This is a genomic window from Aeromonas bestiarum, assembly GCF_000819745.1.
GTDB classification, from domain to species: domain Bacteria; phylum Pseudomonadota; class Gammaproteobacteria; order Enterobacterales; family Aeromonadaceae; genus Aeromonas; species Aeromonas bestiarum.
This window is the reverse complement of the sequence record NZ_CDDA01000008.1, coordinates 333,208-389,177: the sequence shown is the minus strand read 5'-3', so window position 1 is coordinate 389,177 and position 55,970 is coordinate 333,208. Positions and strand designations below refer to the sequence as shown.

The following is a 55,970-nucleotide window of genomic DNA, read 5'->3' as shown; positions in this document are numbered from 1 at the left end:
CGCCAACTTCCTGATTGGCAAGGGCCTGCCCGCCGACAAGGTCAGCATCCAGGGCAATGGCGAGAGCAACCCTGTCACCGGCAGCCAGTGTGATGCCATCAAGGCCAGGGCCGCGCTCATCGACTGCCTCGGGCCGGATCGCCGGGTAGAGGTCAGGGTCACCGGCACCCAGGGCGCCCCCGAGGCCCCTGCCGCTGAGCCGGCCGTGCAATAAGCCGCGCCACACAACGAAGATAGCAGCCAGACGTGTGAGAAGCACCGGAAGGGGAAACCTGTGCAAGGTGCACAAAAAAGGGATGCCGAGGCATCCCTTTTGCTTTTCCCCTGCGCGGAGGATCAGAAGGAGGTGCGGCGATAGCGGCGGTATTCAGGGCGCCAGAAGTTCGCTTCTATGGCCTGCTCTATCACCTCGTCCGGGGTCTGCACCGCCTTGCCCTGCAGCATGGCGGTCTTGGCCACCATCTTGGCGATGTAGCGGGAGACCTGATGGATATCCGCCAGATCCGGCAGCAGCGAGCCCTCGGCCCCCTTCACCAGCGGCGAACACTCCGCCAGCGCGCGGCTGGCCGACATCAGCATGGCATCGGTCACCCGGGTGGCGCCGGCGGCGATGACGCCAAGGCCTATCCCCGGGAAGATGAAGGAGTTGTTGCACTGGGCGATGACGTAACGCTTGCCCTTGTACTCCACCGGTGCAAACGGGCTGCCGGTGGCCACCAGCGCCTGACCGTCGGTCCAGCGGATGAGATCGGCGGGGGTCGCCTCGACCCGCGAGGTGGGGTTGGAGAGCGGGAATATGATGGGGCGGGCACAGTGCTTGTGCATGGTCTTGACCACCTCCTCGGTGAACAGGCCCGGCTGGCCGGAGACCCCGATCAGGATATCCGGGCGACCGTGCTCCATCACCTCGAGCAGGGAGATGTTATCCCCCACCGGCCAGTCTTTGATCCGCTCCACCGGCTGGGAGAGGCGGCGCTGGAAGTCGAGCTGGTTGGGGATCTTGTCGGTGATGAGACCGAATCTGTCCACCATGAAGACCCGGCCACGGGCCTGGGCATCGGTCAGCCCTTCGGCCTTCATCTGCGCCACTATCTGCTCGGCGATGCCACAGCCCGCGCTGCCCGCCCCGAGGAAGGCGACCCGCTTCTCGGAGAGCTTGGCGCCGGAGGCCTTGCAGGCGGCGATCAGGCTGCCCAAGGTGACAGCGGCTGTGCCCTGAATGTCGTCATTGAAGCAGCAGAGCTCGTTCTTGTAGCGGTTGAGCAGCGGCATGGCGTTGTTCTGGGCGAAATCCTCGAACTGCAGCAGTATCTCCGGCCAGCGGCGCTTGACCGCCTGAATGAAGGCGTCGACGAACTCGGCATACTCTTCGCCCGAGATGCGCGGATTGCGCCAGCCCATGTAGAAGGGGTCATTCAGCAGCTGCTGGTTGTTGGTGCCCACGTCCAGCACCACCGGCAGGCAGTAGGCCGGGGAGATGCCGCCACAGGCGGTGTAGAGTGACAGCTTGCCGATGGGAATGCCCATGCCGCCGATGCCCTGATCGCCAAGACCCAGAATGCGCTCGCCGTCGGTGACCACAATCACCTTGACGTTCTGCTTGGTGGCGTTTTGCAGCATGTCATCGATCCTGTCCTTGTCCGGATAGGAGATGAAGAGGCCGCGGGCGCGGCGGTAGATGTTGGAAAACTCCTCGCACGCCTTGCCCACGGTCGGGGTGTAGATGACCGGCAGCATCTCGGTCAGGTGGTTGTGCAGCAGACGGTAGAAGAGCGTCTCGTTGGTATCCTGGATGTTGCGCAGATAGATGTGCTTGTCCATGTCGTTGCCAAACGCCATGAACTGGCGGTAGGCCCGCTCGGCCTGCTCTTCGATGGTTTCGATATTCTGGGGCAGCAGACCCTCGAGGTTGAAGTTGCTGCGCTCTTCGCTGGTGAAGGCGCTGCCCTTGTTGAGTAGCGGGGTCTCCAGCAGGGCGGGACCGGCGTAGGGAATGTAGAGGGGGCGTTTCTGGTTATTATCTTCAAACATGGATCGGGTACCTAAACGATGGCCTGGACAAAGGGACCCGCCGATCCTATGGGCTTGCGCCATTAATTTCAAAGAGTTTGCACATCCGTTGCAAAAGGTTTGCGACCCTGGCGACGAAAGGCCCCGGGGGTCTGACCAGTGAGGCGGCGAAAGCGGTTGGCAAAGTTGGCGCCATCGCTGTAGCCGACCCGGCTGGCCAGCTCGCCGAGCGGCCAGTTGGTGTAGAGCAGCAGCTGGCGCGCCTTGTTCATCCGAAGCCCGGTGAGCCAGGCCATGGGCCCCATGCCGAACACCTGCTGGCAGAGCCGATGCAGATGGGGCACGGAGCAGGCCATCTGCCGGGCCAGCAGCGCCACGCTCCAGGGCTCGTCGAGACGCGCCTCCACCCGCCGAAACAGCGCCTGCAACCTGAGCTCAGGGGTGCCGCGCACCTCCCCTTGCAGGGTTCGCTCAAGCAGCGCCAGCAACAGGCTGAGCAGCTGGGGTTGCAGGGGCGAACGCACTCCCTCTCCCTGCATCAGGCTGAGCAGGTGATAGAGCTGATCCCCCTCCTCCCCCTGCCAGATGCGGTGGCCGAGCCGGTGCAGGTGGTGCCAGCGCGGCACGTCATCGAGCAGGATCCAGCTGGTCTGCCAGCGCTCGCCAATGAGCCGCAGGCCACCTGGCACGGCGGCGGGCAGGAAGATGAGCGACCCGGCCGGAATCGGCTGCTCCCCCTCGTCGGTCAGCAGGGCGCCCCCCTCGTCGTGACTCACCATCAGGATGTGAAACTCGGGCCGGTTGCGACGAATGAGATAGTGATCCCGGATGTTCGAAAGGCCGGTCAGAAAGATGCCCGCCTCGCCGAGCAGGGGCAGCCCTTCACGGCCCAGCATCCGCTCCTCGCAGGCCGGGGCTATTTCCAGACACTCGCTGACAAATGGCATAACGCCTCAACATGATAGTTTTGAACAAGAAACCCGAGAGGGGCTCACAGTGGAACCACTCGCCACTACCCCTATCATACCCATGACAAACCTTGCTTTTCACATACCCGGTTAACATAAATGAATCATTGGCAAGCGATTTTAAAACAAACCACCGATCGTGAGTTCATGACGCGGCTGTGGCGGCTGGCCCTGCCGGTCTCGCTGCAATCCATGATGTTCTCCCTGCTCGGCCTCATCGACATCATGATGGTGAGCCAGCTTGGCACCACGGCTGTGGCGGCGGTCGGCTTGGGTAACCGGGTCTTCTTCTTCAATCTGCTGGTGATAGCGGGACTCTCGGGCGGGGTCTCGGTGTTGGCGGCGCAATATTACGGGCGCGGCGAGCTGGCCGGGGTGCGCCGCGCCCTGGCGCTGGCGCTGGTGGGGGCCCTGCTGGTGAGCCTGCCGTTTGCCCTCATCTATCTGCTCGCGCCGGGCAGCGTGCTCGGCTTTGCCAGCCAGGAACCCGAATTGCGCGCCCTCGCCGACCAGTTTCTGATGATCACAGGCGCCACCATCCTCTGCACCGCCATAGTCGTGCCGCTGGAGGCGGCGCTGCGTTCGGTGGGCAACGCCGCCGCGCCCACCCGGATCGGCATCATGGCCATCATAGCCAACGTCATCCTCAACTACGCCCTCATCTTCGGCAATTTCGGCTTCGAGGCCATGGGGGTCGCGGGCTCTGCCTGGGGCACCACGATTTCACGGCTGCTGCAGACGGCGCTGCTGCTTGCCTATGTGTGGCGGCAGGAGCCCCGCCTCATCCCGCGCAGACAGGACTGGTGGGACGCCTTTCGGCGCAAGGAGGTGGTGCGCTTCACCCTGATCGCCCTGCCGCTCTTGTTCCACGACGGGCTCTGGGCCTTCGGCATGCTGCTCTACGGCTTTCTCTACGCCCATCTGGGCACGGATTCGCTGGCCATCATGACCACGCTGGGGACGCTCGAGAGTATCCTCATCTCCCTCTTCTTCGGGCTGGCGGTGGCCTGCTCCACCCTGCTCGGCCACCGGCTCGGGGCCGAGGAGTACGACATAGCCTGGCAGCACTCCCAGCTGTTCCTGCTGCTGGCGCCCATAGGCGCCCTGCTGGTGGGGATTGCGGTCTGGCTGATGCAGACCCAGCTGCTGCTGTGGGTCGGCAACCTGCCGGGTGAGCTGATGGGGGAAGCGGGTCAGGTGCTCGCCATCATGTGTCTGGGCATGCTGCTCAAGGTGTTCAACATGGTGGGGATTATCGGGGTGCTGCGCTCCGGCGGCGACGTGAACTACAGCATAGTCATCGACATCATCGCCATGTGGTGCATAGGCCTGCCGCTCGCCTGGGTGGCGGTCAGCCTGCTCGGCTGGCCTCTCTCCTGGGTGGTGTCCGTGGTGCTGCTGGAGGAGCTGTGCAAGGTGCTGCTGGTGCAGCGCAGGATCCGCCAGCGCCACTGGCTCAGAAATCTGGTGATAGGATAAGGGGACGCAGGAAGCGGCAAAATGCGGGGTCATATCAATGACAGAAAATCCCCGTTTGCAGTATGCTGCCCCCCTCTTCAATCAGAGACAGGGCGCCGCCATGTGCAAGTGTCCAATGCCCTGTCCCCTAGTCGTTTCAGGAGACGAGCATGCAATCACAGAAAGAGCTGATCACCGAGACTGCCCTGCTGGAGATGGCCAACGGCATCATCACGAGCCACGAAGACTTCATCCACGGCATGCGTGCCGACTCGGTGGAGCAGAAGGGGGATATTCTGGTGTTCAAGGGGGAGTTCTTCCTGGCCGAAGATGGCACCCCGACCGGCAAGACAATGGCGGTGTTCAACATGTTCAAGCTGCTGGCCCAGCAGCTCTCCGGCAAGTACCAGCTGAGCTGATCCTTCCCTTGCCCGTGACCAACAGATGCCGCCCTCAGGCGGCATCTGTCTGTATGGCGGCAGGCTGTGCCGGCTTGCCGGCCAGCTCCCCCACCACGCAGTTGCGCCCCGCCATCTTGGCCATGTAGAGGCACTCGTCCGCCCGATTGAGCAGATCCTCGACCCCCTCGCCGCGCTGGGCCAGGGTCAGGCCGATACTCACAGTCACCTCCAGCAGCTCATCCGAGGTGGGGCTCTTCACCAGCCGCGCCTCCACCGCCACCCGCAGCCGCTCCGCCACCCGCTTGGCCTGGATCAGATCGCCGCAGTTGGGCAGCAGGATGGCAAACTCCTCGCCACCATAACGTCCCAGCACCATGCCGGGTTCCAGTTGCTCCGCCAGGGTCGCCGCCACCTCCTTGAGTACCGCATCCCCCGCCAGATGGCCGAAGGTGTCGTTGATGCGCTTGAAGCGATCCAGATCCAGCAACAAGACCGCAAAGGGCGCCTGCTTGCGGATCATGTTCATCCTCGCCTTCTCCAGCCGCTTCATCAGCAGGCGGCGGTTCATCATGCCGGTCAGCTCGTCCGTGGTGGACTCCCGGTAGAGCTGCAGCAGCATGTTGAGCTGACCGCACTGCACCCAGCTGCTGGCCAGGGCAAACAACGCCAGCAGCCAGATCTGGTTGAGGGTCTGCACGCTCCAGAGCGGTTGTCCCACCAGAATCCAGTTGCCCGCCAGCATGGTGACCAGAATGCCCCCCGCCAGCTGCAGGCCGAGGGAGAGCGGAATGGGGAAGATGGCAAACAGACTGACGAGCAGATAGGGGAAGGCCATGTAGCCCGCCTGCAGCTCCTGATCCGCGCCGAAACTGTGCAGGCAGATGAGGGAGAACAGCATCATCACCGCCATCAGATAGCCCAGCGCCAGCTTCATGCGCTCGCGCCTGAAATGGATGAGGTAGGAGAAGGGGATGAGCGGAGAGAGGGCCAGCAGGCAGAAGATCCTGGCCTGAAGCAGTTCATCGAACTGGGCGGAGGGCAGAGTCAGCCAGTCCACCAGGGCCCAGGCGGGCAGTCCCGCCATCAGCAGGCAGGTGAGCAGGCGCAGACGCACCGTCATGAAGCCCATGCGGGTCAGGGTAAAATCTTCGGAGTGGGCACGGGCACTCCAGAACTCCGACAACTTCAGCATCCAGAGCCTCCAAATCTCGACAGAGGGCTCATTCTACGCCGCACGGGCTCAAAATCCTATGCAACCGGCGCCATTTCAGGGCGAGCGCCGTCACACAAACCGGCGGATCATAATCGCCACGCGCAAACGTTTCAACCCATGGAAAAATAAACCGGTTTCAGTCCGAATTAGCGCTGGTCAGCCCGCTCTCAATCACTAAAATAGCGCCCAATTTTCTCCCCCCTCCCCCACACATTCGAGGTATTTATGGAACAGGCTGCCGCCGTCCGCGCAACCCCAGAGGCCCATCCTCCCAGGCGAGCCCACAGCGAACTGGTCTACGGCATAGACGATGTCCCGCCCCTGCCCCAGACCCTGTTCGCCGCCCTGCAGCATATGCTCGCCATGTTTGTCGCCATCATTACCCCGCCCCTCATCATAGCCAATGCCCTCGGCCTCCCTGCCGCCGACACCCGTTATATCGTCTCCATGTCGCTGGTCATGTCCGGCATCGCCTCCTTCATCCAGACCCGTCGCTTCGGCCCCATCGGCTCCGGCTTGCTGTCGGTGCAGGGCACCAGCTTCAACTTCCTCGGTCCCATCATCGCCTCCGGCCTCGCCCTCAAGCAGGCCGCCATGCCCACCGAGGATCTGCTGGGCACCCTGTTCGGCACCATGCTGGTGGCCGCCCTCGCCATGGTGGTGATGAGCCGCTTCCTCCATCTGGTCAAACGGGTGATCACCCCGCTGGTGACCGGCATAGTGGTGCTGCTGATCGGCCTGACCCTGATCAAGGTGGGGCTCATCAGCATGGGGGGTGGCTATGCCGCCCTCTCGGATGGCAGCTTCGCCAGCCACAGCAACCTCTTCCTCTCCCTGCTGGTGCTCGGCCTTATCGTGCTGCTGCAACGCAGCCGCAATCCCTGGCTGCGCCTCTCCGCCATCATGATCGCCATGCTGGCGGGCTATGCCGTGGCACTGCTGCTGGGCAAGGTCACGGCCCCCACCTTCGACGGTCCCCTGGTGATGGTGCCCATTCCCCTGCACTACGGGCTCGGCTTTGACTGGCAGCTGTTCGTGCCGCTCGCCATCATCTTCGTGGTGACGGCGCTGGAAGCCATCGGCGACATGACGGCCACCTCAGACATCTCGGGCGAGCCGCTGGAAGGCCCCGTCTACATGGCGCGAATCAAGGGCGGCGTGCTGGCCGACGGCGCCAACTCCATGCTGGCGGCGCTCTTCTCCACCTTCCCCATGTCCACCTTCGCCCAGAACAACGGCGTCATCCAGCTGACCGGGGTGGCCAGCCGCCACGTCGGCCTCTTCATCGCCGCCATGCTGGCCCTGCTCGGCCTGTTTCCAGCGGTGGCCAGCCTGGTGCAGCAAATACCCGAGCCCGTGCTGGGCGGCGCCACCATCGTCATGTTCGGCACAATCGCCGCCGCCGGGGTGCGCATCATCTCCCGCGAGGAGCTCGACCGCCGTGCCCTCATGATACTGGCGGTGTCCCTGGCCATGGGGCTGGGGGTCGCCCAGGTGCCAGAGGTGCTGCAACACCTGCCGGACCTGGCCCGAAGCGTGCTCTCCTACGGCGTCGCCACCGGCGGCCTCACCGCCATCGTCATGAACCTGCTGCTGCCCAAGCGCGCCGCCGCACAGATCTGATCACCTCGTCAACGAACAGGTAGAGCCCCGCCGTGCGGGGCTTTACCTCCTCCCCCGTCGCGGGTAGTGTGCTGGGCAGCCTTTTCCCAAGGATGCCGTCATGCCCTATACCCTGCTCTCTCCCCTCCCCGACACCAATTCCCCCGCACAGATACTGGCGCAAGAGCAGCACTGGCTGCGGGACTGTGCCCGTGACGGCCAGCCCAGCGCCCACCTCTGGCAGGCGCCCCAATGCCTTATCGTTACCCGCAAGGACGTGCGCCTGCCCCGCTATCAGGCGGCCTGCGAGCAGCTTGCCGCCGAGGGCTGGCCGGTTCATGTGCGCGACAGCGGCGGCACAGCCGTGCCCCACGGCGCCGGCATACTCAACCTCTCCCTGCTGCTGCCCCGCACCACCACGGATCTTGGCCACTACTACCATCTGCTGGGCGCCCCCCTGCTGACCCTGCTGGCGGAGTTCGGCCTTGAGGGAAACTATGACTTCGTGCCCGGCTCCTTCTGCGACGGCCAGTACAATCTGGTGATCGGGGGGCGCAAGATCACTGGCACAGCCCAGCGCTGGCTGGCACCGGGCCAGGATCACCACGGCGCCGTGCTGGCTCAGGCCATGCTGCTAGTGGCAGGGGATGTGAACGAGGGCACCCGGATGGCGAGCCGTTTCTACGAGCTGGCGGGCGGGGAGTTGCGTTTTGCACCCGGCACCTCCACCACGCTGGCACAGCAGATCCATTGGCGGGGGAGTGAGGAGGCTCTGGTGGATAGCGTGCGAGGGCGGCTGGCACGACTGTTGACTGAGAGTCATATGCCCTCCCTCTGAGCAAGGATGAGAGCCTGACGCACCATAAAAAAAGCCACGACAGTAGTCGTGGCTTTGCTTTTTCAACGCGGATAAGGTCAGGCCGTCTGCGGCTCGGGCTCGGACTCCGTATCCCGATCCCGGCTGAAGTAGGCACGAGTCTCGGCGATCACCACGTGACGCAGGCCGATGAGGCCGATGAGGTTCGGCACCGCCATCAGGCCGTTGACTATGTCGGCCAAGAGCCAAATCATGTCCAGATGGAGGAAGGCACCGCTCGCCACCAGCACCAGATAGATGAGGCGGTAGGGCTTGATCGCCTTGACCCCGAACAGGTACTCGGTGCAGCGCTCGCCGTAGTAGTTCCAGCCAAGGATGGTGGTGAAGGCGAAGAACAGCAGCCCTATGCTCACCAGATACTGGCCTATGTGGGCATCCAGCCCCTGGGCAAAGGCCTGGCTGGTCATGGCGGCGCCGCTCAAGTCCCCGCTCCACACCCCTGTCACCACCAGGGTCAGGCCCGTCATGGTGCAGATGATAATGGTGTCGATGAAGGTGCCCGTCATGGAGACCAGCCCCTGCTCCACGCAGGAATCCGTCTTGGCCGCCGCCGCCGCTATGGGGGCAGAGCCCAGCCCTGACTCGTTGGAGAAGACCCCGCGCGCCACCCCGGACTGGATCGCCAGCATGATGCCGGCCCCGACGAAGCCGCCGGTCGCCGCATGGCCGGTAAAGGCGCTGCCTATCACCAGACCAATCGCCTCGGGCAGGGCGCCGGCGTTGTTCACCAGCACACCGCCACAGGCGAGTATGTAGAAGATGGCCATGAAGGGCACCACCTTGCTCGACACGCTGGAGATGGACTGGATGCCCCCCAGGGTCACCAGGGCCACTATCAGGGTCAGCACCACGGCGGTCACCTCGCGGGGCACAGAGAAGGAGAGGCTCATGGCGTCTGAGATGGCGTTGACCTGGGGGAAGGTACCAATACCGAAGAAGGCCACCCCAATGCCGAACAGGGCGAACAGCTTGGCCAGCGGCTTGGAGCCGAGCCCCTTCTCCAGATAGTACATGGGGCCACCCGCCATCTGGCCGTTGGCATCCTGCTCGCGGTATTTGACCGCCAGCAGGCACTCGGCGTACTTGGTGGCCATGCCGAACAGGGCCGCCATCCACATCCAGAACAGAGCGCCCGGGCCGCCGAGCTTGATGGCGGTGGCGACCCCGACTATGTTGCCGGTGCCTATGGTGGCGGAGAGCGCGGTGCAGAGCGCGCCGAAGCTGGAGACATCCCCCTGCTTGCCCTGGCCCTGATCGCGGCCAAACACCAGCCGCAGAGCGAGCGGCAAGCGCACGACCTGAAGCAGACCCAGACGCAGGGTGAGATAGAAACCTGTCCCGACCAGCAGGGCAAGCAGGGGCGGACCCCAGATAAAGCTATCGATGGCGGTTAACGCCGATTGAATTGATGACATGCATCCTCCTTAAAAAACAAAAATTAAGGAGGAGAAGGATGATCTTCCCATAGGTGTCGCGATCGGCCAGAGGCGATCGGATGCAGGCCAAGAATTTGTTCACGCTCTTGCTGCGAGGCCGTGATCAAGGCTCATGTGCTGCCAGGAATCCTCACGTATATCCATACGCTCAGGTTCTTGCGCTGCTCTTTACCTTGCTGACGACCTCTCGTGACAGATCGTGAACAGTTCCAAGCTCAGGTACAACCATCCCATCCCCTCTGTCCTTTTGCCTGAGAGTTTCCGGCGCCAGCCTGCCCTTGCGGGTCGTCATGGTGCCTTGCTCCTTCGGCGCCCGATTTAACGGGTCTCTCCAGAGTATCGTCCAGTAGCAGTCCACACCGGTTGCCCGGTACCTGAAAGATTCACTTCTTCGGTGGATGGTCCCCCATCGCTCTCCTGCTACCTTCATCCGAACTAGTTTGGATTAGGAAGCGGGCATGTTAATCCAAAAAATGTGAGCTGTCTCCCACTCGGCCGGCCCGCTGCGCCACTTTTTTCCCGCCTCGGCCCCCACGGGGAGATATGTTATTTGTTCGTTAACTATCAATAGCTTAACGACACCATGTTGGGCGACCCTCGATAAGGCTGCGCCACCAGGTCGCATATCAAGATGATCTTTCGTCTCGACCAGAAAAACTTGCCAACATATCCAATCAAAATGCTTGCACAGAAACGCAATAGGCCGATAATCCCGCGCATAACTAAGCACTTTGCGATGGAGTTATGCATTGTGTCTGGTTGGTCCCTCCGGACCACTCGCCTGAGCCGGCCGCTGCCGTCTCAACAAACCAAGGCTAGGGCAAATCTGCCCCCTAAGGACTTTCAAAAGAGAATGAACGAGACCCTGATCGCACAAGACTACCGTCAGCTGGTTGAACAATTCGGCTCCCCCCTGCTGCTGCTCGACAAGGCAGCCGTCCGCAAACAGTATCGGGCCCTGGCGGCCGCCCTGCCCGATGTGCGATTGCACTATGCACTCAAACCCCTGCCCCACGAGGCAGTGGTCTCTGTCTTGAAGGAAGAGGGGGCCTGTTTCGATCTGGCCACCAATGGCGAAGTGGATCTGGTGCGCAGCCAGGGGGTTCGCCCGGGACGCTGTATTCATACCCATCCCATCAAGCGCGACAGCGACATTCGCTATGCGCTCGAGTTCGGCTGCACAGTGTTTGTCTATGACAACCCGCTGGAGCTGGAGAAGTTCATTCCCTACAAGGACGAAGTCAAGCTGCTGCTGCGAGTCAGCTTCCCGAACCCGGAGACCAAGGTCGACCTCTCCAAAAAGTTCGGCTGCACCCCGGAGCAGGCGCTGCCGCTGTTGCAACTGGCCCACGCCAAGGGCATCAAGGTGATGGGGCTGTCGTTCCACGTCGGCTCCCAGGTGCCCCACGCCCGTCGCCATGTGCAGGCCATCGATGCCTGCCGCGAGATCATGGAGCAGGCCTGGGATCTGGGGCTCAAGCCCTGGGTGATGGACATCGGCGGCGGCTTCCCGGTGGATTATGAGGGTGGCGAGTTCGACATAGACGGCTTCTGCGCCCCGATCCGCGAGGCGCTGGCCAAGCTGCCGGCCACGGTGCAAAAGATTGCCGAGCCGGGCCGCTTCATCAGCGCACCGGCCATGACCTCGGTCTCCAGCGTGATGGGCAAGGCCCACCGCGGCGACAAGATCTGGTACTACCTGGATGACGGTCTCTACGGCAGCTACAACGGCCAGCTCTATGACCACGTCACCTACCCGGTGAGCACGCCGCTGGCCCGTGGCGAGTTGCACAACTCTGTGCTCTCGGGCCCCACCTGCGACAGCGTGGACGTGATCCGCGAGGGCATAATGCTGCCGGATCTCGCCATCGGCGAGCTGGTGGTAGGCCGTGTGATGGGAGCCTACACCTGGGCCTCGGCCTCGACTTTCAACTTCTTCCCCAAGGCGAGCATCCTCATTCTGGACAGCAGCCAACAAGGGCAGAAGCTGGTGGCGGTCGCCTGACGCGCCAGGGCGACGCAGATAACAAAGAGGGGAAGCGCAAGCTTCCCCTCTTTCATTTCCCCCGTATCGGTCAGATAAACTGACTGGCCAGCAGCCAGCCTGTGTAGGCCACGAAGCAGGCGAGCAGCAGGCCCCCTTCCAGCCGGTTGATCCGCCCCTGCCCCTTGCGGCCCAGACACATCACCAGCAGCAACAGGGTCAGTCCCATCATGATGCTCCAGTCACGGCTGAGCACCTCGGGCGCCACATCGAGCGGGTGTATGCCCGCGGCTATCCCCACCACCGCCAGGGTATTGAACAGGTTGGAGCCGAGCACGTTGCCAAGGGCCAGATCGTGCTCATTCTTGCGAATGGCGATGAGGGACGAGGCGAGCTCAGGCAGCGAGGTGCCGACAGCCACTATGGTGAGGCCAATCACCAGATCGCTGATGCCGAGCGCCTGGGCTATGGTCACTGCGCCCCACACCAGCAGGCGGGAGGCGCCGATCAGCAGTACCAGGCCGACGATGAGCCAGAGGATGGCACGCTTGAGGGACATGCCTTCGCTGCTGATGTCATCCTCGGTATCCGCATCCAGCGCATCCCCCTTGCCCCGCATGCCGGCCCAGATGGACCAGCCCATCAATCCCAGAAAGGTGGCCCCCAGGATCAGGGCATCCGTGCCATCGAGCCGACCATCGAGCAGCAGGGCGCCGGAGAGCAGGGTAATGCCGAGCAGGATCGGGATCTCCTTGCGCACCACCTGGGAGGCCACGGCGATAGGGCTGATCAGGGCGGTCAGACCCAGGATCAAGGCGATATTGGTGATGTTGGAGCCATAGGCGTTGCCGAGCGCGAGCCCGGGGTTGCCCTGGGAAGCCGCCAGCGCGGAGACCACCATCTCGGGGGCCGAGGTGCCAAAGCCTATGATGACCATGCCGATCAGCAGCGGCGGCATGCCGGCATAACGGGCGGTCGCGGCGGCGCCGTCCACAAATTTATCCGCACTCCAGACCAGCAGCGCCAGTCCGGCAATCAGGGCAACAACAGCCAGGGTCATAACGTCTCCATCCCATCGCCTGCAAACAACAGAGCCAGGCACTGTGCCTGGCTCTGTCCAGAAGTGGGCCCAGTGTAGCGGGCCGGCTTCCCATTTCAAGGGAAAATCAAACGACGATTGATATTTTACAGCGCCGCCAGCAGGCTCCCGGCATCCGAGACCTCGAACTTGCCCGGCGCCTCCACGAACAGCTGCTCGACCACGCCATCGTTGGCGATGAGGGCAAAGCGCTGGGCGCGGATGCCGCCGAAGGCCCCCGTCTCCTTGGCAAGGCCAAGCGCCCGGGTCCAGCTGCCGTCGCCATCGGCCAGCATAGTGATGGCGTCGGCATTCTGGGCCGCCTGCCAGGCCTTCATCACGAAGGCATCGTTGACCGACAGACAATAGAGGGCATCGACGCCCTTGGCCTTGAACTCGTCCGCCAGCACCACATAACCGGGCAGGTGGGCGTTGGAACAGGTGGGGGTGAAGGCGCCCGGCACGGCAAACAGCACCACCTTCTTGCCCGCAAACAGGGCCTGGCTATCCTGCACCTGCTTGCCTTCCTGGGTGATGAAGGTGAATTCGCCCAAAGGCAGGGATTGGCCTATCGCTATCATGATCTCTCGTCCGTGGTGGAGGTAGGGATCCACAGTCTAACCCAGCCCATGCCTGCGAAACACACCCCCATCAGCGCCGCCATTTGAACTAACCTTGAGCAGGATCAGCCGACCAAGGAGGCCTCATGCAGAACTATTACGATGGACTGGAAATTCGCCCCTCCGCCTTGCGAGAGCAGCAACAACTGGATCAACTCAATCACCTGCTCACCCATGTCAGCCAGTATTGCGCCGGTTACTCCAGCGCCTATCGCCAGCGTCGCCTGCAGGATCTGGGCGAGCTGACCACACTGCCCCTGCTCGACGCCGCCGAGCTGTTTGCCGCCCAGCAGGCCCATCCCCCCTTCGCCGGTCTCACCGGCCGCCCCGCCAGCCAGGCGCTGCGGGTCTTCGCCTGCCCTGGCCAGCTGGCCATTCCCGAATATGCCGGGGCCGACTGGTGGGGGGCGACACGGGCCCTGTTTGCCGCCGGTTTCAAGGCCGGGGAGGTATTGCTCAACGGCCACGACTACCACATCAGTCCCACCGCCTTCATCTTCGACAACGGTGCCCGCCAGCTGGGGGCACCCGTGGTACCTTGCGGCCCCCACGATACCCGGCGCCAGCTGGAGGCGCTGCAACGCTACCAGCCGACCGGCTTTGTCGGGCCGCTGGCGGCGCTGCTGGATCTGCTGGAGGCGGCGGAGCTGGCCGGGATCCCGAGCGACAGCCTGCACTGTGCCCTGCTGTGTGAAGCCTCTCACCCCGACACGGCGCCGCTGCAGGCCGTTCACGGCATACGGGCGCTCAACTGCCTGCTGTTGCAGGATGTGGGGGTGATCGCCTACGAGAGCCAGCCCGGTCACGGCTTTATCGTCAACGAGAGCTGCATCATAGAGATCATCGATCTCGCCAGCGCCGAGCCCGTCATCGGCGACACAGTCGGCCAGCTGGTGGTGACCCGGCTCGATCTGGAGTATCCCCTGCTGCGCCTAGTCACCGAATGGCAGGGTCATTGGCTGGCGGGGGCCAGTCCGTGCGGGCGCACCAACCGGCGCCTCAAGCTGGTGTGACAATGCAAAACGGGCAGCCATCAGGCTGCCCGTCTTGTCTCTGGCAAGGAAACTATCTGAAAAGTGTCAGCGTCTCGCCTGCCAGGTGGCGATGGCGAGCAGGGAGTCTGGGGTGAATTCGGCGGCGCGGGCGGCAATCTCGGCCTGGCTCATCCAGTGCACCTCGCTCACCTCTTCGGCCTGCAAGCTCAGTGGCCCCTGATAATGACAGCTGTAGAGGCCACCCCAGACCCGGTAGCCCTCCCCCTCGGCATAAAAGGACCCTAAGTCCTGCAGGGGGACGCCCTGAATGCCCAGCTCCTCGGCCAGCTCGCGGCGGGCAGCGGGTTCCATCTGCTCGCCCGTGGTCACCACGCCGCCGGCGCAGGCATCCAGCATGCCGGGGCAGAAATCCTTGCTGAGGGTGCGACGCTGCACCAGAATGCGCTCCGCCTCGTCGAGCACCAGGATATAGCTTGCCCGGTGACAGAGGTTCTCCCGCCGCACCCTGGCCCGCTCGGCAACGCCGATCACCCGGTTATCCGCATCAACCACATCCACCCATTCCACGTGCAGGCCCTTTCGCTCATCTCGTTCAACTGCCCGCAGTATATCGGGGCAAGGGCTTGTCATGGCAGCACTTTTTCAACGCGCGCCAGCAGATTTCCCCATGCGGCGACGCCGAATCAAGGATTCATACAAACCTCCACCAACTGTCACATCAGTGTCATCCGACGACGGCATAGTGTGCCCTGTCCAAGCAACAGGTGTTTTGTGATGAAGGTGTTCAAGAACTTGTCTCCCCGCCAGATTGCCCGCCACATCAAGAGCTTCCATCACGGCAGCTTCATGGTGGAGGCGCTGGGGCGGTTCGAATTCAGCGGTGGAGAGATCAATCTGGAGAGCCTGACCTGCCGTCAGACCCTGAGTCTGGCCCGGCAGATCAATCTGGAGGTTCGCGGCCTGCGTCACGTCAGCCTGCTGTTGGGGTAACTTCCATAGTCCTTTCTGTTTGTAGTCTGCTTCCATACACGTCTTTGCCCGCCGCTCACCGAGCGTGCGGGCCATTTTTTATCGGACATTATCGCGCCGGGTCTGCACTCAATGCTGCAGGATCTGGGAGAGGAACAGCTTGGTGCGCTCCGACTGGGGATGGTCGAAGAACTGATCCGGCACGTTCTCCTCGATGATCTGGCCGCGGTCCATGAAGATCACCCGATCCGCCACCTGCTTGGCAAACCCCATCTCGTGGGTGACGCAGAGCATTGTCATCCCCTCATGGGCCAGCTCCACCATCACATCCAGCACCTCGCGCACCATTTCGGGATCCAGCGCCGAGGTCGGCTCGTCGAACAGCATGACCTGGGGGTTCATGCAGAGGCTGCGGGCAATAGCCACCCGCTGCTGCTGGCCGCCGGAGAGCTGCCCCGGGTACTTGAGCGCCTGCTCCGGGATCCTGACCCGGCGCAGGAAGGTCATGGCGATCTCCTCGGCTTCCCTGCGTGGCAGCTGCTTGACCCAGATGGGCGCCAGGCAACAGTTTTCCAGCACAGTCAGGTGGGGGAAGAGGTTGAAGTGCTGGAACACCATGCCCACCTCTTTGCGCACCATCTCTATGTTCTTGAGATCCGAGGTGAGCGCCGTGCCCTTGACCAGGATGTCACCGCTCTGGTGCTCCTCCAGCCGGTTGATGCAGCGGATCATGGTGGACTTGCCCGAACCGGAAGGGCCGCAGATGACTATCTTCTCCCCCTTGCCCACCTGCAGGTTGATGTTACGCAGCACGTGAAAGTCGCCGTACCATTTGTTGACGTCCTTGAGGGCAACCACAGGATCCATTGTCATTTTGAAGTCACTCCCGCTATGGGTGGTTGTTCCATCTGCAGCATAGGCAAGGCGTCATGCTGCGGGTGATTGGCGTCCTTGAGTGCCGCCAGGGTATCCGTTGTCATCTTGAAACCACTCCTAATGCTTGTGACCCGTGTTGAGCTTGTGCTCCAGATAGATGGAGTAACGGGACATGCCGAAACAGAACATCCAGAAGATCATGGCAATAAACACATAAGCCTCGGTGGAAAAGCCCAGCCAGGCCGGATCCGCCAGCGCCACCTTGGAGATGGCGAGCAGATCGAACAGGCCTATGATCAGCACCAGACTGGTGTCCTTGAACAAGGAGATAAAGGTATTCACCAGGGAGGGAATGGTGATCTTGAGGGCCTGCGGCATGATGATGAGGCCCATCACCTTCCAGTAGGAGAGTCCCAGCGCCTCACCCGCCTCGTACTGCCCCTTGGGGATCGCCTGCAGCCCCCCTCGCACCACCTCGGCCACATAGGCAGCCTGGAATAATATGATGCCGATGAGCGCCCTCAGCAGCTTGTCCAGCTCCACCTCGCTGGTCATGAACAGCGGCAGCATGACGGACGCCATGAAGAGCACGGTAATGAGCGGCACTGCGCGCCAGAACTCGATATAGACGGTGGAGAGACTGGCGATGACCGGCATGTGGGAGCGACGCCCCAGCGCCAGCAGGATCCCGAATGGCAGGGCGACCGCTATGCCCACCACCGCCAGCACCAGGGTCAGCATCAAGCCGCCCCAGCGGTTGGTTTCCACCACCTCGAGACCGGCCCCGCCGTGGATCAGCAGAAAGGCGATGACGGGAAACACCAGCAGGGTAAAGAGCGCCAGCCAGCCCTTGCGCGGAGTGCGTGGCCAGATCAGCAAGGCCAGCAGTACCGCCAGCCCGACGAAGGCCAGGTTGATGCGCCAATACTGATCCCCAGGGTAGAAACCGTAGAGATACTGCCCCAGCCGGCTCTCGATGAAGATCCAGCAGGCACCGCCCTGCACGCAGTCGGCGCGGCTGCTCCCCTGCCAGCTGGCCGAGAACAGCGCCCAGTCCAACGCCGACCAGAGAGCCGGCAGCAACAGATAGGCCAGCACCAGGGTCAGCAGGCCGTTCCACCAGTTGGGAAACAGGTTCTGCCTGAGCCAGGCGAGGACGCCCCGGCGGCGGTTGGGCGGTGGCAGCGCTTCTTGCAACTCGTTCACGAACATGGCGACTCCCTAGCGCTCGACCAGCGTCATTCTGCGGTTGTAGATGTTCATCAGGACTGACGTCGAGATGCTGATGATGAGATAGACGCCCATGGTCATGGCGATCACCTCGATGGCCTGCCCTGTCTGGTTGAGGGTGGTGCCCATGAACACAGAGACCAGATCCGGATAGCCGATGGCGGTGGCCAGCGAGGAGTTCTTGGTGAGGTTCAGGTACTGACTGGTCAGCGGCGGAATGATGACCCGCATCGCCTGTGGAATGACCACCAGCCGCAGAGTCTTGCTGGCTGACAACCCCAGCGCGGACGCGGCCTCCGTCTGGCCCTTGCTGATGGCCAGGATGCCGGAGCGCACTATCTCGGCGATGAAGGCCGCCGTGTAGATGGTCAGCGCCAGCAGCAGGGCCGCCAGTTCGGGCAGCACTGTCAATCCGCCCCGGAAGTTGAACCCCTGCAGAACCGGTATGCTCCAGGAGAGCGGACTCCCCGCCAGCAGGAAGCTGATGCAGGGAAGCAAGATCACCAGCCCTGCCGAGCAACGCCAGACCGGGAATATCTTGCCGATCAACTCCTGGCGACGACGCGACCAGCGCCGCAGACCCCAGCTCAGCAACAATGCCAGCAGCAGGGCCCACAACACATAGCCGAAGCCGTCCTCGAACAGGGGCTTGGGGAGATAAAGACCGCGCACATTGAGGAAGGCAAGCTCACCCAGCTCCACACTCTGGCGCGGCGATGGCAGGGTGCGCAGCACAGAGAAGTACCAGAAGAAGATCTGCAGCAGCAGCGGAATATTGCGAAAGGTTTCGATATAGACGGTGGCAATCTTGGCCACCAGCCAGTTGCTCGACAGGCGAGCGATCCCGAGCACGAAGCCGAGCAGGGTGGCAAACAGAATGCCGAGCATCGACACCAGCAGGGTATTGAGCAGGCCGACCACGAAGGTGCGGCCGAAGGTATAGGTTTCGTCGTAGGGGATCAGGCTCTGCAGTATGCCGAACCCGGCCGTGTTGCCCAGAAAATCGAAGCCTGTGGTGATGCCACGGGTCGCCAGATTGGTCAGGGCATTGTTGATGATGTAGAACAGGAACGCCATAACGGCCGCTATGGTCAGGCACTGGAAGATCAGCGCCCGCACCTTGGCGTCATACCACCAGCGGCCCTGTTCCTTCCTGTGGTTTGATGCGTGCAGCGCCATGAGGATGACTCCGACAAAGCCAGGGCAAGGGGAAAATGGGGGGCCAGGCCCCCCGGGCGATCATCGACTCAGCGAATAGGGGGGGCGTACATCAGGCCACCCTTGTTCCAGAGTGCGTTGATGCCGCGATCTATCTTGAGGGGCGAACCGCTCCCCACGTTGCGATCGAACGACTCGCCATAGTTGCCGACCTGCTTGACTATGTTGTAGGCCCACTTGTCATCCAGCCCCAGCACACTGCCCTTGGGCTCTTCCAGCCCCAGCAGACGGCGTATGTCCGGATTGGTGGATTTGAGCATCTCGTCCACATTGGCGCTGGTCACGCCAGCTTCCTCGGCATTTAGCATGGCGTAGAGACTCCAGCGCACCACCTTGAACCACTGATCATCCCCCTGCCGCACCGCCGGGCCCAGCGGCTCCTTGGAGATGACTTCAGGCAGCACCACGGCCTCATCCGGTTTGGTCAGCTTGATCTTGAGGGAGTAGAGCTGGGACTGATCCGAGGTCAGCACGTCGCAACGACCCGCCTCGAACCCCTTGACGGTCTGATCCGAGGTATCGAACACCACAGGGGTATATTTCATGCCGCCGTTGGCACGGAAATAGTCCGCCAGGTTGAGCTCTGTCGTGGTACCGGACTGGATGCAGACCGCAGCACCATCCAGCTCCTTGGCGCTCTTGACCCCGAGGGACTTGTTGACCAGGAAGCCCTGGCCGTCGTAGTAGTTCACCCCGGCGAAGGTCAGGCCAAGCGAACCGTCCCGGGTCAGGGTCCAGGTGGTGTTGCGCGACAGCAGATCCACTTCCCCCGATTGCAAGGCGGTGAAGCGCTCCTTGGCGGTGAGAGAGACATATTTGACCTTGCCGGCATCCCCCAGCACGGCGGCGGCCACGGCGCGGCAGACGTCCACGTCCAGACCCGTCCAGGTGCCCTTGGCATCCGGGTTGGAGAAACCGGGCAGCCCATCGCCGACCCCGCACTGCACGAACCCCTTCTTCTTGACCGCATCCAGGGTGCCGTCTGCCCAGGCATTCGCTGCCGCCAGCGACAGCACTATCACCATACCCGCCTTGTGTATCTGCTTCATGTCACTCTTCCCTGTGGTTTGATTCAAATTGGCACCCAAACCCTGCAAGATGCCACAGCTTTTCCTGCTTTTTCGCAGCTTATCCAGCCAGCCAAAAACCTGTCAATCGGTGCAACCAAGCCCGTTTCTGGTGCAGCAGCACAAAATGTTTGAATGGGTCGATATACACCTTATGAATAAAAAATAGACCCTTATCGACAAAATAGCATACTGAAATGACCCGCCCATACCGGGTGGATTATTTTTTAGGCAAAATGGGCCTGCACAAGCATGGGGCAGCGTATTGGTTGTTAACTATTTCATTAATATCGGGTTTTGATCGGGCTGCCCGCTCCTGGACAGCCCGATACTGGCGCTGGCATCACGGCCAGACCCCCTTCATCGAAGCGCCTCTGACCAGTCGAAAAAGGGGTGAAAACCTGAGGGGACAAGCGGATTCATTCGCCGCGCGGGCCATTCTCTATGTCGGTGACGATGCCGTTGCGCACCGTGACAAAGCGCATGAACTCGTTCTTGCCGAAGTTGTAGGTCCAGCGCTCGCCATATTTGACCTGCACCAGATTGCCAAACTGGTTCTCCTCGTTGCGGCTGAGCTCCTCGCGCAGCATGGGCTCACCACACTTGAGCAGCATCTCGGCGGTGCTGTCCCCTTCGGTGATGAGGGCATTCTTGCAACGCATCGCATCGGCGCTGGCCGGTATGCTCAGTAACAGCAGGGCCAAGGCGGCCCCCAGATTCAGATATCGCTTCATTGGCTATTCCATTTAAACAGGGCACTGCCCAGGGTGAGACAACAGAGAGTAAACAACAGGATCCAGCCCAGCTGTGCAGCCACCTCGGCCCAGCCGGCCCCCTCCAGCATGACGGCGCGGGCCGCCGTGATTACCTGGCTTAGCGGCAGCCAGGCCGCCAACTGTTGCAGCCAGACCGGCGCCCCTTCCAGCGAAAACCAGACCCCGGAGAGGAACATCATGGGCATGCTGATGACGTTGAGCAGACCGCTCGCCAGCTCCTCGTTCTGGATGCGGGCGGCGATGAGCAAGCCCAGCGACGCCATGGCCGCGCCGCCCGCCAGGGCGATCAGCAGCAGCAACCAGCCGGAGCCGAGCAGGGGCACGCCAAGCAGCCAGTACGCTACCAGAAACACCAGCAGGCTCACCACCAGGGTGATCACAATACGCGACAGCAACTGGGCGCAGAGAAACTCGGCGGCAGAGAGCGGCGTGGCCCTCAGCCGCTTGAGCACACCGTTCTTGCGATAGCGGACTATGACGAAGCCGACGCCGAACAGGCCGGAAAACATCAGGTTCATGCCGATCACCCCGGGCAGCAGCCAGTCCCCGTAGCGGATCGCCTGCCCGCTCAGGGTCTCCTTCACCAGCGGCCGGGAGATCGCCTGGCGCAACAGGTATTCGGCCATGGCGCCCTGGCCGGCGTCCGGGTTGACCCAATAACGGTCCGAGCCGGGCGAGAGCAGCAGATCCAGCTGATGATGGCGCACCTTGAGCTGACCCTTGCGCTCGTCGTCATAGGGGATGAGCTTGAGCAGCGGAATGGCGTTCAGGGGGGCGTAGGCCGCCGTCAGCTCGCCCACCACGCCCATCTGCACCAGCGGCTTGGGCGGACCGGAGAAGATGAGGGAAAAACCTACCACCAGCAGTAGCGGGAAGGCCAGGTTCCACACCAGGGCCGCCCTGTCGCGCACAAATTCCAGATTGCGGGCATAAAAGAGCGCACCGATCCGCTTGATGGCCCCCTTCATGTTCCGCTCCCCGGCCACCGCAAGGCACGCGGATAGCAGCGTGCCTCGACACGGCACTTCATGACTGCGTTCATGCGCCACTCCTCAGGCTATGGCCGGTCAGGTGCAAGAAGAGATCTTCCAGGTTGGGGGAGCGCACCTGCATGCCGGTCAGCGGCACCCCCAGGTTCAGCAGTTGCGGCAACAGGAGCGCCACATCGGGACACGTCAGCTCAACCTGATCACCGTGAGGCAAGAGCGGATAGCCCAGGCTGGCGAGGACCGGATGATCCGGCAGACGCACCAGCACACCATCGAAGTGGTGGGCCAGCAGGGCGGCCGGGGTATCCAGACTGAGCAGATGGCCGTGATCGACGATGGCGATGCGATCGCACAGTTGCTGCGCCTCGTCCATGTAGTGGGTGGTGAGCACCACCGTCTTGCCCTGGGCCTTGATCGCCTCGATGCGCTGCCAGAAGTGGTGGCGCGCCTGGGGATCCAGCCCAGTGGTGGGCTCATCCAGAAACAGCAGCTCGGGGTCGCCGAGCAGGGCCAACGCCAGCAGCAGGCGCTGACGCTGGCCGCCGGAGAGCTTGCGGCTGTCTCTGTCGATGAACTCGCCAAGGGCGCACAGTTCGATGAGCTGCGCCTGGGGCAAGGGATTGGGATAGAGGCTGGCAAACAGGCGCAGGGTATCGCGCACCGTCAGAAAATCCTGCAACGCCGTGTGCTGAAACTGGATGCCGATGCGGGAGCGGTAATCGGGGCCGCGGGGGGCGCCGTGAAACAGGATCTGGCCGCGGTCCGGGGTGAGGATCCCCTCCAGCAGCTCTATGGTAGTGGTCTTGCCTGCTCCGTTCGGGCCGAGCAGGCCGAAACAGCAACCGGCGGGAATGGCGAAGCTGAGCCCGTCCACCGCCTTGACGCCGGGAAAGTGCTTGATGAGGTCAATGACTTCTATGATGGCAGCCATGCGTGTTTTCCAGAGTGACCGGGAACGCCAAGCCCTGACTATATCCAAATCCCCCGCAAAGGCACATTGTCTATCGACGAGGGCCCGCCAGACGGGGGCGCCTCAAACAGAAACGGCGACCCTGAGGTCGCCGTTTGCATCAAGCCCGCCGGATCACAGAATGTCCAGCAGCTCCACTTCGAATACCAGCGCTGAGTAGGGCGGGATGGAACCGGCACCACGGGCACCATAGGCCAGATCCTGCGGAATGTAGAGCTTCCACTTGGAACCAACCGGCATCAGTTGAAGCGCTTCAACCCAACCGGCGATGACGCCGGTCACCGGGAATTCGGCCGGCTCGCCACGGGCGACCGAGCTGTCGAACACGCCACCGTGGGTGAAGGTACCGTGGTAGTGCACGCGCACGGACTGACCGGCCACCGGCACGGCGCCGTTGCCTTCTACCATGACTTCGTATTGCAGACCGGAATCGGTCACCTTGACGTCGGCGCGCTTGGCGTTGTCGGCCAGGAAGGTTTCGCCATCGGCGGCGGCAGCCTTGGCAACGGCTTCCTGCTCTTCCTGCATGCGAGCTGTGATCACCTGGAAGGCATCATTGATATCGTCACGGCTGACCGCGAACTCCAGACCATTCAGGGCATCTGCCAGACCTTGTTGCAGGGCCGGGATATCCAGACCGGCGAAGGCTTGCTGCGCCAGCTGATCACCCATGTTGCGGCCGATGCCATAGCTGGCCTTCTGTTCGATAGAGTCGTATTGGGACATTGAGATGTTGCTCCAGATCCAAGTAATAAAGAGGCGGGATGATATCAGACTTTTTGGCGAGGTGCTGCCGGCGGCGACCCTGATTTCCCCGCCCGTGGGAGGAACTTCACACAAGAAGAGCAGGATCGCCGCCCATCGGCGGCGATCCTGTCAGGCGCAATGGCGCGCTGAACCTCTGGACTCAAACCTCACTTGCTGTGGCATCAGCGCGATCCAGCAGGGCCCGCACGGCCGCCACCTTGGCGCCGTCGGTGATATTGACGCGACCATCGTCCGAGGTACCCATGTTGACCCCGTATGGAGAGACACCATGCCGCCGCGCGGCCCGTATTAGGCCTTGTCCAGCAAAGCCCGTACTGCCGCCACCTTGGCGCCGTCGGTGATATTGACGCGACCATCGTCCGAGGTGCCCATGTTGACGCCATGGGGCACCATGCCGCCACGCCAGCCCATGCCGGACATGTGCACCTCGCTCACCCCGGTGAACTCCAGTATGGTGCGCACGTTGTCGGCATTGACCCCGGCACCCGGCATCAGGCTGGCACGACCCGCCAGGGCCTGCTGCATGGCCTGCAGTGTCTCCAGCCCCGCCAGCGCGGTCGGCGCATGACCCGAGCTCAGGATGCGCTCGCAGCCGGCCGCGACTATGGTCTCCAGATCCAGCCGCCAGTCGGAAGAGAGGTCGATGGCGCGATGGAAGGTGACGCCGAGCGGCCCGGCCGCGTCCACCAGCTGGCGCAGCGGGTCGGCGGGCACCCGCCCCTCTTGATCCAGCAGGCCGATCACCACCCCCTGCAACCCGGCGGCGCGGGCGGCGGCGATATCCAGCAGCATGAGCTCAAACTCGGCGGCGCTGAAGCAAAAATCCCCGGCACGGGGGCGGATCATGGCGTAGACGGGGACGCTGGCGTGGCGCGCGGCCAGCTGCATGAAGCCATAAGAGGGGGTCAGGCCACCCAGCCCCAGCGCAGAGCAGAGCTCGATGCGATCCGCGCCGGCTTGCTGGGCGGTGAACAGGGATTCCAGGTTGTCGATACAAATTTCAAGACGGGTCATGATGACTCCTTTATTGGAGAGATCAGACAGCACATCTGATCTCATAAATTGAGCAAGGCCGCGCCGCGCACGCCGCCGGCGCCACCGAAGCGGGCCTGGCGGATCTCGGGCAGGGCGACACCGGGCAGCAGATGGCCGGGCAGGCGCAGCGGCAGCTGTTGGTACAGGGCAGGCAGGCCGCTCAGGCCGCCTCCCAGCACCACCACCTCGGGATCAACCACGGAGATGGCGGTCGCGAGCCCCGCGGCCATGATCTCGAGCCAGCAGTCGACCGTGGCCACCGCATGGGGCTCATGGGCCTCGAAGCGCCCCACTATCTGGTGACCGCTGGCACGCTGGCCATGAAAATGGTGATAGAGCCGCTCCAGCCCTGTGCCGGATGCATAGGTTTCAAAACAGACCAAGCGACCGCAGCCACAACGGGGACGAGGCAGGTCGGGATACTTCATCAGCATGGTGGCCGGCAGCGGATAGTGACCTATCTCCCCCGCCAGCCAGTTGCGGCCCTGGATCAGCTTGCCCGCCAGATAGACGGCGCCGCCGATGCCGGTGCCTATGGTGACCCCCAACGCGCTGTCGGCCCCGGCCGCCGCGCCCTGGTGCACTTCCGACCAGAGGAAGCAGTTGGCATCGTTGTCCACCTTGACCGGGCGACCCAGCAGTTCGGCCAGATCGGCGCCCAGATGGCGGCCATTGATGGAGGGCAGGTTCGCCGCCACTATGCTGTGATCGTGCCGATTGAGGATACCGGGAAAGCCGATGCCCACAGCGCCTCTCGCGCCGAAGCGGGCGTCCGCCTGCTCGACCCGATCACGGATGAGCTGCTGCAGCCCCTCGTAATCGTTGCCGGGCGTGCTCATGCGCTCCTCATGGCAGAGGTTCAAGGCGCCGTCATACACGGCGAACGCTATCTTGGTGCCACCAATATCAAAGCCGTAATACATGCCCACACTCCCTTGTCGGTGAGTCACCTCACCTCAGCCTGTCCAGAGCAGCACATTGTATTAATTCGCAAAAAAAATAAAGTGACCGGGGGCGAAAAATGGGAGAGAGATCAAAGCAAACGGAACATTTGCCGTTGCAGGCAAGCCTGGCCAAGGCTCATCAGAGTGCGCTCCTGGCCGTCGAAGACGAAGCCGCGCCTCAGGTAAAACCCCTCGCCGATCCGGTTGCCATCGAGCAGCCACAATCTGACGCTGTCGCAGCCGGCGCGCCGCATCTGCATGGCCACCGCCTGCCACAGCCGCTTGCCATGGCCCTGGCGCCAGTGATCGGGATGCAGGTAAAAGGCGCGGATCAGGGCGTTCGGCTCTGTGCCATCCAGCACGAGCTGCCAGTAGAGCAGGCCTATGACCACCTCGTCCTGGCACAGCAGCATGGGCCTGGGGCCGGATTCGGCGAGCCGGCTCTGCCAGATCTGCAGGTGCTCGGTCACCGAAAGCTGGGCCAGCATGTCGGCACCGAGCACCTCGCCATAGGCCGCGAGCCAGCTGGCCCGCTGCATCACCGTCATGGCAGGCGCATCATCGGGCCGCGCCATGCGCAGGCTCATGCCTTGCATTGGGGCACCAGACCGGAGGCGCGGGCCTGTTCGTAGAGCGGCATAGCTTCAGCCTGCTGGGCCTGCAGCTCGGCGATCCGGTTTTCGTTGCTGGGGTGGGTGGAGAGCAGTTGCGGCGGCGCCTTGCCACCGGCGGCGGCACTCATGTTCTGCCACAGGGGAACGGCCTCGGCGGGATTGAAGCCGGCGCGGGCCATCAGATCCAGACCGAGGCGGTCCGCCTCGCTCTCCTGCTCGCGGCCATAGGGCAGCATGACCCCCACCTCGACCCCGAGCCCCAACGCCGCCATGGTGGCGCCGCGATACTCGCTGCTGCCCATGGCGATGTCGGCCGCCGCCAGACCGAGACCGGTCAGCTGGCTGCGAGAGAGCCGTTCATTGGAGTGCTGGGCCAGCACGTGGGTCAACTCGTGGCCTATGACGGTGGCGAGCTGATCCTGATTCTTGGCGACCTTGAGCAGGCCGCTGTAGACCCCGATCTTGCCGCCGGGCAGGGCGAAGGCGTTGACCTGCTTGGAGTCAAACACCACCACCTCCCAGCTGGTGATGCCGAACTGGCTAGGCACCTGGGCGGTCACCGCCTTGGCGACGCAGGAGACATAGGCATTGATCCTGGCATCCTTGCTCACCTTCTCCTGCTTCTTCATCTGCTCGAAGGAGTCGGCCCCCAGCTGGCTCATCTGCTGGGGCGAGAACAGCAGCATCTGGCTGCGGCCGGTAGGAGATTGGGCACAGCTGGCCAGCAGGGTGGAACAGAGTGCCGCCAGGCCGAGCTTGAACAGGGGAGATGTCATGGAGGTGTCCTTCACCATAAAGATGCCCTATTTTCGGAAATGCGGGCGTCCGGCGCAAGTCGACAGATCACGCTGTTCGGCGAAAGCGGTCACATGTCGTCATTGTGGATCCACTCAAAAAGAAAACGGGCCCCGCGGGGCCCGTGTTGCAGAGGAAACCGGCTTACATTATGCCCAGTTTCTTCAGGTCGGCTTCGACCACCTTGGCCGGTACAGGTACATAGCCATCTTTGGCCACTATGTTCTGGCCCGCCTTGGAGAGCACCATCTTCAGGAACTCTTGCTCCATCGGGGAGAGCGGCTTGTTCGGGTGCTTGTTCACGTAAACGTACAGGAAGCGCGACAGCGGGTACTTGCCGGTGATGGCGTTGTCAGAGGTGGCTTCGATGAAGGTCTTGCCATCCTTGGAGAGCGGTACGGCGCGCACACCTGAGGTGACGTAGCCGATACCGGAGTAGCCGATGCCGTTCAGGGAGGAGGAGACGGACTGCACCACTGAGGCAGAACCCGGCTGCTCGTTCACGCCGCTCTTGAAGTCACCGTTGCACAGGGCGTGTTCCTTGAAGTAGCCGTAGGTACCGGACACCGAGTTGCGACCGAACAGCTGCAGATCCTTGGAGGACCAGTTGCCGTCCAGACCCAGATCAGCCCACTTGGTGGCGGCCTTGGCTTCGCCGCACTTGAGGGTGCTGGAGAAGATGGCATCCAGTTGCGGCATGGTCAGCCCCTTGATGGGGTTGTCCTTGTTGACGAACACGGCCAGGGCATCGACCGCGACGCGGATGGCGGTAGGCTTGTAGCCGTAGCGCTTCTCGAATGCCTCTTCCTCGCCGGACTTCATGGCGCGGCTCATGGGGCCAAACTGGGCGACACCTTCGGTCAGTGCGGTCGGGGCGGTAGAGGAGCCGGCGGCCTGGATCTGCACGTTGACGTTGGGGTACATGCGCTTAAATTCTTCGGCCCACAGGGTCATCATGTTGGCCAGGGTGTCCGAGCCGACAGAGGACAGGTTGCCCGAGATGCCGCTGGTCGGAGTGTAATCCGGCAGGTTTTTATCCACACCGGCAGCCAGGGTGCTGACGGAAAACAGGGTAGCTGCGGTGAATCCGATTACACCAGCCAGTTTGTTGAGTTTCATCCAATCTCTCCAAGGTTGCAGAACGCAGTCCATCAAAACACGGGTTAACTTGGCGCACCGTCGGTCACGCCGAGCGATTCGCTGAGTGTCATTTCATGCCCTCTTCCCCCAGTCCTGCGGTGGCAGAAGGCAATCGTCAATCTGAGGCCGAAAGTGGTAGCATCCCGAGCACAGCGATCGGCTGGTCGCATTTCGTACTCTGCCTGCGCCAAACCGGCGACAGGTCCGTTCTCAAGACGGCGCCAGTATCTGACCTGGCAGTGACAAATTTATGGATTTAATGTGACACTTTAATGACATGGCGAGACTGTTGACCAAATGAAAAGAGGGCCGCTGTCGCCGCCCTCTCTGCACTGCTAACCCATTGCTGAAAAAGACTATTTCAACACCACCATGCGGGCCGGAATGAGGAAGCTGAAACGGCTGCCGAGGCCGACCCGGCTCTCGATATCAAGCTGGGCATCGTGATGACTCAAGGCGTGCTTGACGATGGCGAGCCCCAGCCCGGAGCCACCCGTGTGGCGCGAGCGGGCCCTGTCCACCCGATAGAAGCGCTCGGTGAGCCGCGCCAGATGCTCGGGCGGGATCCCCTCCCCCTCGTCCTGTACCACAAACAACGCCATGGCCCCCTGCTTGCGCCACTCCACGCTGATCTTGCGCTCCGCCGGGGTGTAGTGAATGGCGTTGTAGACCAGGTTGGAGACGGCGCTGCGCAGTTGATCCTGATCCCCGCGCACGAACAGATTGGGCTGCACGCTGAACTCGATCTGGTGCGCCCGCTCCCCCGACAGCGCCCGCGCCTCCTGCTCCAGCAACCCCAGCATGGCGGGCATGTCCACCAGGTGGGAGAGATCCACCGAGGGAGCCGCCTCGATCCGCGACAGGGTGAGCAGCTGATTGACCAGATTGTCCATGCGGATGGTCTGCTCCATCATCACCCTGTGCGCCTTGGCCCACAGGGCGGGGGGCGGCGGCTCTTCGGTCATCTCCAGATAGCCCTTGAGCACGGTGAGCGGCGTGCGCAGTTCGTGGGAGACGTTGGAGACGAAGTGCTTGCGGGTCTTCTCCAGGCTGCGCAGCCGGGTGACGTCCCGCACCACCAACATGGCCTGATCCTCGGCGTAGGGCATGATCCGAAACTCGAGAAACTTCTCCTCGTTGATGGGCGAGGTCATCTCGAACGGTTCGTCATACTGCCCCTTGTTCAGATAGGCCCCGAAGGCGGGATTGCGAATGAGGTTGCCTATGTGCTGACCGGCATCTTCCGGCCAGCGAAAACCGAGCAGCTGCTCCGCCAGCCGGTTGCACCAGAGGATGCTGCCGTCGGTGCGAAACACCACGGCGGCATCGGGCAGGGCTTCGGCCCCTTCCCGAAAGCGGCGGATGAGACCCGCCAGCTCGCGGCGCCGGGCACGGTGGCGCTGCTGCAACTTGTAGATGCCGTTGAAGATGTACTCCCAGCTGCCGCTGCCGTTGGGGGGCACCAGGCTGCGATCGTGCCACAGCCAGTCCGACAGCCGCTTCTGGAAGCGATAGTGCCAGCCCAGATGCAGCACGGTCGCCACCAGCAGGCAAAGAGTGAGGGTATTCGTCAACCAGCCGACCAAGACGAAGGGCGTATAAAAAAACGCCATCCGCCACAACTGTCGCCGCCAGGCGTAAGGTTGCAACATAACGTCCTCTACAGACGGGTTGAGAAGCGATAGCCTGCGCCGCGCACCGTCTGAATCAATCGATCGTGACCCGTCTCTTCAATGGCCTTGCGCAAGCGACGAATATGCACATCCACGGTTCTGTCCTCGACGTACACATTGGTACCCCAGACATTGTTGAGCAGCTGCTCGCGGCTGTAGACCCGCTCGGGGTGGGTCATGAAGAAGTGCAGCAGCTTGAACTCGGTCGGCCCCATGTCCAGCGCCTTGTCCTCGGCGCTGACTCTGTGGGAAACCGGATCCAGCTTGAGCCCCTGCACCTCGATCACCTCGTCCACCGAGGTGGGGGAGACGCGGCGCATCACGGCATGCAGGCGGGCGGTCAGCTCCTTGGGGGAGAAAGGCTTGGTGATGTAGTCATCGGCACCCGCTTCCAGACCACGCACCTTGTCCTCCTCCTCGCCGCGGGCGGTCAGCATCACCACCGGGATCTGGCGGGTCACCTCATCCTGCTTGAGTTGCTTGATGAACTGGATGCCACTGCCACCGGGCATCATCCAGTCCAGCACGATGAGTTCGGGGTAAGGCTCGCGCACCTTCGCCAGTCCATCGGCGTAATCTTCAGCTTCAACCGTCTCATATCCCTTTTGCTCGAGCACGAAGCAGAGCATTTCGCGGATCGGTGCTTCGTCCTCGACCACCAGAATTCGCTTAGCCATATCCCTTCTCTCTCCTGTGTGAAGATGGGTGCGCCAATTATTAGAACTTTCTGTGACACTTTTATGACTTTATGACAGGCGGGATGATAAACGTTTTCAGATTCAGTTGGCAGCAGCGAGTTGCAGCAGGTCCCAGCGGTTGCCACTGATGTCCTCGAACACCACCACCATGCCGTATGGCTCGCTACGTGGCTGTTCACAAAAATGAACACCGTACGCCTGCATGCGCTGGTAATCCCCCCAGAAGTCGTCGGTCTCGAGGAACAAAAAGACCCGGCCGCCCCCCTGTTGACCGATGGCGGCCTGCTGCTCCGGCGTGGCGGCACGGGCCAGCAAGAGCGCTGAGCCTGGTGCGCCGGCAGGCGCCACCCGCACCCAGCGCTTGCCCGGTTTGCCCGGCTCGTCGAGGGGGGTGTCTTCCAGCAGCGCAAAACCCAGCCCCTGAGTGAAGAAGGTGATGGCCTCGTCATAGTCGGCCACCAGCAGGGCCAGGGCGCCTATGTGTTGTGACATGGAAATACTCCTCAACAGATGGATGAAGGGGGCTCATGCCCCGGCTGGCGCGCATCATAGCGGCTGGAAGACCTGGGTTCCAGCCGCTATGTCCCGCTCGCAGAGCGGGCGCTTTGCCGCGGGCCTGGCCTGCGATCTAGGCCACCTCGACCCGATTGCGACCCCGTTTCTTGGCCTGGTAGAGCGCCTCGTCGGCCCGCTTGAGGGCCTGCTCCAGCGGATCCCCGCGCCGCTCCGCCACCCCGAACGAAGCCGTGATGGGCAGCGCCAGCGGCCAGTGCGGATAGGCCACCAGGGCGACTCGCAGCTGCTCTGCCAGTCCCTCGGCGCGGGCCTGCTCGTAGTGCAGGCAGACCAGCACAAACTCCTCCCCGCCCCAGCGCACCAGCCGGCACAGGCTATCGCAGTGGCGCAGCACCTCGCTCACCATGTGCTTGAGCACCTCGTCCCCCACCGGATGACCGTGGCCGTCGTTGACCCGCTTGAAGTGGTCTATGTCGATGTAGATGAAAGAGAGCGGCATCTCGCCGAGCTCGGCCAGCAGCTTGTTGCCGCCGAGCCGGTTGAGGGCGCCGGTCAGGGGATCGTACCTGGCCTCCTCCTCGGTGCGCCGGGTCTTTTCGCTCAGACTCTGGCTGAGCGCCTCCGCCGCCAGCCTGGCCGCACGGGCCTTGCGCAATCGATCCCGCATCAGCAGGTGTTGCACCAGAAACAGCAGCAGGCAATAGCCCAGCCAGCTCAGCAACAGAGGACGATAGAAGGAGCCCGGCTGCACCCAGCGACCATGAAACTCCATCTGTTCCAGCACCAGCCGGTAGTGGCCGGGCTGCATGCCGATGCCGGAGGCCAGCTCGACGGCATAGACATGCCTCAGATCAGGCCCCTGTTGCGCCAGCGGTATCTTGTACTGCTGCACCCACCAGGTGGCTGGAGTGAACACCTTGAGCGGCACATCCTGCACCCGGCCGTAATCATCGGGGCGGAAGATCACCTCGTTGAACTTGTGGGACGACGCATCCCCGGCCCTGGAATAGGCGGGGTGATAGTTGCGCAGGTAGAGCCGCCAGATCTGGGGCCCCTCCCCCTCGACCCTGAGCCGAATGCGCACCCAGTCGAAGCGGGAGAGATCGATCCCCCGCTCTGGCTCGGTCAGGGTCAGCACCAGCTCGCAGAACGGAAAGGCATACCCGGCGCGCAGCTGACAATCGATGGCGGGTTTCTCCGCCGCCGCATGATGGTTCGCCGAACCGCCCCCGGCCGACAGCAGTGTGGTGACCGACTGGCCGCCGTGGACCCTGTCATCCTGCGCCGTGACGGACAGACGGGCATTGCTCACCATGTCCAGCCGCCGATCGGGCCCGAATTCAAACAGCAGGATCGCCAGCAGGCTCAATCCCAGCAATACCCAGAACAGCACATTGGCCAGACGAGAATAGGAAGGGGTCATATAGGCTCCGCCCGACTAGGGGCTCTGACTCTATACCAGGGGATCCTGGCGCGCCGGATCCCCTGGTTATTACACGCGCCGACACCGGCACCATAGGGTATTTTCTCAGCCGGATACCGGCAGACAGGGCCGGACTCGCCCCGGGGTCAGGCGCGCCGCCCGGGCGCGGCCGTCCAGCGCCAACCGGGAGGTGCCAGGTCGGTCCCCCGGAAAGACGCACGCTTGCCAATCAGATGTAAACACAGGATAGAGCACTCCATGCCATGGAAAAATAACGAGAAATCAATAAAAAGGGCCCTGATGGGCCCATCTTACACAAGGGAAATGGTGAGCAACAACACCCTCATGGTCCCTCGCGCAGCGTCCGGTAGAGGGTGGTGCGGCTGATGCCAAGCTGGCGCGCCGCCTCGCTCACGTTGCCCCCGCAATCCGCCAGGGTTTGCTGCACCCGCAGCCGGTTCTGCTGGCGCAAGGTGTGGGTACTCGTCTGCGACGAGGGCGCGGCCGATGCGGCGGGCAGATGCAGGTGGGCGGATTCAATCCAGCCCTGTCCCTCCGCCAGCACGCAGGCCACCTCCAGCGCCTGCTTGAGCTGGCGCACGTTGCCGGGCAGGGGATGAGCCAGCAGCTGCTGCGCTGCTTCATCCGTCAGGCGCAACGCCGGATCCATCTCCGCCAGCAACCGCTGGATCAATCCCTGGCGCTCACCCTGTGGCCATGCCCGCAGCGGTGTCAGCTGCTGGCGCCAGCCGCAGATCCGATAATAGAGATCCTCGCGAAACGTCCCTGCCTGCACCATGGCCGCCAGATCCCGGTGGCTGGCGCTGACCAGCCAGAAATCCACCGGCTCAGGTCTGTGGCTGCCGACCGGGATGACGGCGCGCTCCTGCAACACCCGCAGCAACCGGGTCTGGGCCAGCAGCGGCAGCTCGCCAATTTCATCCAGCATCAGGATGCCGCCGTGGGCGGCACGCAGATAACCCTGACTGCCCTGGCTGCGGGCACCGCTGAAGGCCCCGCCCACATAGCCAAATAGCTCGGCCTCCACCAGATCCGCCGGCAGGGCACCGCAGTTGACGCACACCAGGGGGTTGTCCTGCCGGCTCGACTGCCCGTGCAACGCGCGCACCAGATGCTCCTTGCCGCTGCCGGTCTCCCCCTCGACAAGCAGCGAGATACCGCGCTCCAGCATCTTGAGCGGCACCTGATGGGCGTGCGAGCCGCCTGCATCGGCCGGCAGGCCGGGCTGCGTCGCAACGGGATTGGCCTCCGGCACCAGTCGCAATCCGCGCCGATCCCGCAGCAGCTGCTTGCCGTCGAAGGGGTGCTGGCCGAGCCAGAGCCGTCCGGCCCGGTTGGCGCCGAGCAGCTCGCCCCCCTCCCCCAGCAGCAGGCGGGCGGACCAGAGACTCTGGGGCTCGAGATCCACCAGCCAGCCCGGCTGGCGCGCCAGCAGCGCGTTTTCGAGCGTCATGGCCAGCAGCCGCACAGTACCCAGCATGTCGCCATCGTGGTGGGCCGCATCGGTGGAGATGTCGAGTACCCCGAGCAATTGCCCGTCCGGCCCGAGCAGAGGGCAGGCGCTGCAACTGAGAAAGCTGTGCTGGGCGAAGAAGTGCTGGGCCCCCAGCACCTGTACCTCGCTCTGCTCGGCGAGCGCGGTACCGATGGCGTTGGTGCCCTTGCTCGCCTCCCCCCAGCGGGCGCCACTGCGCAAAAAGATGCGTTCGGCATGGCGGGCGAAGCCGTCATCGCCACTGGCGGCCAGTATGGCCCCCTCGCCGTCACACAGCAGCAGGCGACAGGGTCTGCCCGCCAGCAACTGGCCAAACAGCGGCAACACGAAGCGCTGGAAGCTGGTGATAAGTGCCCTGTGCGCCTCCTGGCGGGCCGACAGCTCCCCCTGAGGCAGCAGATCCAGCTCGGCGCTCTGCTGGCGGAGCAGACCCTGATGCAGGCAGCGCTGCCAGGAACGCTGGATCGGACTGGGGCCGGGACTGGATTGAAGTTGCTCGCTCATCACACCTCCTGTTCACAAACGGCACGACTGTTACGGCAACTGTCCAGAAACGGCACAGTGTCATCGCTACAGCCGGGGTCATTGGTTAATCAAGATACGCTGCCACACCTCGTTTGATAACGTTTTTGTAACTTTTTGCCCGCTGGTCAGACCCTTTGGCATGGCCCTTGCGATGACTCAGGCGTACCAGCCCGGCCAGCCAGCGTGTGCAGCCGGGTAGGACCTTCACACACACAAGGATGATGAGATGATTTATACCGCTCCCGGTCAGGCAGGCGCCCTGGTCAACTTCAAATCCCGCTACGACAACTTCATCGGTGGTGAGTGGGTGGCCCCCCGCGCCGGCCGCTATTTCGAAAACATCTCGCCGGTGGATGGCAAGGTGTTCTGCGAAGTGGCCCGATCCGACGCCGCCGACATCGAGCTGGCACTGGATGCCGCCCACAAGGCGTTTGCCAGCTGGAGCAAGACCAGCGTCACCGAGCGCAGCAACCTGCTGCTGCGCATCGCCGATCGCATCGAACAGAACATCGAGGTGCTCGCCGTCGCCGAGACCTGGGAGAACGGCAAGGCGGTGCGCGAGACCCTGGCCGCCGACCTGCCGCTGGTGGTGGATCACTTCCGCTACTTCGCCGGCTGCATCCGCGCCCAGGAGGGCTCGGCCGCCGAGCTGGATCAGCACACTGTCAGCTACCACTTCAAGGAGCCCATCGGGGTGGTCGGCCAGATCATCCCCTGGAACTTTCCGCTGCTGATGGCGGCCTGGAAGCTGGCCCCCGTGCTGGCGGCCGGCTGCTGCAGCGTGCTCAAGCCCGCCGAGCAGACCCCGGTCACCATCATGCTGATGATGGATCTCATCAAGGACATACTGCCTCCCGGCGTGGTCAACGTGGTCAACGGCTTCGGCGCCGAGGCGGGCCAGGCCTTGGCCACCAGCGATCGGATCCAGAAGCTGGCGTTTACCGGTTCAACTGAAGTCGGCGCCCATATCCTGCGCTGCGCCGCCGACAAGCTGATCCCCTCCACCGTCGAGCTCGGCGGCAAGTCCCCCAACATCTATTTTGCCGATGTGATGCAGCACGAGAGCAGCTACATCGACAAGGCGGTGGAAGGCATGCTGATGACCTTCTTCAACCAGGGCGAGGTGTGCACCTGCCCCTCCCGCGCCTTGGTGCAGGCCAGCATCTATGACGACTTCATGGACAAGGTGCTGGCCCGTGCCCGCACAATCGTGCAGGGCAATCCCCTCGATACCACTACCCAGGTGGGGGCACAGGCATCCCGCGAGCAGTTCGACAAGATCCTGAGCTACATGGAGATAGGCCGCGGCGAAGGGGCCAAGATGCTGATCGGCGGCGGCCCGGCCAAGGTAAGCGGACTGGAGGGGGGCTTCTACATTCAACCCACCATATTCCACGGCCAGAACAAGATGCGGGTGTTCCAGGAGGAGATCTTCGGGCCGGCGCTCGGGGTTACCACCTTCAAGGACGAGGCGGATGCGCTGGCCATTGCCAACGACACCCAGTACGGACTGGGGGCGGGCCTGTGGACCCGCGACAGCAACCTGGCCTGGCGCATGGGGCGCGGCATCCAGGCCGGCCGGGTCTGGGTCAACTGCTACCACGCCTACCCGGCCCACGCGGCCTTTGGCGGCTACAAGAAGTCGGGGATAGGCCGCGAGACCCACAAGATGATGCTGGATCACTACCAGAACACCAAGAACCTGCTGGTGAGCCACGACATCAACCCCCTCGGTTTCTTCTGACCACAAACGAAGAGACACCGAGCCAGAGGGCGCCAATAAGGCGCCCTCTTTTTTATCCGCTGATCGGCACCCGCACTTAGCTGCCGGGCTGGGCCAGCTGCTGGCGATAACGCTGGGGGGAACAGCCCAGTTCACGATTGAACATGGCGATAAAGGCCGAGGTGGATCCATAGCCCAGCCGCCAGCCAATCTCCTGCACCGGCAATTCCCCCTTGAGCCAGGCCAGCGCCTTGAGCAGCTTGAGCCGGGCCCGCCACTGACCGAAGTTCATCCCCAATTCCCGCACGCAGCGCCGGGCCAGGGTGCGCTCCGTGCTGTGCAACTGTTCGGCCCACTGGGCCAGGGTGCGCGGATCGGCGGGATCGCTGTGAAGCGCCGCCAGCATGGGGGCCAGCAGCTTGTCCTGGCTCATGGGCAGGTAGCTGTCCTGGCAGCGGGTGCGGGTCAGCTTTTCCACCAGCAGCTCGGCCTGGCGCACGTCCCACTCATCCTGCATGTGGCCCAGCTTGCGCTCGCAAAAATCCGCCAGCATGGCCCGGATGAGCGGCGTCATCTGCAGCAGGCAGGGCTCGGCCGGCAATCTGGCCGCCAGGGCGTGGTTGACATAGATGGAGGTGTAGTCGAGGGCCTGCTGGTTGTAGGAGGCGTGCTCCAGGTTCCCGGGCACCCAGATGAGGTAGTCCGCCGGCGCCACCAGCCTGTGGTCCTCCAGCACTATCTCCAACACCCCCAGGCTTATCATGCTGAGCTGGCCCCAGGGGTGGCTGTGGGACGCACAGGCGCTCTCGGCCTGGATCTGCTGATAGCGCAGATAGAGGGGATTGGGCTCAGGCAGATGCAGATCCGTCGGATGGTAGTGACGTATGGCCATAACGGGCAGATTGTCCTTTGCACGGGATAATTTGTCATTTTTACGTTACTTGATAACAGAAAGACAAGGGTAGACTGGCCATCTCGATAATAAGGAGCCTTTGATGCGTATCTTCTTCCCGCTTATGTTCCCGCTGATGGCCGTGCTGATCTGGGCCACCAATACAGTGGTGTCCAAGGCCGCCGCCGATGTGCTGGATCCCGCCGCCATCTCCTTTTACCGCTGGGTGATCGCCGCCCTGGCGCTGACCCCCTTCTGCCTGCCGCAGCTGTGGCGCCGCCGTGGCGAAATTCGCCCCTGGCTCGGCAAGCTGCTGGTGCTGGCGGCCCTTGGCATGGTGCTCTACCAGTGCCTCGCCTACTACGCCGCCCACACCACCTCGGCCACCAACATGGGGGTCATAGGCTCCCTCATCCCGTTGCTGACCCTGCTGCAGAGCGCGCTCTTCTTCGGCCAGCGGCCGGGCAAGCAGGCCCTGCTCGGCATGAGTATCTCGCTGTTCGGGGTGCTCTGGCTGCTGAGCCAGGGCCAGCCGCTGGCCCTGCTGCACAACGGTATCAATCAGGGGGACGGGCTCATGCTGCTCGGCTCCGCCAGCTACGCCCTCTATGGCCTGCTAATCCGCCGCTGGCAACTGCCGTTCGGCCCCTGGCTCAACCTCTACATGCAGATCCTGCTGGCTGTGCTGCTGCTGATCCCGGTCGCCCTCAGCGCAGACTCCCTGGCGGTCCCCGCCGAGGGCTGGGGTCTGGTGCTGTTTGCCGGCATAGCCTCTTCCCTGCTGGCCGCCTATTGCTGGATGCGCGGCCTCGCCTGCATGGGGGCGGAACGTACCTCAGTGTTCATGAACCTGATGCCGCTGTGCACGGCGCTGATCGCCGTCATCACCCTGGGGGAGCCCATTCACGGCCATCACCTGCTGGGGGGCGGTCTCATCCTGAGCGGCGTCATGCTCTCCCAGTTCAAACCCAGGGTACGCCCCGCCCTCGCCGGGGAGGCATAAACCGGCACGGTAAAGTGTGTGCAACACAAGACAAGAAGGGAGCCCAGGCTCCCTTCTTGTTTGCATCTTAACGCTAAAAACCACAGGCTCGGTTGTCCCGGCACCGGCGGAGCGAGCCGGGCCCGCAGCGCAAAGGCTAGTTCACGCCGATCGGGCTGTGCCCGCTCATGCGTTCACCCCCTTCATGCCTTCCCGGGTATAGCGCTCCCCCGCCACCGGCAAGGCCGTGATGGCGCTGTCCAGCGCGGCGAGATCCTCTGTTGCCAGGCGCACCGACAGGGCGCCCAGATTGTCCTGCAGATGGGGGATCCGCCTTGTGCCAGGAATGGGCACTATGTCATCCCCTTGCGCCAGCAGCCAGGCCAGGGCGATCTGCGCCGTCGTGCACTGCTTGCGCGCCGCCAGGGCCATGATCACCTCCACCAGCGAGCGGTTGGTGGCGATGTTTTCCTGCTGAAAGCGCGGCAGGCTGGCCCGAAAGTCGCCCTCTTCAAACGCCGTATCCTGCTGGAAACGTCCGGTCAGAAAGCCCCGCCCCAAGGGGGAATAGGCCACCAGACCTATGCCCAGCTCGCGGCAGGTCGGCAGCACCTGGGCTTCGACATCCCGCGTCCAGAGGGAATATTCCGTCTGCACCGCCGCCACCGGATGCACGGCATGGGCGCGCCTCAAGGTGGCCGCGCTGACCTCGCACAGGCCGATACGGGCAATCTTGCCCTCCTGCACCAGTGGCGCCAGACCCGCCATCGTCTCTTCGATGGGGTGCGCCGGGTCGATGCGATGCACATAGTAGAGGTCTATCTGCTCGACCCCGAGCCGGCGCAGCGAGGCTTCACAGCTCTGCCGTGCATACTGGGCGCTGTTGTCCAGGGTGCGCCTGTACTCGCCACTCTGGCGCACTATGCCGAACTTGGTGGCAACCTTGACCCCGGCGCCATGGGTCGCCAGGAAGCGGCCGATCAAGGCTTCATTGTGGTGCGGGCCATACATGTCGGCGGTGTCGAGAAAATCGATCCCCATCTCGATGGCCCTGGCCAGCACCCGCAGCGCCTGCTCGTCATCCCGCGGGCCATAGAATTCACTCATGCCCATGCAGCCGAGGCCCATGGCGGATACGTCCAGATCGGTTCCCAGTGTTCGTCGTTGCATACATGTCCTCCTTACAAGATGGGGGTCAGTATGGTCTTGCGAATAGGGTTTCGGTATAGACTGGATTGGCAGTCAGCTTTCCGATTATGGAAGATACATGAACTCTCTCTTGCTATGGGATGATGCCCGGGTCTTTCTGGCCATCGCCCGCAGCGGCACCTTGAGTGGCGCCGCCCTCACCCTTGAGCTGGGCATTGCCACCGTCTCTCGACGGCTGGATCGCCTGGAGTCGGCACTGGGCCTGCCGCTGTTCAGTCGTCATCAGCACGGCTATCGGCTGACCGATGATGGGGATGCCCTGCTGGCGCGGGCCGAGGCGCTGGAACATGCCGGGCATGCCTTTGGCGACGCCGGGCAGCAACAGGGGCAGGTGGCCGGCTCCGTGCGCCTCGCCACCGCAGACAATCTGGCCAACCCGCTCATCATTCCCTCCCTGGCCAGGCTGTTTGCCATTCATCCCGACCTGCGGGTGGAGCTGGTCACAGGCGTGCAAACGGTGAACCTGCACAGGCGCGATGCCGATCTGGCCGTGCGCATGGTCAAACCTGACGCCGGCAACGTCACCATCAAGCGGCTGGGCACCCTGGGCTTCGGCCTCTATGGGGCTCGCAGCTATGTCGATACCCGCCAGCCGGGGACAGATGCGGCCAGCTTGGATGAGGATGCCTTCATCGGCTGGGGGGAAGCCCACGGCCATTTACCCGCCGCCAAATGGATGGCTCGCATGCTGCGTGGCCGCCCCTGCAGGGTGGAGACCAACACGCTGTCGGCCCAGCTGGCCGCCGCCACCGCCGGTCTCGGGCTGGCGGTGCTGCCCCATTACCTGGCCAAAGAGACGGATCTCGTCTGCCTCCTGCCCGAGCTGGGGGTGGATCAGCCGATCTGGCTGGTGATCCACACAGATCTCGCCCACTCCAGACGGGTGCGGGCCGTCGCGGATCACCTGATCCAGCTGTTTGAGGAGGCCGAGTCAGCCCTCCACCCTTTCCCCCTGGGCGCACTGTGAACCAGGCAGGATAGCAAGGGTTGCAACCCATGCCGCAACGGGCAGACAGCAAGAAGGGAGCCCAGGCTCCCTTCTTGCATTGCATCTTCGCGCAAAAAACGCGGGCTCAGTTGCCCCGGCGCCAGTGGTAGCGCCGCTCGGGCCGACCACGCTGACCGTAGTTGAGATCCACATCGACCCTGTCTTCCGACTCCAGATACTCCAGATAACGGCGCGCCGTGGTGCGGCTCAAGGAGAGGCGCAGCGCCACCGTATCGGTGGAAAACGCGGTGTCCGGCTCGCCGGCCAGCAGCTCCAGCACCTGGCGCAAGGTGATGGCGTCGATCCCCTTTGGGGTATCGCGCACCTCCCTGGCCTGGGGGCGCCCCTTGCCCATCAGCCGATCCAGATCGCTCTGCTCCAGGGAGCCGCGCTCGCAGATGCGCCTGTGCAGGGTGAGGATCTCGTCCAGGCTCTGCTGGATGCGAAACAGCCGCAGCGGCTTGATGATGTAATCCTGCACCCCCAGGTTGAGGGCCTGCTGTATGGTCTCAACGTCGCAGGAGGCGGTCACCATGATGACGTAAGCCTCGCGGTTGTGGCTGCGCAGCCGGTTCACCCACTCCAGGCCGGAGCCGTCGGGCAATGAGATGTCCACCAGCAGCAGCTGTGGCTCGGTCGCACGCATCATGAGATCGGCCTGGGTCAGGCTCTCGGCCCGACCCAGCAAGGAAAATCCGGGGGTGGAGGAGACCAGCTCGGCCAGAATGGATCCAATCCGTTCGTCATCCTCGATCACCAGAGTGAAAATGGGCTCCATAGATCACACCAATTGGTTTTTATTCAAGTAGATACCGAACAAGGTTGTCTGTTCGGCGGTGCGTCGCCATTCTATCACACCCCCTCGCCTGGCCACCGTCTCCTTGACCAGGAAGAGGCCGACCCCGTGATCGCCGGTCTGGCGGCTGATACCGTAATCAAACAGATGATCCGCCAGCGCCTCGTCCACCCCCTCGCCGCTGTCCTCCACTTCGATCACCAGCCGGCGACCAAAATCGTTGAGGGAAATCAGCACCCGCGGCGGACACAGCTTGCGCCGCGCCCAGGCGGCGCGAATGCCGTTGTCCAGCAGGTTGCCGATGAGGGTGATGAGATCCGCCGACACGGCCGCCGGATACTCCGCCAGCGCCGAGTCGGGATCCAGCACCAGCTCCACCCCCAGCTCCCGCGCCCGGCTGAACTTGCCGAGGATGAGCCCAGCCACCGGTTTGTCCTCGATGGCCCGCAGCAGACCCTGCAGCATGGTCTGGCAAGCCTCGCTCTCCTGCTGGATGAGCTCCACCGCCTGATCCACGTGGCCGAGCTGCAGCAGGCCGGAGAGGCTGCTCAGCTTGTTGGCGAACTCGTGGGTCTGCATCCGCAGCATCTCGGCATACTGGCGCAGATGGGTCACCTGCATGCCGAGGCTGCCGGTCACCTCGGGGCGGCTGAAGATGAGCAGGCGCCCAGGAACCTTGCCCTCCACCGCCTGCCAGCGCCCCACGAAGGACTCCCCGTGCACAGTGAAGCCGAGCTCGGTCTCGAGCTGGGTCAGGGCCGGGGCCAGCGGCGGCGACAGCTCGGCCAGCGACTGGCCCAGCAGGGAGTGCCGCCCTGTGCCCGGCAGACGCAGCTGATAACAGGCGGCGCTGTTGAGCATGCGAATGTTGCCCCCGCTGTCGATGGCGATCACCCCCTCGGAGATGTGCTCAAGCACCAGCTCCTGCAGCACGAAGCGGTTGACGATGGCCTCGGGCTCCAGATCCAGCAGGGTGCGACGCAGCAGGTGTTGCAGCCAGAGCGCCAGCAGCAGGCCACAGCCCAGCACGGCGCCGATGGCGCTGACGAGCAGGGTGATCCGCTCCAGATAGATGCCCTCCACAGTCCGCATCAGGTAGCCGACCGCCACCACCCCCATGGCGCGCCCGTCCGCCCCTATCACGGGGGCGAAGCAGCGAATGGCCGGCCCCAGGGTGCCCTCGTCCCTGGAGCAATAGCTGCCCCGCTCATTGAGGGCCGGCCAGATGTCCTCACCACGGAATTTCTGCCCCACCAGCTCGGGCCTGGGATGGCTGAGGCGACGGCCATGCTCGTCGGTCACCACCATGTAGGCGGCGTCGGTGCGGCTGCAGATCCCCTGCACATAGTCGCGCAGACCGGGATCCCTGCCCAGCTGCAGGGCCTGCACCACCCGGCTGTCCGCCGCCAGCACCCGCGCCAGATCGCTGCCTTTCTCCTGCAGATTGCTCTCCAGCAGGTGGCGGATAAAGAGGGCGAGCAGGCCGCCCAGGATCAGGATCAGCAGCAGGGAGAGCCCGAGGGAGAGGGTGACCAGTTGGTGGCGCAGTTTCATCGATTAGCCTTGCAACATCAGGAAGCGGACCAATAGTGCGGGCGCCACCAGGTCTGGTCAATCAGTGGCGCAGGATCACCGCTAAAATCGGCCAGGCCCTCCTCGCGGGCGGTGAGGGCTACCGCCCTGGCGACCGCGCGGGCCACCTCCCCCACCTGCTCTATGGGGGGCAACAAGCGCCCCTCGGCCAGCGGATAGGCGCCCACAGCCCGCACCGCCGCCTGCAGCATGCCATCGCTGATGCGCCGTGCCTTGACCGCGCAGGCCCCGAGGCCAATGCCCGGGAACACGTAGACGTTGTTGCACTGGGAGACCACCCGCGCCTCCCCCGCCACAGTCACAGGGGCAAAGGGGCTGCCGGTGGCGAGCAGGGCGCGCCCACCGGTGGCCTGCCACACCTGCCCCGGCGTCGCTTCGGCACTGCGGGTGGGGTTGGAGAGCGGCAGTATCACCGGCCGCTCGCAGACGGCCCCCATGGCCGTCAGCACGGCCTCGTCAAACAGGCCGCCCTGGCCGCTCACCCCGATCAGCACCCCGGGGCGCAGCCGCTCAATAAGCGCAGGCAGCTCGGCGCAGGCCTCTTGTGGCGGACGGGCAAACGGCCGCTGGGACGGCGTCAGGTTGGTGCGATCCAGGCAGACCAGGCCATCCTGATCAAATAACTGTACCCGCTCCGGGCCGCCCGCCAGTTGAGCCAGCATGGCGGCGATGCCGCAACCCGCCGAGCCGGCGCCGACGATCAGCACAGGGGTGTCGACCAGCCGGCTGCCCGCCTGCTGCAGCCCCGCCAGCACGCAGGCCGAGGCGACCGCCGCCGTGCCCTGGATGTCGTCGTTGAACATGCACAGCTCGTCTCTATAGCGGGCCAAGAGGTTGGCGGCATGCTTGCCGGCGAAGTCTTCGAACTGCAGCACCACCTGGGGCCAGCGCGTGCGAATGGCCGCCACCACCCGATCCATGAAGTGGTAATAGGACTCGCCATCCACCCGGTTGGCCTGCCAGCCGAGGTAGGAGTCATCCTCCAGCAGCTCGGGGTTGTTGGTGCCCACATCCACGCACAGCGGCAGGGTGCGCGCCGGGTTGATGCCGCCGGCGGCCGAGTAGAGCGCCAGCTTGCCGATGCAGATCCCCATGCCGCCGATGCCGAGATCGCCGAGCCCCAGCACCCGCTCACCGTCGGAGATGACGATGACATCCACCTCCTGCTCTACCGCGGCGAAGATGGCGTCCAGATCGTCCCTGTCGTGCCAGGAGAGGTAGAGACCGTGGCTGCGCAGATAGAGGTCGCTGTGGCGCTGACACGCCTCCCCCACCACAGGGGTGTAGATGATGGGCAGCAGCTCGGGCAGGTGGTGGCGCACCAGATCGTAAAACAGTACCGGGTTGTCTTCCTGCAGCTGGCGCAGCAGCAGGTGCTGATCGAACGGGCTCTGCATGGCAGAGACCAGGCGGTAGATACGGCGCCGTTGCTGGGCCAGGGACTCCTCCTTGTGGGGCATGCGTCCCATCAATCCCTGTCGCTTGCGTTCGGCATAGGGCAGGCTGGTGCCCATCATGATGTCGTTCATTGTCGATTCCTTATGCCAGCAGCGAGATGAGCAGGGTGGCCAGGATCAACATGACGGCGCCCCCGAGACGGGAAGAGATCTGGGCAAACGGCATCAGCTTCATGCGCTGGGCCGCCGACAGCACGGCCACATCGCCCGTGCCGCCCATGTTGGCCATGCACAGACCGCCGGTGATGGCCGCCTCTATGGGATAAAAACCTATCATGCGCCCCACCAGGGCCGCCCCCAGGGCACCGCCGACCACGGTCACCAGCACCAGCACGAAGTAGCTGATGGAGAAGGCGCTGATGAGCTCGGGGATGCTGGTGTAGGCAACCCCTATCCCCACCAGCAGGGAGGGCGTCAGATTGCCGACCACGAACTGGTACCAGTCGGCGGCCGCCTGCTCGTAGCGACGCGGCAGCAGGCCGCTCACCTTGATGATGGCCACCGCCAGTATCATGAGCGCGAAGGGGTGCATGGGAATGAAGTTGCCGAGCAGGGAGCCCAGCACGAACATGCTGGAGCTGATGAAGAGCCCCATGCCGAGACTCTCCAGGGTCGGTGCCTGAACCTGCTCCTCGGCCACCGTCTGGCTGCTCTCCTTGATCATCAGCCGGCCGTTGCCGGTCAGGGAGGGGTAACGACGGCCGAGACGAGCCAGCAGGGTGCCGACCAGAATGGCCAGGGTGTTGGCGATCACCACGGCGGGCACCATGCGTGACAGCAGATCGGCGCTCGACATCTGCATCGGGCCCGAGAGGATCTCCACCAGCGGCACGGCGCCGGCACCCATGCCGCCGCCCATGATGGGCAGGCCGATGAGCAGCACCGCATTCTTGAAGCCATAACCCATCAGGGAGCCGACCAGGCCGACGCTGAGCAGCGCCAGGGTCACGCCCCCCAGGATCACCGGCAGGTAACGCATGGCGGCATTTTTCAGCAGGGCACTGCTCATGCCGAACACGGAGCCGGTCACCAGGCTGGCGATGAAGAAGTTGAGAAAGCCTCCCTCCTTCATGAAACCGATGATCACCTGACCCGCCTCTACTGGCAGGATCCGGTATTCAAACAGGGCGGCGCCGCCGAAGATGGCGAGTATGGTGCCGCCCCCCAGGTATTCACGTATGGGGGTGATGCGCTCCCCCAGCTCGGTCAGCAGGGTGCCGAGCACGAACATCAGCGCCAGCGCGCCGACCATGCCAAGCGGCAAGGATCCATTCCAGCCCGAGAAGAGCACGCAAGTGGCAAGCCCGAGGAAGATCATCATGGGCATGCCGGCAATCTGTCGGTCGCCAAACAGTGCGACCCTGGTTTGTGAGGTAGAGAGGTTTTTCATTGTTATGCTCCAGCGTGTGGTGTGGCGCTACTCTAGTGAACCTCCCCTTCCCTGTCGGTTAGCCCGACTGCAAAGGCATATAAAAACATTAAAATCTTAAACGCTATGACCCAAAAACGGCCATAAACTGCCCCCGCCAGCATTATTACAGAGCCCTGAACTGCGCTAACCAGACGCAGAAATAAAGAGTGATGTCGGCATGACACCACGACCTGGCGGGACAAACATTAAACATTGATTAAATTTTATTCACCAACCAGCAAAAAATAATCGGATCGCGCTCGGATGATGACAGCCCCATATATAGGCTGCGTCTTCATATCAAAGCGGCAACAAGGCTGGCATAGCGCCAATGTTCTCCCATGAGCTGAGGCCGGCGGATCACCAGGCCCCGGGCTCCACCGGCAAGAGGGGATTCCGAGAGGGATGCCATGTGGGTTGCATCGCAGGCGCGGCGCAACAACTGTGGCTTCCAGAGCGATCAATGAGGCTGACGGGACAGGGCATGCCCCAAGGGTCGGGCACACCTGAATGGCCAGTGCCTCATTTCAACCTGCTTGTTTTCGCTATTCGGCTAATAACAGTGGAATATTGGCAGGGTCAAATTCATGACAGATATCGCTCGCTTCCAGACTGAGGCCATAATGCGCGTCGGCAACATATTCTCCATCGGCCAGCAGGCTCTCGATTGAAAAATGGGGGTCACCCGATTCATATCGTTCCACAGCTATCGTCTCCCTGTTTAGCTGACCCATCAATATTAGTGGATAAAAAACAGGCTGCCGAATTTATATGACACCTTGTTGACCAAAAATAATAGCAGGCGCGACCCTTTCCTTATTTTCATCCCACCAACCAGCCCACGTTTATTTATCCCGCCAGGGTATGCCATGGGATTTCACGCACTTTTCGCTCATTTCTAACCAAAAAAAGCCTCTTATGAGGCTCCTTGCTCATCAAAAAAGCGCCATAAGAAACCTGTTTTAATTTTTTCCAAACAAGATCCCGATCACACTATTTACTTAGCCTGCTAAATAACTACAATGCTTAGCAGGCTAAGTAAGTAGAGAGCACGAATGATGAAGGATCTGGAAATGTTGCGCGAGTTGTCCCTCGCCGAGCGAGTCGGACGACTGCATCGACTGTGGCGTACCGTGGCCGATCTTGAGCTGGCGCCCCTGGGCCTGACCCATCCGCGCTGGACCGCACTGTGGAAACTCAGTCGCCTCGGTGGTCACCTCAGCCAGAAGACGCTCGCCGAGGCGCTGGAGATAGAGCTGCCCTCCCTGATGCGCACCCTGGGTCTGCTGGAAGAGCAGGGGCTGATAGAGCGCCACAGTTGCAGTCAGGACAAACGGGCCCGCATCGTCACCCTGACGCCAGCGGGCAAGGCGCTGCTCGACCAGATCGAGGATCGCATCATAGGGGTGCGTCGGGATCTGCTCGCCGGCATCAGCCAGAAAGAGCTGACGCAATTTGAAGACATAGTGCACCGGATCTCCGCCAACGCCCTCGGCAAGATAGGTTCACAGAGTGAAGAGAGAGAATAAGATGACCCCGGATCAACAATTCAAACGCTGGATAAAATGGGCCATGGGGTCCTTCATACTGGTATTTGGCTACTTCCTGCTGGCCGACCTCAAGATGCCGCTCACCCCGCAAGCCATGGCCACCCGTGTCGTGACCAAGATGGCTCCCCAGGTCAGTGGCAAGGTGGCGCAGGTCGCCGTCGGCAACAACCAGCATGTCAAACAGGGGGATCTGCTGTTCACGCTCGATCCCGCCCCCTTTGCACTGGCCGTCGAACAGGCCCGGCTCGCGCTGGATCAGGCCGAGCAGCAGAACCGTCAGCTCGACGCCACCCTGAACGCCGCGACCGCCGACTTCAACTCGTTGCAGAGTCAGGCCTCCCAGAAGCTGCGGGAAGCCGAACGCATCGACGCCCTCTATCGCCGTCACATGGTGTCGGAACAACAAAAAGATGATGCCGACAGCGCATTTCGCACCGCCCAGGCCAACCTGATGGCCAGCAAGGCCCGCATGACCCAGGCCAGAGTGAACCGCGGTTTGTCCGGCGATGACAACCTCTTGCTGCGTCAGGCGCGCAACCACCTCGCCCAGGCCGAGCTCAACCTCGCCTACAGCCAGGTACACGCCAGCCAGGATGGCATCATCACCAACCTGCAACTCAAGCCGGGCAGTTTCGCGGCGGCGGGGGCCCCGCTGCTGGCACTGGTCTCCGAGCAGGTGGACGTGATCGCCGATTTTCGCGAGAAGAGCCTGCGCCACGTGGCTCAGGACAGCCAGGCGCTGGTCGCCTTCGATGGCGAGCCGGGCAAGCTCTATCCGGCTCGGGTCACCAGCCTGGATGCCGGTGTCAGCGCCGGTCAGTTCGATGCCAACGGTCTGCTGGCCAGCCCCACCGAATCGGATCGCTGGGTGCGCGATGCCCAGCGGCTGCGCCTGCACCTGACACTGGAGCAGTTGCCAGGACACCTGCCGGCCGGTGCCCGCGCCACCGTCCAGCTGCTGCCGGACAACGCGCTGAGCGCCCTGTTTGCCCGCGGCCAGATCCGCCTGCTCAGCCTGCTGCACTACATCTACTAAGGTGGCGACCATGAACCTGTGGCACAGGCCCCTCACCGCCAACGAGCTGCGCCAATGTCTGCGCATCGCCTTTGGCTGCACCCTGGGGTTCTTGCTCTGTAAAACCTTCGGCTGGAACTATGGGGTCTTCTATACCGTGACCCCGGTATTGCTGCTGGGCATGGTGCCAGTGATGAACGGCCATGCCGCCCGTCAGCTGATCGCGGCCGCCGTCATCTGCGGTGTGGAAGTGGGTCTGCTGGGAGGGCTGTTTGGCGGCCATCCCGGCCTGATGATCCCCATCGCCTTTTTGCTGTTTCTCTATCGCTTCGCCGCCATGTCGCGGGGCAGTCTGTTCCTGTTCGGCGCCAATGGCGTGTTGAGCCTGAGCATAATGCTGCACTTTGCCAGCTATCCGCAGACCGATCTCAACGACCTCATCTTCAGCAACCTGTGGGCCAGCACACTGTCGGTGCTCATCGCCTACCTGATGACGGCGCTGATCCCGGATGTGGAAGAGCGGCCCAAGCCGGCGGCGACCCCCAAGGCGCCACACAGGATGCGGCACGAGGCCCTGCTCGGCGCCAGCATAGCCACCCTCTCCTTCATGGTGTTCCAGATCTTCGACTTGCGGGACTCCATGTCCGCCCAGGCCACCACCCTGCTGCTGCTGTTTCCCATGCACTGGAACGGCGCCCTGAGCTATGCCCGCAAGCGGGCCATGGGCACCCTGCTCGGTGTGACCTTCGGCCTGCTCAGCCAGCTGGTACTCTACGACTGGTCCGGCTTGCTCCTGCTGGTCGCCCCCATGCTCTGGCTCGGGGCCATGTTGTTCAGCCACGCCCATGTGAAGGAGGCGAGCGGCTCCGGAGTCGGCTTCGGCGCCCTCACCACCCTCGGCATACTGTTTGGCCAGTACCTGACCCCGGGCAACGATCTGGTGTTCAGCGCCCTCTATCGGGTGAGCAGCATACTATTTGCCATCGTCGCCACCCTGCTGGCCTGTTATCTCATCCACCGACTGCTTAACCGCTTCGAGGCGACTCGGTTCGGTTATTGACTCCCTGTTGTTAGCTCAAGGATGTGCTGTTTTTCGCCCCGCTATGCCTACCGGGGCGTTTTTTTGTCCGCATTTTGCAGGCCAGCCGCGCTGGTCGGACAACAACAGCAACTATGCTTGCAAGGGTGGTCACAAGGCGGAGAGGCACAATGGCACGAGTTCACAATGGCTGGCTGGCAGTCGCCCTCTCGCTGGGCATAAGCAGCGCCTGGGCCGCCCCAGTGCTGATCGCCGCCGAGGATGACTGGGCCCCTTATTGCACGCTGAACAAGGAGACTGGCCAGCCAGAAGGGCTGGCACCGGATCTGGTGAAGGCCATCTTCGCCGTGGAGGGCATAGCCGTCGAGTTTCGCACCATCCCCTTCGCCCGCTGCATGCACGAGGCCAAAAGCGACAAGGTGCTTGGCTGCTTCGATGCCACCATCACGGAGGAGAACCGCTACCAGTACTATTGGCACGAGACCCCCATGTTCGAGGAAGATCTCGCCATCTTCGCCCTGGCCAGCGAACCTCGCCGGGATCTCAAACTCACCTCGCTGGAACAGAAAACGGTGGGCATCACCCTCGGCTACACCTATCCCACCGACTTCATGGAAAACCCCAGGATCACCCGCTTTCAGGCCAAGTCGGACACCCAGATCATCGAGATGCTGGTGCGCGGCCGGGTCGATTACATACTGATGAACGAGATGCCGGGCTACCTCAAGATCCAGCAGAAGCAGCTGACCGGCCGGGTGGTCAAGGTGGGCAAGCTCTCCACCGACGGCTTCTGGCTCGCCTTCTCCCGCGCCCATCCCCAGGGAGAGGCCATGGCCAGGCGCTTCGAGGAGGGGCTGCAGAAGATCAAAAACAATGGCACCTACGAGGCGCTGATACGGGACTTCGAAGCCAGGCTTGGACTCCATTGAACTGTTTTTCTGCGCCACCTGCGATATATGACGACGCTGGCCCGAACCGTGCTACTGTGGCCCCTCACTCGTCGGCCGATTGCGCTCTGCACCTGATGACAGGCTTGTCATGCAAAAGAGTCACCAGCCAGGGCAGCCCTTGCCCACCTCTCACCCTCAACCCGACGTCGCCAGACCAGCTGTATTGACCCGATGCCATAAGGCGCATCCCCTCCCCGTCGCAGCCTGTTCTCACTGTTGTTATCTGCTATCCACTCTTTTTTACTGCGACAGCGGCCATCCCGACGAGAACAAGCTTCAAGCCAGCGGCCTGAGGCGATTTTCTGTTTGGCGCAGCCCTGCCGCCCACACAGGACACATTGACATGATTGCCTACCTCATTCTGGTTCATCGCTATCCCGATCAGTTCAAGCGCCTGTTCAAGGCGATTTACCACGACAGCAACCACTACCTGATCCACGTGGACAAGAGCTCGGGCCCAGAGCTGCAGCAGGAGATAGCCCGCTTTCTGGCCGATTACCCCAACGCCGCCATGCTCCCCAGCAAGAATGCACTCTGGGGCGGTTACAGCCTGGTGGATGCGGAGCTGCGCGGCATAGCGGCGCTGCTGGAGCAAAACAAGGAGTGGGAGTTCTTCATCAATCTGAGCGCCCAGGACTTCCCGCTGCGCTCCCAGAGCGACATTCACGACTTCCTGCGCGATCACAAGGGCAAGGATTTCCTCAAGGTCGCGGATCAGCGCCAGCACAGACCGGACACACTGCACCGTATCGATCACTATGTGACCGAAACCGCGACTGAGCTGGTGTGCGAGCCGGTGAAGACCCGTCCCTTTCTGGCAGGTGTGACCCCCTACATTGGCAATCAGTGGATGATCCTGAGCCGGGCCTTCTGCGAATTCGTCAGCCACAGCCCGGAGGTCGATCGTTTCAAGGATTTCTACCGCCATACCCTGATCGCCGACGAAGGTTTCTTCCAGACGGTGATCATGAACACCAGCTATCAGGGCCAGATAGTCAACGATGACAAGCGAGCCATCGACTGGATCCCCATGGGTGACATCAAGCTGCGCCCGCGCGACTACACGGTGCACGACGCCGATGCCCTGCAGCAAAGCGAGCACCTGTTCGCCCGCAAGTTTGACGAGACCATAGACAGCGACATCCTGGATATCCTGGAGCGCGCCATGAGATGCCCCCTCGACACACCCGTCATCCGGCAGGCTGCGTTGGTATGACCATGCGATTCACCCGGACACTTACCGACGCAATCCGCCTCCGGGAAGATTGCGACTTGGGCGCAAGCTGGTAGGCTCAAGCCCGGATGACACCGATGGAGAGTTCAAGATGAAACACGCCAATATTCTGCTGCTGGGCATCACGGCCCTGACCCTGCTGAGCGGTTGCGAACGCGGGGCCACCACCTTGAGCGTAACCGGCGGCGATCCCGTCACCTATCAGTGTGAGCAGGGCAAGAAGGTGCAGGTGAGCTACTTCGCCCTCTCCGACCAGAGCCTGAACTTCGTCAAGCTGGCACTGCCCGATGGCAAGGATTACACCCTGCCGCAGACGGTCTCCGCCTCCGGCGCCCGTTATACCGATGAGCATGAAGCCGTCTGGTGGAACAAGGGGGAGGAAGGATTCGTCGAGATGCGCGACAAGGATGGCGAGTGGCAGAGCGTCTACAACGACTGCAAGCAGCAATAATGAGAAATCCCGGCCTGGCCGGGATTTTGTTATTTTACCCCGCCATCGAAGCGACTCACTGCACGCCCCCGTATGGTGTGGAGCTTCTGCTCATACACCCGATAGCGCGTCTTGGTGAAATCGGTCCAGGACGACGTTGCGCCATCCTCCGGCATGGTTGCCGGCCTGCTGCCATCACAAGTCGACACCGTTTGAGCATCATAAAAAAAGCCAACCCCATCGGGTTGGCTTTTAGCAAAGAGGCTCAACGTCAGCCACGCTTGTCGCTCACCACCAGCCAGAGCGCATGCACCATGCCGGGCAGGCCGCCGAGCAGGGTCAGCACTATGTTGATGAAAAAGTGCAGGCTGAAGCCTACCTGGATAAAGGCGCACACGGGGGGCAGAAAAATGGCCAGCAAGATCTTGAGCAGATTGTTCATCTCGCACTTCCTCGTCAAAGATGTTTCACGGTTCGGGATGGGCTCACCATAAACAGCCTTGGCCTCAACTGCAAACGAAACAAAGGGCCGCTCACGGCTGAGTGAAACAGGGGATCCGCGTCTCCTGCTGCTCGCGCCAGGCCTTGAGGTCATGAATCACCTGATTGCTGCTGCCGCGCCAGAGCAGACCGGGATCCGCCAGCCCCTTCTCGAACTTGCCATCCACCAGCACATCCAGCAAGGCCACCAGCTCGCACTGGGCCGGCGAGAGCTCGCCAAGCAGATAACCGGTCCAGCACCAGATGTCCTTGCCGGGGCACTCGGCCCGCACCCGTTTCACCAGCGCCAGCACCTGAGGCACGTTGGCCGGGTGGAGTGGATCGCCGCCGGAGAGCGACAGACCTCGCCGCTTGATGCGCGTGTCGTTGAGATCGCCGATGATGCGATCGCTCATCGCCTCATCAAACGGCTTGCCGCCATCGAGCCGCCAGGTGCTCTGGTTGTAGCAGCCCGGACACTGGTGCTCGCAGCCCGACACAAACAGGGTGGCGCGGGTGCCGGGGCCGTTGATCACATCGACCGGGTAGTACTGGTGGTAGTGCATCTCGTCTCTCCTCAACCCGTCATGGGCCGGGTTCGCCAATAAAAATGGCTCCCTCATCATCGGGAGCCATCTCGCCGCTCAGCCGCCCGGCTTACATATGCTTGACGCGGCGTTTGACCTCTTCCTGCTTGCCCGCGTTGAAGGGGCGCGCATCCGGGCTGCCGAGATAACCGCAGACCCGGCGGGTCACCGATACCTTGGCCGGATCATGGTTGCCGCAGCGCGGGCAGGTGAAGCCCTTGGAGGTACACTCGAACTCGCCGGTGAAACCGCAGTCGTAGCACTCGTCGATGGGGGTGTTGGTGCCGTAGTAGGGCACCTTGTCATAGCTGTAGTCCCAGACGTTCTCGAGCGCTTCCAGGTTGTGCTGGATATTGGGGTACTCGCCGTAGCAGATGAAACCGCCGCTGGCGATGGGCGGATAGGGCGCCTCGAAATCCAGCTTGTCGTACGGGTTCACCTGCTTCTCCACGTCGAGGTGGAAGCTGTTGGTGTAGTAACCCTTGTCGGTCACCCCGGCCACCACGCCAAACTCCTTGGCGTCGATGCGACAGAAACGGGTGCAGAGATTCTCGCTCGGGGTGGAGTAGAGGCTGAAGCCGTAGCCGGTTTCCTCTTTCCACTCGTCGGTCGCCGCCTTGAGGCGGGCGATGATATCGATGGCCTTCTGGCGCAGGGTGTCGCTGTCGAACAGATGGACATCGGTGCCAAACAGGGCGTTGATGGTCTCGTGCACCCCTATGTAGCCGAGCGAAATGGAGGCGCGGCCGTGCTTGAAGATTTCGCTGACGTTGTCGTCGGCCTTGAGCCGCACCCCGCAGGCCCCTTCCATGTAGAGGATGGGGGCGACCCGCGCCTTGACACCGTCGAGTCGCTCGATGCGATACATGAGCGCCGTCTTGGCCACTCGCAGGGCGGCATCCAGCTTGTCCCAGAAATCCGCCTCGTCGCGAGACTTGAGGGCGATGCGCGGCAGGTTGAGGCTCACCACCCCGATATTGTTGCGCCCTTCATGGATCAGCTCGCCATTTTCCTCGTAAGCGCCGAGGAAGGAGCGGCAGCCCATGGGGGTCTTGAAGGAACCGGTCACCTTGACCACCTGGTCGTAGTTGAGGATGTCCGGATACATGCGCTTGGAAGCACACTCCAGCGCCAGCTGCTTGATGTCGTAGTTGGGATCGCCCTGCTTGTGGTTGAGGCCATCCTTGATGGCGAACACCAGTTTCGGGAACACGGCCGTCTTCCTGTTCTTGCCGAGGCCGGCGATGCGGTTGCTGAGGATGGCCCCCTGGATCATGCGGGACTCCCAGCTGTCGCCAAGGCCGAAGCCGAAGGTGACGAAGGGGGTCTGGCCGTTGGCGGTGTGCAGGGTATTGACCTCGTACTCCAGCGACTGGAAGGCGTCGTAACACTCCTTCTCGGTACGGGCCATGGCGTAGGCGTCTACATCGCTGATGCCCCACTCCTCGGCCACTTCCCTGTGTTTCTGCCAGCTGATGGTCACATAGGGGGCCAGCACCTCGTCGATGCGGTTGATGGTGGTGCCGCCATAGATGTGGCTCGCCACCTGGGCGATGATCTGGGCGGTCACTGCAGTCGCAGTGCTGATGGATTTGGGGGTGTCTATCTCCGCATTGCCCATCTTGAAGCCGTGGGTCAGCATCCCCTTCAGGTCGATCAGCATGCAGTTGAACATGGGGAAGAAGGGAGAGTAGTCGAGATCGTGGAAGTGCAGATCACCGCTCTCGTGCGCCTGCACCACGTCGCGAGGCAGCATGTGGCTGGTGGCGTAGTGCTTGGCGACGATGCCGGCCAGCAGATCGCGCTGGGTCGGGATCACCTTGGAATCCTTGTTGGCGTTCTCGTTGAGCAGGGCCGCGTTGGTCTGCTCCACCAGGCCACGGATCTCCTGAGCCAACCGGCCGCGGGCCTCGCGAGCCTGATCCCGGTCGTGACGATATTCGATATAGGCACGGGCGATGGCCTTGTCGTCGGAAGCCATCAGGTGGTTCTCGACCCGGTTCTGGATCTCATGGATATCCACCTCGCCACGCCCTTCCAGCTCCTGACTGACGGCGGCGGCAACGCGCTCACCCAGGGTCGGATTGGCCTGACTGACCGCCTCTGCCGCTCGGCCCACTGCCTCGGCAATCAGCTGGGCATTGAATGGTGCGCGACATCCATCACGTTTGATCACAACCGGTTTCATGCGTTTTCCCCGTTTAAAAGGCCAGGCTATCGCCTTCGGCTTACCCTTGTTTGGTGCCCTTCTCCACGCCTCGTCCTGGGCGCAAATAAATTCAGCCGAGGCTTGACAAGCCAGGGCTGACGATGAGAAGAGAACAGCTTGTACACAGCTTAATAACACAACATATAGGTGTTTTATATGAATGCGTCCCTATATGTGGTGTCTATTAGGCACCAAAGCGCGGCCTCATTTCTTGATCCAGAACAGGTTTTGAGGCGAGTGGCGCAGTTCCCGACCAGTGAAAAACAGCTCCATACAAGGCTATTTCCAAGCCTGGTGCGGGCTGGCGTTCGACGGGGCCGTGACAGAAAAAAATCCCCTCCTGCGACAGTGGCTGACGAGGGCACGTCTGGCGCAAAACAGGCATAATGAGTGGAATATCATTGCTATCGACGGGACCCCACATGGCCAAGACCCTGCTACTGCTGCTGTGCCTCCTGCCCTGCCGGTTGTGGGCGGCCGAGATCCTGGTGATCAGCAGCTATCACCCCGAATACCTGTGGGATCAGAGCTACAACGCCAGCCTGCAAGCCCATCTGAGCGGCAAGAATCACATCAGCCACTTCTACATGGACACCAAGCGCCACCCCAATGGCGATTTCGACAAGATTGCCGAACAGGCGCTGGCCTTCTACCAGCAGGTCAAGCCGGATCTGGTGGTGCTCGGCGATGACAACGCCATCAACTATCTGGCCAACGAGATTGCCTCCCTCGGCACTCCCGTGGTGTTTCTCGGCATGAACGAGAACCCGCGCCACAAGGGGCTGGTCGGTCACCCCAAGATCACGGGCGTGCTTGAGCGCCCCCTGCTCAAACGCAACATCAGCGAGATGAGCCAGCTGATGGGGGGTATCGAGAAGGCACTGGTGCTGTTTGATTCAAGCAACGTGGCGCTTACCGCCATCGAGGATGAGTTCAAGACCCAGACCGATCTGCGGGTCGGCCAGACCCGGGTCAACAGTCAGCTCATAGGTGACTACAGCCTGTGGCAGGAGGCGGTGCTCAACGCCAAAAAAAATGGCT

54 protein-coding genes and 1 riboswitch (2 of these 55 only partly in view) are annotated in these 55,970 nt (G+C 62.7%); of the genes, 18 read left to right on the top strand and 36 right to left on the bottom strand.

The features are described from left to right. Positions 1–214 carry the final stretch of an OmpA family protein gene (locus tag BN1118_RS05420; protein WP_043554866.1) on the top strand. The gene continues 845 nt to the left of window position 1, outside the view, so the window shows 214 of its 1,059 coding nt (coding positions 846–1,059); the start codon falls outside the window, past its left edge; it ends in the stop codon at positions 212–214. Between the two features lie 122 nt (positions 215–336). Here the strand turns inward: BN1118_RS05420 and BN1118_RS05415 are convergent, their stop codons facing one another. Both BN1118_RS05415 and BN1118_RS05410 read right to left on the bottom strand, forming a co-directional pair. Then, the gene (locus BN1118_RS05415) at positions 337–2,031 is read right to left on the bottom strand and encodes an NAD-dependent malic enzyme (protein WP_043554864.1); all 1,695 of its coding nucleotides are present in this window, start codon (positions 2,029–2,031) and stop codon (positions 337–339) included. 68 nt (positions 2,032–2,099) lie between these two features. Then, positions 2,100–2,957, bottom strand: coding sequence for a helix-turn-helix transcriptional regulator (locus BN1118_RS05410; RefSeq protein ID WP_043554862.1), 858 nt, complete (start codon positions 2,955–2,957; stop codon positions 2,100–2,102). Positions 2,958–3,077: 120 nt separating this feature from the next. On the opposite strand from BN1118_RS05410, the gene BN1118_RS05405 reads away from it, so the two are divergent. After that, positions 3,078–4,457 (top strand): MATE family efflux transporter, encoded by a 1,380-nt coding sequence (locus tag BN1118_RS05405; protein WP_043554861.1) that lies wholly within the window; start codon positions 3,078–3,080, stop codon positions 4,455–4,457. 149 nt (positions 4,458–4,606) lie between these two features. Beyond that, the gene (locus BN1118_RS05400) at positions 4,607–4,855 is read left to right on the top strand and encodes a DUF2498 family protein (protein WP_043554859.1); all 249 of its coding nucleotides are present in this window, start codon (positions 4,607–4,609) and stop codon (positions 4,853–4,855) included. A gap of 34 nt (positions 4,856–4,889) precedes the next feature. Here the strand turns inward: BN1118_RS05400 and BN1118_RS05395 are convergent, their stop codons facing one another. Further along, positions 4,890–6,029, bottom strand: coding sequence for a GGDEF domain-containing protein (locus BN1118_RS05395; protein ID WP_043554856.1), 1,140 nt, complete (start codon positions 6,027–6,029; stop codon positions 4,890–4,892). A 246-nt stretch (positions 6,030–6,275) separates the two neighbouring features. Between BN1118_RS05395 and BN1118_RS05390 the strand changes: the two genes are divergently transcribed. Both BN1118_RS05390 and BN1118_RS05385 read left to right on the top strand, forming a co-directional pair. Continuing rightward, complete coding sequence (locus tag BN1118_RS05390; protein ID WP_043554853.1) at positions 6,276–7,673, top strand: nucleobase:cation symporter-2 family protein; 1,398 nt, start codon at positions 6,276–6,278, stop codon at positions 7,671–7,673. Between the two features lie 100 nt (positions 7,674–7,773). Next, positions 7,774–8,490, top strand: a complete 717-nt coding sequence (locus tag BN1118_RS05385) for a lipoyl protein ligase domain-containing protein (protein WP_043554849.1) — start codon at positions 7,774–7,776, stop codon at positions 8,488–8,490. A gap of 77 nt (positions 8,491–8,567) precedes the next feature. On the opposite strand, the gene BN1118_RS05380 is transcribed toward BN1118_RS05385, so the two are convergent. Then, the gene (locus BN1118_RS05380; protein WP_043554847.1) at positions 8,568–9,944 is read right to left on the bottom strand and encodes an alanine/glycine:cation symporter family protein; all 1,377 of its coding nucleotides are present in this window, start codon (positions 9,942–9,944) and stop codon (positions 8,568–8,570) included. Between the two features lie 250 nt (positions 9,945–10,194). Further along, a riboswitch (glycine riboswitch) is annotated at positions 10,195–10,310 on the bottom strand. A 508-nt stretch (positions 10,311–10,818) separates the two neighbouring features. Here BN1118_RS05380 and BN1118_RS05375 point away from each other — a divergent pair. Beyond that, a complete protein-coding gene (locus BN1118_RS05375) occupies positions 10,819–11,970 on the top strand; it encodes a type III PLP-dependent enzyme (protein WP_043554845.1) in 1,152 nt (383 codons plus the stop codon). Positions 11,971–12,040: 70 nt separating this feature from the next. On the opposite strand, the gene BN1118_RS05370 is transcribed toward BN1118_RS05375, so the two are convergent. Next, entirely contained in the window at positions 12,041–13,009 is a 969-nt protein-coding gene (locus BN1118_RS05370; protein WP_043134593.1) for a calcium/sodium antiporter, read from the bottom strand. Between the two features lie 125 nt (positions 13,010–13,134). Continuing rightward, positions 13,135–13,608, bottom strand: coding sequence for a peroxiredoxin (locus BN1118_RS05365; protein WP_043554844.1), 474 nt, complete (start codon positions 13,606–13,608; stop codon positions 13,135–13,137). A gap of 125 nt (positions 13,609–13,733) precedes the next feature. Here BN1118_RS05365 and BN1118_RS05360 point away from each other — a divergent pair, with 125 nt between their 5' ends. Beyond that, entirely contained in the window at positions 13,734–14,660 is a 927-nt protein-coding gene (locus BN1118_RS05360) for a phenylacetate--CoA ligase family protein (protein WP_043554843.1), read from the top strand. A 66-nt stretch (positions 14,661–14,726) separates the two neighbouring features. Here BN1118_RS05360 and yfcD read toward each other — a convergent pair whose 3' ends face one another. Beyond that, complete coding sequence (gene yfcD / locus BN1118_RS05355) at positions 14,727–15,209, bottom strand: NUDIX hydrolase YfcD (protein WP_043554841.1); 483 nt, start codon at positions 15,207–15,209, stop codon at positions 14,727–14,729. A 207-nt stretch (positions 15,210–15,416) separates the two neighbouring features. Between yfcD and BN1118_RS05350 the strand changes: the two genes are divergently transcribed. Next, positions 15,417–15,632, top strand: coding sequence for a DUF1107 domain-containing protein (locus BN1118_RS05350; protein ID WP_042867285.1), 216 nt, complete (start codon positions 15,417–15,419; stop codon positions 15,630–15,632). Between the two features lie 108 nt (positions 15,633–15,740). On the opposite strand, the gene BN1118_RS05345 is transcribed toward BN1118_RS05350, so the two are convergent. The 19 genes from BN1118_RS05345 to BN1118_RS05255 all read right to left on the bottom strand — a co-directional run bounded on the left by BN1118_RS05345 (position 15,741) and on the right by BN1118_RS05255 (position 34,363). Beyond that, positions 15,741–16,484: an amino acid ABC transporter ATP-binding protein gene (locus BN1118_RS05345; RefSeq protein ID WP_043134587.1), complete on the bottom strand. Its 744-nt coding sequence runs from the start codon at positions 16,482–16,484 to the stop codon at positions 15,741–15,743. A 120-nt stretch (positions 16,485–16,604) separates the two neighbouring features. Next, positions 16,605–17,699 (bottom strand): amino acid ABC transporter permease, encoded by a 1,095-nt coding sequence (locus BN1118_RS05340; protein WP_043134586.1) that lies wholly within the window; start codon positions 17,697–17,699, stop codon positions 16,605–16,607. 9 nt (positions 17,700–17,708) lie between these two features. Next, complete coding sequence (locus BN1118_RS05335) at positions 17,709–18,896, bottom strand: amino acid ABC transporter permease (protein WP_052449158.1); 1,188 nt, start codon at positions 18,894–18,896, stop codon at positions 17,709–17,711. Positions 18,897–18,964: 68 nt separating this feature from the next. Next, positions 18,965–19,984, bottom strand: a complete 1,020-nt coding sequence (locus BN1118_RS05330; protein ID WP_043134584.1) for an amino acid ABC transporter substrate-binding protein — start codon at positions 19,982–19,984, stop codon at positions 18,965–18,967. Between the two features lie 437 nt (positions 19,985–20,421). Continuing rightward, a complete protein-coding gene (locus BN1118_RS05325) occupies positions 20,422–20,736 on the bottom strand; it encodes a DUF2845 domain-containing protein (RefSeq protein ID WP_043554840.1) in 315 nt (104 codons plus the stop codon). Next, entirely contained in the window at positions 20,733–21,746 is a 1,014-nt protein-coding gene (locus BN1118_RS05320) for an ABC transporter permease (RefSeq protein ID WP_043554839.1), read from the bottom strand. Before BN1118_RS05320 ends, BN1118_RS05325 begins: the two co-directional genes overlap by 4 nt. A 70-nt stretch (positions 21,747–21,816) precedes the next feature. Then, positions 21,817–22,698 (bottom strand): ABC transporter ATP-binding protein, encoded by an 882-nt coding sequence (locus tag BN1118_RS05315; RefSeq protein WP_043554837.1) that lies wholly within the window; start codon positions 22,696–22,698, stop codon positions 21,817–21,819. Between the two features lie 153 nt (positions 22,699–22,851). Beyond that, on the bottom strand, positions 22,852–23,463 hold the full coding sequence (bamJ, locus tag BN1118_RS05310) for a BamJ family beta-barrel-assembly machinery protein (RefSeq protein WP_043134579.1): 612 nt from the start codon (positions 23,461–23,463) through the stop codon (positions 22,852–22,854). Between the two features lie 181 nt (positions 23,464–23,644). Further along, complete coding sequence (locus tag BN1118_RS05305; protein WP_043554835.1) at positions 23,645–23,749, bottom strand: hypothetical protein; 105 nt, start codon at positions 23,747–23,749, stop codon at positions 23,645–23,647. 44 nt (positions 23,750–23,793) lie between these two features. Then, complete coding sequence (locus tag BN1118_RS05300; RefSeq protein ID WP_043554834.1) at positions 23,794–24,519, bottom strand: copper homeostasis protein CutC; 726 nt, start codon at positions 24,517–24,519, stop codon at positions 23,794–23,796. A gap of 41 nt (positions 24,520–24,560) precedes the next feature. After that, positions 24,561–25,463 carry an ROK family protein gene (locus tag BN1118_RS05295; RefSeq protein ID WP_042867273.1) on the bottom strand — a complete coding sequence of 301 codons (903 nt, stop codon included), beginning with the start codon at positions 25,461–25,463 and terminating at the stop codon, positions 24,561–24,563. Positions 25,464–25,573: 110 nt separating this feature from the next. Then, on the bottom strand, positions 25,574–26,080 hold the full coding sequence (locus tag BN1118_RS05290; protein WP_043554833.1) for a GNAT family N-acetyltransferase: 507 nt from the start codon (positions 26,078–26,080) through the stop codon (positions 25,574–25,576). Next, a complete protein-coding gene (locus BN1118_RS05285) occupies positions 26,068–26,874 on the bottom strand; it encodes a M48 family metallopeptidase (protein ID WP_043554832.1) in 807 nt (268 codons plus the stop codon). The genes BN1118_RS05290 and BN1118_RS05285 overlap by 13 nt, the downstream gene beginning before the upstream one ends. A 163-nt stretch (positions 26,875–27,037) precedes the next feature. Then, a complete protein-coding gene (locus BN1118_RS05280) occupies positions 27,038–28,012 on the bottom strand; it encodes a PstS family phosphate ABC transporter substrate-binding protein (RefSeq protein ID WP_011705170.1) in 975 nt (324 codons plus the stop codon). Positions 28,013–28,389: 377 nt separating this feature from the next. Further along, positions 28,390–29,685, bottom strand: a complete 1,296-nt coding sequence (phoR, locus tag BN1118_RS05275; protein WP_043554831.1) for a phosphate regulon sensor histidine kinase PhoR — start codon at positions 29,683–29,685, stop codon at positions 28,390–28,392. Positions 29,686–29,693: 8 nt separating this feature from the next. Further along, positions 29,694–30,383 carry a phosphate regulon transcriptional regulator PhoB gene (gene phoB, locus BN1118_RS05270; protein WP_043134568.1) on the bottom strand — a complete coding sequence of 230 codons (690 nt, stop codon included), beginning with the start codon at positions 30,381–30,383 and terminating at the stop codon, positions 29,694–29,696. A gap of 102 nt (positions 30,384–30,485) precedes the next feature. Continuing rightward, complete coding sequence (locus tag BN1118_RS05265) at positions 30,486–30,896, bottom strand: VOC family protein (protein WP_043134567.1); 411 nt, start codon at positions 30,894–30,896, stop codon at positions 30,486–30,488. Between the two features lie 136 nt (positions 30,897–31,032). Beyond that, positions 31,033–32,343, bottom strand: a complete 1,311-nt coding sequence (locus BN1118_RS05260) for a GGDEF domain-containing protein (protein WP_043554830.1) — start codon at positions 32,341–32,343, stop codon at positions 31,033–31,035. A 343-nt stretch (positions 32,344–32,686) separates the two neighbouring features. Next, positions 32,687–34,363: a sigma-54-dependent Fis family transcriptional regulator gene (locus BN1118_RS05255; protein WP_043554829.1), complete on the bottom strand. Its 1,677-nt coding sequence runs from the start codon at positions 34,361–34,363 to the stop codon at positions 32,687–32,689. 247 nt (positions 34,364–34,610) lie between these two features. On the opposite strand from BN1118_RS05255, the gene exaC reads away from it, so the two are divergent. Next, positions 34,611–36,128 (top strand): acetaldehyde dehydrogenase ExaC, encoded by a 1,518-nt coding sequence (gene exaC / locus BN1118_RS05250; RefSeq protein WP_043554827.1) that lies wholly within the window; start codon positions 34,611–34,613, stop codon positions 36,126–36,128. Between the two features lie 76 nt (positions 36,129–36,204). On the opposite strand, the gene BN1118_RS05245 is transcribed toward exaC, so the two are convergent. After that, a complete protein-coding gene (locus BN1118_RS05245) occupies positions 36,205–36,999 on the bottom strand; it encodes an AraC family transcriptional regulator (RefSeq protein ID WP_043554825.1) in 795 nt (264 codons plus the stop codon). Between the two features lie 103 nt (positions 37,000–37,102). Here BN1118_RS05245 and BN1118_RS05240 point away from each other — a divergent pair, with 103 nt between their 5' ends. After that, positions 37,103–38,002 (top strand): DMT family transporter, encoded by a 900-nt coding sequence (locus tag BN1118_RS05240; protein WP_043134561.1) that lies wholly within the window; start codon positions 37,103–37,105, stop codon positions 38,000–38,002. A 165-nt stretch (positions 38,003–38,167) separates the two neighbouring features. On the opposite strand, the gene BN1118_RS05235 is transcribed toward BN1118_RS05240, so the two are convergent. After that, the gene (locus BN1118_RS05235) at positions 38,168–39,151 is read right to left on the bottom strand and encodes an aldo/keto reductase (RefSeq protein ID WP_043554823.1); all 984 of its coding nucleotides are present in this window, start codon (positions 39,149–39,151) and stop codon (positions 38,168–38,170) included. 97 nt (positions 39,152–39,248) lie between these two features. Here BN1118_RS05235 and BN1118_RS05230 point away from each other — a divergent pair, with 97 nt between their 5' ends. Continuing rightward, on the top strand, positions 39,249–40,157 hold the full coding sequence (locus BN1118_RS05230; protein WP_043554822.1) for a LysR family transcriptional regulator: 909 nt from the start codon (positions 39,249–39,251) through the stop codon (positions 40,155–40,157). Positions 40,158–40,263: 106 nt separating this feature from the next. Here the strand turns inward: BN1118_RS05230 and BN1118_RS05225 are convergent, their stop codons facing one another. The 5 genes from BN1118_RS05225 to BN1118_RS20995 all read right to left on the bottom strand — a co-directional run bounded on the left by BN1118_RS05225 (position 40,264) and on the right by BN1118_RS20995 (position 46,172). Then, positions 40,264–40,956, bottom strand: a complete 693-nt coding sequence (locus BN1118_RS05225; RefSeq protein WP_005316875.1) for a response regulator — start codon at positions 40,954–40,956, stop codon at positions 40,264–40,266. 3 nt (positions 40,957–40,959) lie between these two features. Beyond that, a complete protein-coding gene (locus BN1118_RS05220; protein WP_043554821.1) occupies positions 40,960–42,528 on the bottom strand; it encodes an ATP-binding protein in 1,569 nt (522 codons plus the stop codon). A gap of 17 nt (positions 42,529–42,545) precedes the next feature. Further along, positions 42,546–44,096 carry an oxaloacetate-decarboxylating malate dehydrogenase gene (maeA, locus tag BN1118_RS05215; protein ID WP_043554820.1) on the bottom strand — a complete coding sequence of 517 codons (1,551 nt, stop codon included), beginning with the start codon at positions 44,094–44,096 and terminating at the stop codon, positions 42,546–42,548. A gap of 10 nt (positions 44,097–44,106) precedes the next feature. Further along, positions 44,107–45,414 carry a 2-hydroxycarboxylate transporter family protein gene (locus BN1118_RS05210; RefSeq protein WP_043554819.1) on the bottom strand — a complete coding sequence of 436 codons (1,308 nt, stop codon included), beginning with the start codon at positions 45,412–45,414 and terminating at the stop codon, positions 44,107–44,109. A gap of 566 nt (positions 45,415–45,980) precedes the next feature. Next, complete coding sequence (locus BN1118_RS20995; RefSeq protein ID WP_084214009.1) at positions 45,981–46,172, bottom strand: hypothetical protein; 192 nt, start codon at positions 46,170–46,172, stop codon at positions 45,981–45,983. Positions 46,173–46,490: 318 nt separating this feature from the next. Here BN1118_RS20995 and slyA point away from each other — a divergent pair, with 318 nt between their 5' ends. The 6 genes from slyA to BN1118_RS05180 all read left to right on the top strand — a co-directional run bounded on the left by slyA (position 46,491) and on the right by BN1118_RS05180 (position 51,674). Continuing rightward, positions 46,491–46,964, top strand: coding sequence for a transcriptional regulator SlyA (slyA, locus tag BN1118_RS05205; protein ID WP_043554818.1), 474 nt, complete (start codon positions 46,491–46,493; stop codon positions 46,962–46,964). A 1-nt stretch (position 46,965) separates the two neighbouring features. Beyond that, positions 46,966–48,021 (top strand): HlyD family secretion protein, encoded by a 1,056-nt coding sequence (locus BN1118_RS05200; RefSeq protein WP_043554817.1) that lies wholly within the window; start codon positions 46,966–46,968, stop codon positions 48,019–48,021. A 10-nt stretch (positions 48,022–48,031) separates the two neighbouring features. Further along, a complete protein-coding gene (locus BN1118_RS05195; RefSeq protein WP_043554816.1) occupies positions 48,032–49,060 on the top strand; it encodes a DUF2955 domain-containing protein in 1,029 nt (342 codons plus the stop codon). A gap of 149 nt (positions 49,061–49,209) precedes the next feature. Further along, complete coding sequence (locus BN1118_RS05190; RefSeq protein ID WP_043554815.1) at positions 49,210–49,968, top strand: substrate-binding periplasmic protein; 759 nt, start codon at positions 49,210–49,212, stop codon at positions 49,966–49,968. Between the two features lie 364 nt (positions 49,969–50,332). Further along, a complete protein-coding gene (locus BN1118_RS05185; RefSeq protein ID WP_052449157.1) occupies positions 50,333–51,205 on the top strand; it encodes a beta-1,6-N-acetylglucosaminyltransferase in 873 nt (290 codons plus the stop codon). 109 nt (positions 51,206–51,314) lie between these two features. After that, the gene (locus tag BN1118_RS05180; protein WP_043134547.1) at positions 51,315–51,674 is read left to right on the top strand and encodes an MliC family protein; all 360 of its coding nucleotides are present in this window, start codon (positions 51,315–51,317) and stop codon (positions 51,672–51,674) included. Positions 51,675–51,924: 250 nt separating this feature from the next. Here the strand turns inward: BN1118_RS05180 and BN1118_RS20990 are convergent, their stop codons facing one another. From BN1118_RS20990 to nrdD, 3 genes are all read right to left on the bottom strand, one after another. Then, on the bottom strand, positions 51,925–52,095 hold the full coding sequence (locus BN1118_RS20990; protein ID WP_042867241.1) for a YqaE/Pmp3 family membrane protein: 171 nt from the start codon (positions 52,093–52,095) through the stop codon (positions 51,925–51,927). Between the two features lie 91 nt (positions 52,096–52,186). Next, entirely contained in the window at positions 52,187–52,699 is a 513-nt protein-coding gene (gene nrdG / locus BN1118_RS05170; RefSeq protein WP_043554814.1) for an anaerobic ribonucleoside-triphosphate reductase-activating protein, read from the bottom strand. Between the two features lie 91 nt (positions 52,700–52,790). Further along, complete coding sequence (gene nrdD / locus BN1118_RS05165; RefSeq protein WP_043554813.1) at positions 52,791–54,908, bottom strand: anaerobic ribonucleoside-triphosphate reductase; 2,118 nt, start codon at positions 54,906–54,908, stop codon at positions 52,791–52,793. A 443-nt stretch (positions 54,909–55,351) separates the two neighbouring features. On the opposite strand from nrdD, the gene BN1118_RS05160 reads away from it, so the two are divergent. Then, positions 55,352–55,970, top strand: the 5' portion of a protein-coding gene (locus tag BN1118_RS05160) for an ABC transporter substrate-binding protein (RefSeq protein ID WP_098984738.1). 353 nt of this gene lie beyond the right edge of the window; 619 of the gene's 972 nt are visible here — the first part of the coding sequence; it begins with the start codon at positions 55,352–55,354; its stop codon lies off the right edge, out of view.

Bases quoted from the DNA above. Each gene is read 5' to 3' on its own strand.
- BN1118_RS05340 (WP_043134586.1), bottom strand. From the start codon at position 17,699: ATGTTCGTGAACGAGTTGCAAGAAGCGCTGCCACCGCCCAACCGCCGC.
- maeA (WP_043554820.1), bottom strand. From the start codon at position 44,096: ATGAACGACATCATGATGGGCACCAGCCTGCCCTATGCCGAACGCAAG.
- BN1118_RS05180 (WP_043134547.1), top strand. From the start codon at position 51,315: ATGAAACACGCCAATATTCTGCTGCTGGGCATCACGGCCCTGACCCTG.
- BN1118_RS05410 (WP_043554862.1), bottom strand. From the start codon at position 2,957: ATGCCATTTGTCAGCGAGTGTCTGGAAATAGCCCCGGCCTGCGAGGAG.
- nrdG (WP_043554814.1), bottom strand. From the start codon at position 52,699: ATGCACTACCACCAGTACTACCCGGTCGATGTGATCAACGGCCCCGGC.
- BN1118_RS05185 (WP_052449157.1), top strand. From the start codon at position 50,333: ATGATTGCCTACCTCATTCTGGTTCATCGCTATCCCGATCAGTTCAAG.
- BN1118_RS05320 (WP_043554839.1), bottom strand. From the start codon at position 21,746: ATGAAGGGGGCCATCAAGCGGATCGGTGCGCTCTTTTATGCCCGCAAT.
- BN1118_RS05375 (WP_043554845.1), top strand. From the start codon at position 10,819: ATGAACGAGACCCTGATCGCACAAGACTACCGTCAGCTGGTTGAACAA.
- BN1118_RS05285 (WP_043554832.1), bottom strand. From the start codon at position 26,874: ATGACATCTCCCCTGTTCAAGCTCGGCCTGGCGGCACTCTGTTCCACC.
- BN1118_RS05405 (WP_043554861.1), top strand. From the start codon at position 3,078: ATGAATCATTGGCAAGCGATTTTAAAACAAACCACCGATCGTGAGTTC.
- BN1118_RS05325 (WP_043554840.1), bottom strand. From the start codon at position 20,736: ATGAAGCGATATCTGAATCTGGGGGCCGCCTTGGCCCTGCTGTTACTG.
- BN1118_RS05335 (WP_052449158.1), bottom strand. From the start codon at position 18,896: ATGGCGCTGCACGCATCAAACCACAGGAAGGAACAGGGCCGCTGGTGG.
- BN1118_RS05290 (WP_043554833.1), bottom strand. From the start codon at position 26,080: ATGCAAGGCATGAGCCTGCGCATGGCGCGGCCCGATGATGCGCCTGCC.
- BN1118_RS05210 (WP_043554819.1), bottom strand. From the start codon at position 45,414: ATGAAAAACCTCTCTACCTCACAAACCAGGGTCGCACTGTTTGGCGAC.
- BN1118_RS05240 (WP_043134561.1), top strand. From the start codon at position 37,103: ATGCGTATCTTCTTCCCGCTTATGTTCCCGCTGATGGCCGTGCTGATC.
- nrdD (WP_043554813.1), bottom strand. From the start codon at position 54,908: ATGAAACCGGTTGTGATCAAACGTGATGGATGTCGCGCACCATTCAAT.
- BN1118_RS05255 (WP_043554829.1), bottom strand. From the start codon at position 34,363: ATGAGCGAGCAACTTCAATCCAGTCCCGGCCCCAGTCCGATCCAGCGT.
- BN1118_RS05305 (WP_043554835.1), bottom strand. From the start codon at position 23,749: ATGGGTACCTCGGACGATGGTCGCGTCAATATCACCGACGGCGCCAAG.
- BN1118_RS05280 (WP_011705170.1), bottom strand. From the start codon at position 28,012: ATGAAACTCAACAAACTGGCTGGTGTAATCGGATTCACCGCAGCTACC.
- BN1118_RS20990 (WP_042867241.1), bottom strand. From the start codon at position 52,095: ATGAACAATCTGCTCAAGATCTTGCTGGCCATTTTTCTGCCCCCCGTG.
- BN1118_RS05330 (WP_043134584.1), bottom strand. From the start codon at position 19,984: ATGAAGCAGATACACAAGGCGGGTATGGTGATAGTGCTGTCGCTGGCG.
- BN1118_RS05385 (WP_043554849.1), top strand. From the start codon at position 7,774: ATGCCCTATACCCTGCTCTCTCCCCTCCCCGACACCAATTCCCCCGCA.
- BN1118_RS05200 (WP_043554817.1), top strand. From the start codon at position 46,966: ATGACCCCGGATCAACAATTCAAACGCTGGATAAAATGGGCCATGGGG.
- BN1118_RS05370 (WP_043134593.1), bottom strand. From the start codon at position 13,009: ATGACCCTGGCTGTTGTTGCCCTGATTGCCGGACTGGCGCTGCTGGTC.
- BN1118_RS05315 (WP_043554837.1), bottom strand. From the start codon at position 22,698: ATGGCTGCCATCATAGAAGTCATTGACCTCATCAAGCACTTTCCCGGC.
- bamJ (WP_043134579.1), bottom strand. From the start codon at position 23,463: ATGTCCCAATACGACTCTATCGAACAGAAGGCCAGCTATGGCATCGGC.
- BN1118_RS05380 (WP_043554847.1), bottom strand. From the start codon at position 9,944: ATGTCATCAATTCAATCGGCGTTAACCGCCATCGATAGCTTTATCTGG.
- BN1118_RS05220 (WP_043554821.1), bottom strand. From the start codon at position 42,528: ATGAAACTGCGCCACCAACTGGTCACCCTCTCCCTCGGGCTCTCCCTG.
- BN1118_RS05190 (WP_043554815.1), top strand. From the start codon at position 49,210: ATGGCACGAGTTCACAATGGCTGGCTGGCAGTCGCCCTCTCGCTGGGC.
- BN1118_RS05345 (WP_043134587.1), bottom strand. From the start codon at position 16,484: ATGACAATGGATCCTGTGGTTGCCCTCAAGGACGTCAACAAATGGTAC.
- slyA (WP_043554818.1), top strand. From the start codon at position 46,491: ATGATGAAGGATCTGGAAATGTTGCGCGAGTTGTCCCTCGCCGAGCGA.
- BN1118_RS05260 (WP_043554830.1), bottom strand. From the start codon at position 32,343: ATGACCCCTTCCTATTCTCGTCTGGCCAATGTGCTGTTCTGGGTATTG.
- BN1118_RS05195 (WP_043554816.1), top strand. From the start codon at position 48,032: ATGAACCTGTGGCACAGGCCCCTCACCGCCAACGAGCTGCGCCAATGT.
- BN1118_RS05360 (WP_043554843.1), top strand. From the start codon at position 13,734: ATGCAGAACTATTACGATGGACTGGAAATTCGCCCCTCCGCCTTGCGA.
- BN1118_RS05225 (WP_005316875.1), bottom strand. From the start codon at position 40,956: ATGGAGCCCATTTTCACTCTGGTGATCGAGGATGACGAACGGATTGGA.
- BN1118_RS05415 (WP_043554864.1), bottom strand. From the start codon at position 2,031: ATGTTTGAAGATAATAACCAGAAACGCCCCCTCTACATTCCCTACGCC.
- BN1118_RS05350 (WP_042867285.1), top strand. From the start codon at position 15,417: ATGAAGGTGTTCAAGAACTTGTCTCCCCGCCAGATTGCCCGCCACATC.
- BN1118_RS05400 (WP_043554859.1), top strand. From the start codon at position 4,607: ATGCAATCACAGAAAGAGCTGATCACCGAGACTGCCCTGCTGGAGATG.
- BN1118_RS05265 (WP_043134567.1), bottom strand. From the start codon at position 30,896: ATGTCACAACACATAGGCGCCCTGGCCCTGCTGGTGGCCGACTATGAC.
- phoB (WP_043134568.1), bottom strand. From the start codon at position 30,383: ATGGCTAAGCGAATTCTGGTGGTCGAGGACGAAGCACCGATCCGCGAA.
- phoR (WP_043554831.1), bottom strand. From the start codon at position 29,685: ATGTTGCAACCTTACGCCTGGCGGCGACAGTTGTGGCGGATGGCGTTT.
- BN1118_RS05390 (WP_043554853.1), top strand. From the start codon at position 6,276: ATGGAACAGGCTGCCGCCGTCCGCGCAACCCCAGAGGCCCATCCTCCC.
- BN1118_RS05295 (WP_042867273.1), bottom strand. From the start codon at position 25,463: ATGTATTACGGCTTTGATATTGGTGGCACCAAGATAGCGTTCGCCGTG.
- exaC (WP_043554827.1), top strand. From the start codon at position 34,611: ATGATTTATACCGCTCCCGGTCAGGCAGGCGCCCTGGTCAACTTCAAA.
- BN1118_RS05230 (WP_043554822.1), top strand. From the start codon at position 39,249: ATGAACTCTCTCTTGCTATGGGATGATGCCCGGGTCTTTCTGGCCATC.
- BN1118_RS05235 (WP_043554823.1), bottom strand. From the start codon at position 39,151: ATGCAACGACGAACACTGGGAACCGATCTGGACGTATCCGCCATGGGC.
- BN1118_RS05395 (WP_043554856.1), bottom strand. From the start codon at position 6,029: ATGCTGAAGTTGTCGGAGTTCTGGAGTGCCCGTGCCCACTCCGAAGAT.
- BN1118_RS05300 (WP_043554834.1), bottom strand. From the start codon at position 24,519: ATGACCCGTCTTGAAATTTGTATCGACAACCTGGAATCCCTGTTCACC.
- BN1118_RS05245 (WP_043554825.1), bottom strand. From the start codon at position 36,999: ATGGCCATACGTCACTACCATCCGACGGATCTGCATCTGCCTGAGCCC.
- BN1118_RS05365 (WP_043554844.1), bottom strand. From the start codon at position 13,608: ATGATAGCGATAGGCCAATCCCTGCCTTTGGGCGAATTCACCTTCATC.